Here is a 56173-nt window from a genome sequence, read left to right as displayed (position 1 = left end):
CGCAGTGCAGTGGGGATTGCCTGTCGACTTGGTCTGTCAAATTCATGGCTGCTCGATGCCTGCGGTGCAGTCGTCGAGCAGCGGACGGTGGCCCACCGGGGTAACGACTCGTCGACGCTGGTGAATCACGGCCAGGCACTGACTACGGCGAGAAGCATCGCTACGGCAGCTGTCAGTCCTGCGAGTGCCACCTTGATCGGCGGTTCACCGGCCCGGACATGGACGTACACCGCGCCGACGCCAAGGATCGCAAGGGTTGCCGCTACCGCTGCGCCGACCGGCCGGTGGACCACTCCGATCAGCAGGCCGATCCCGCCCAGGACTTCGACAGCGCCGAAGGCGCGGTAGTACGGCAGTGGAATGCCGAACTTGGCAGCGTCTTGCCTGGCGATCGGAATGCCGGCGATGCGCAGCGGGCCGATGGTGAACAGGAAGACGCACATCAGAGTGGTGACGATCACATGGATCCCGTTCATCGTGAACCTTTTCGCCGTGAGAGGGAGCATCGTGCCCCCGCGCGGAACGCGGCGGGCAGCAACGAGGCTGCACGAGCCACGTTGTGCGTTGCAAAGCTTTTTGCCGATTGGCAAGATCGAGGGGTGGCTTCCGATGATCCAGCTCTCAGCGCAGTCGGAGGCCGCCTGAGGTCGCTGCGCCGCGCACGATCCATCTCCTTGAGCGAACTCGCGGCAACAACAGGCGTATCCATCAGTGCGCTCTCGCGCCTGGAGGCCGGCCGCCGGAAGCCCGCGCTGGCCCAGTTGCTGCCATTGGCTCGCTTCTACGGCCTGACCCTGGACGCCCTCATCGACCCGTCCGCTCACGCCAGACGCATCGACCTGCCCACATTCGAGCGGCATGGTGCGACATACATCCAGCTGAGCAGCCGACCGGGCGGAATCCAGCTCTACAAAATGCTGTACCAGCCGCAGACTGTGCTGCCCGAACCGGAACTGTGCCGCCACCAAGGCTTTCTCGTGCTCAACGTACTCGCCGGCCGACTCCGGGTAGTGCTGGGCGATCGCGAACTGGTGCTTTCAGCCGGCGAAGCCGCCGAATTCGACACGAGCGTGCCGCACGGCATGGGCCCGGTCGACTTCCAGCCCATCGAGGCACTTCTGTTGTATGGCTCTCAAGGCGAGCGGATGACCGTGACCGCCAGAACGGTCCGGACTCCCCGCACCCACCAAGATCAAGTGCACTGATCTGCCGCAGGCAACGCGCCACCTAGCTTCGGCGGGCCGATGGCCTGGTGAGTGATGTTCGAGTTCGTGTTGGTGCCGTTGCTGTATCGAGCGACGGTGCAGGTGTTCGGCTGGCTGTCGTCGCTGACCCGCGACGATGAGGCGAAGACCGCCGAGTTGCTTGTCCTTCGGCACGAGGTGGCGGTCCTGCGCCGCCAGGTCTGCACGCCGCGGATGTCGTGGCCGGACCGAGCTGTTCTGTCAGCGCTGACCCGGGTGCTGCCGCGGCGGTTGCGGGCGCATCGGATCGTCACACCGGCGCCGCTGCTGGCGTGGCACCGCCGGCTGGTCCAACGGCCCCGGGTCACCAGGAACGGCGGCCACCAGTGGCGTGGCAGCATCCGGTCTGCCGGGGTGTACCGCGGCCGGGCCACCTGCCGCTTCGCTGCAACACCGCGAGCTGGTGCCGCAGCACCGCGATCTCGGCCACGTCCGCATCCAGCGTCGGGCCGAGACCGAGCACGCCCAACAGCCGCCGCAAATCGATCGACACCACCGCCCGGACCACCACACGCCCAGCCTGCCAGCCGACATCGTCCCAAATCAGAGACGCCACCCTGAATTGGCACCCCCTCACGCTGCCCCCCGGCGAACGTGGCGTTCGCACCGCCGATGTCCCGCGCGGTCACCAGCGAACCGCTGATGGCGTCCAGGTCGGCGGTGTAGGCCGGCAGCCGGAACAGCGACTCCTTGACCAGCGTCGTCGCCTCGGGCGGTTCGTTGGCGTTGATGATCTCGCACGGGATGCGCAGGGTCCCGAAGAACGGCGGATCGGCCGCGCATCTCCACGAGGCGCAGCAGTGCGCAGGTGAAAGCCCGGCGGGCCTTCACCTGCGACGGACGGCGCGTCAGTAGCCGTAGCTACTTCGGGATTTCACGCGAGCGGCAATCTTTCGAGCGGCAATGTACCGACGCAACAATTATCGGTAGAGAAACTTTTCATTGCTGCGATCGTGGGTCTGATCCCAGGCGAGGAGCGAGATTACGTGAATGGTGTGCGCCTGATCTTGGGCGTCGCACGTGTAGCCCGGGTGAGACTCGGTGATGTCATTGGCATTGGAGTTGGTCTGCAGGATTTCGGTGCACAAGGTCTGGTAGTCGCCCCTGTTGTCAATGCACCAGTATCTCACGTAATCCTTGAATTCGTGACTCGCGCGGCACCGGACGTTCAGGGTGCCGCGGCCGGCCGACCGGTTGAACCACGTGGCGGTGCGGTCACTTTCATTACGGCGGTGCCGCTGGAGTGGGTCGTTGTCACATTGATGGCGGTGTCCGAACTGCTCCGGCGTCAGGTGGCGCCGGCGGCCGTGCGTCAGTTGCCAGATCGCCCCGCTCGGTTCGCGGAGCGGCCCGAGCGGGGTGCGCCGCGCCGGAGTCCTCGACGATTCTCTTTCAGCGGATCGGCCCGCAGTACTCCAGCAGGAGATCCGTTCTATGGCTCAGTGCAGGCTTGTCGGGCGTGGTGGCTGGCCATAGCGGTGCGTTGGTGTCGTCGGCGGTAAATGGACCAGGTGATGGCATCGGCGTTGCGTCGGGTCGGTTCGATGATCAGGGCGTGGAACAGTCGGCGGAGTTCGTCGACGGTGATCGCGATCAGACCGTCCGGGCTGGCGCTGCTGAGCGCAGTCGCGGCGGCGAGGAACGCGTGGGTTCACGCGCCAGTGCGCCGCGGAACGGCAGGACACTACCCACCGGCCCGACGCTCACGCTGGCGGCACGTAACGGAAGGCGTCCAACCGTAAACCTCTCAGTCGAACGCGAGCCTCGAATTATGGGTGAAGGAAGGATACTAAGTACGACAGTCCGGGATCGTCATATAGGTGGTCGATCCATATAGATGGTCGACGGTGCGAGGTCCGTATTCAGTTAGCGGTTCAGCCTGGTGAAGCGGCCAAGGAGGCACGCACAACATGGTCCATACGTGGGCCCCGGATGATTGCTGAGGTCGGGCGTGTCGGCGAGCCGGATTGAGCCTGTTCAGGCGTCAACCGAGGCCACCCGCAGGGTACGGTCCAGCACGGCGGTATGGGTGCGTTCGCCGCCCATGTTGCCCGCCCCGTGTCAGGGCCGCAGGCCGGCCTGGTAGGCCAGGACGACGAGCTGGGACCGGTCGCGGGCGCCCAGCTTGGTCATCGAGTGGTTGACGTGGGTCTTGACGGTGAGCGGGCTGAGCGTGAGGTGTTCGGCGATCTCGTTGTTGGACATGCCGGTGGCCACCAGGGTGACGATCTCGCGTTCCCGGTCGGTCAACCCGTCGAGCAGGCCGGTGTCCGCCGGACTTCCGGGCGCCGAGGTGAGGAAGCGTGCGATGAGGCCCCGGGTGGCGATGGGTGAGAGCAGGGATTCGCCGCGGGCCACGGTGCGAATCGCCTCGTTCAGCGCGTCCGGGCGGGCGCTCTTGCCGAGGAAACCGCTGGCGCCGGAGCGCAGCGCCTCGAAGACGTACTCATCGACCTCGAAGGTCGTCAGAATCAGTACCTTCACACCGGCCAACTCGTCGTCGGCGGTGATCCGACGGGTTGCCGCGAGCCCGTCGAGTTCGGGCATGCGGATGTCCATCAGGACGACGTCGACGCGTTCTTGGCGGGCGAGATGGACGGCCTGGCGCCCCGTGGCCGCCTCGGCGACGACGGTGAGGTCGGCGGCACTGTCGATGATCAGGCGCAGCCCGGCCCGGACGATGTCCTGGTCGTCGGCGATCAGTACGCGTATCGGGTTCATCGCACACCGGCCAGGGTGGGCAACTCCGCACTGACCCGGAAGCCGCCCTCGGGGCGTGGACCGGCGGACAGATGCCCACCGAGCGCGGCGGCACGCTCGCGCATCCCGATGATGCCGTGGCCGGCCGGCGCCGTAGGGAGGTCGGATGCCGGCCGTCCGTCGTCCTCGACGGCCAGCAGGAGAGTGCCGGGATGGAACGTAAGCCGGACGGATGCCGAGGTCGCCGCCGCGTGCTTGGTCGTGTTGGTCAGCGACTCCTGGATGAGCCGGTAGGCGGTGAGGTCGACGGCCTCCGGCAGCGGCCGGACGTCGCCGATGACATCGCAGGTCACGTGGAGTCCTGTGGCGGTGAAAGCGTCGATCAGCTGGTCGAGCTGGCCGAGCCGACCGGCCGGTTCGAGCGGCTCGAGGTCGCCCGGTTGCCGGAGCAGGCCAACGGTCAGCCGCAGTTCCTCCAGGGCTGCCTCACCGGCGTTCTGGATGTACTCCACGGACTGGCGTGCCTTGGCCGGATCCCGGTCCAGGAGAAAGGTCAGTGCGCCGGCTTGGACGTTGATCAGCGCCACGTGATGGCCGACGGCGTCGTGCAGGTCCCGCGCGATACGCAGCCGTTCGGCCTGGACCCGACTGCGGGCCTCGTCCTCCCGGCCCTGTTCGGCGCGCCGGGCCCGCTCCTCCAGCATGGCGCGTTGCGCCCGGTTCGACCGGAGCGCCTGCCCCGTAGCGGCAGCGGCCAGGACCCACGGCAGAACCTCGAGATTGCCCAGCTCCAGCCGGTCGTGGACGGCGGCCATCACGATGCCGGCCAGGGCGATGGCGCCGCCGGCTGCGGCGGTCACCCAGGCGACCCTGGTCGGCTCGTTGTGGACCGCGAAGAACAGCACCGCCAGGATGATCGCCGCCCGGATCGGGGAATCCGCCGGCCGGATCGGCATCAGGGCGATCACACCCGCCGTCGCGGTCGCCGGCACCATCCAGGACGGCCAGCGCAGGAGCGGAACGACCACGAAGCTGCCGGCGACCACCACGGCAGTAACGGCGGTGGGCAGGAATTTCGACCCGACCGGCAACGGAAACAGTGCTGCGGCACACACGAACACAGCCACGGCCACCCAGAAGGCGGCGCGATGCTCGGCGACGACCCGCGTCAGCCGGCCCCACACCCGCTCCGCGACCGTGGCCCGATGTGCGGCCGCGACCGGTTGCGCGTCCTGGCGTTCAGCTCCCACCCGCAGACGGTAAGCAGCCCCTGCTCACCGCCGCAAACGAACTACCACAGACGCAGTAGGCGGCGCGACCGTCGACCGGTTCGACACCTGTGATCGTGGTAGATCCCGGCCCGGCCTACCGCAATCGCGGCGGGTCAGGTCACGGCGTCCGGCGGAAGACGATCATCGTTGCGCCGGCAAACGATATGGGGGTCCCCGAGAGCTTCCAACCAGGAGATATCCGATGGCCTCGTTTCTCTATGTGCTCGGCCGCTTCACGTTCCGCCGGCGCTGGTTGGTAACCGGCGTCTGGCTCATGGTCCTAGCGGCCGCGCTGATCGGCGCTCTGACCCTGTCCGGATCGACCAAAGAATCGCTCAACATCCCCGGCACTCCGGCGCAGAAGGCGAACGACCTCCTGATGGAGCGTTTCCCGCAGATGTCGGCCGACAGCGCTACCGCCCGGGTCGTATTCGCCGCCCCGGCCGGCGAGAACCTCACCGATCCGCAATACCGCTCGGTTATCGACGCCACGGTGACCGACCTGAGGCAGGCGCCACAGGTCAAGTCGGTCGACGACCCGTTCATCAACCCGGCCGGCACGATCGGCTTCGCGCAGGCGGAGTACGCCGTGAACTCCGACAGTCTCAATGACGCGTCCCGGGCTGCCCTCACCGCGATCGTCGACCGTGCACGGGCGGGCGGACTGACCGTCGAGGTCGGCGGAGACGCCTCGCAGCCGGCGGAGGGTCAGAATGTGGGCGAGTTCATCGGCCTCGCTGTCGCGGCCATCGTCCTGCTGGTCACCTTCGGATCGCTGATCGCCGCCGGCCTGCCGCTGTTGACCGCGCTGCTGGGCATCGGCATCAGCATCGGCGCGATTACCGCGATGTCCGGGCTCGTCGACATGTCGTCCAACACCACAGTGCTGTCCATGATGATCGGGCTCGCGGTGGCGATCGACTATGCGCTGTTCATCGTCTCCCGCTACCGCACCGAACTCGCCGCCGGCCGCGAACCGGCAGAGGCGACCGGCCGTGCGCTCGGCACAGCCGGTTCGGCGGTGGTCTTCGCCGGCCTCACCGTGATCATCTCCCTGGCCGCGCTCTCCGTGGTCGGCATCCCGTTCCTCGCCCAGATGGGCTTGGCCGCTGCAGCCACCGTGGCGGTCGCCGTGCTTGTCGCGTTGACCCTGCTGCCCGCCCTGCTCGGCATCGTCGGCCACCGGCTCGCCGCCGGCCGGACCCGCAGCCGCCGGCGATCCGGCCGGCCGCGGCAAGGCGACGCCATGGGAGTGCGGTGGGCGCAGACCGTCGCCCGCCGACCGGTGATCACGCTCCTCGTCGCTGTCACCGCGCTCGGCGTGGTCGCGCTGCCGGCGCTGAGCCTACGCCTCGGCATGACCGACGACAGCACCGCCGCGGCGGGCAGCACTCAGCGCAAGGCGTACGACCTGCTGTCCACCGGCTTCGGCAAGGGCTTCAACGGGCCACTGATCGTCGTCGTCGACTCGCCCGCCGGCACCGTCGAGGTCACCGCTGAGCAGGTCGCCAACAAGTTGCGCGGAATCACCGGCGTCGCCGCCGTCACCGAACCGACACCGAACCCGGCCCGCGACGCCGCGATCCTGACCGTCATCCCGACCAGCGGGCCCAGCGACACCGCGACGAAGAACCTCGTCCGCACGATCCGCGCGACGGACGGAAGCGTGCCCGGCGCAAGCATCGCGGTCACCGGACTGACCGCCGTCAATATCGATGTCTCGGCGAAGCTCGGCAGGGCGCTGGTTCCCTATCTGGCCGTGGTGATCGGGCTCGCCTTCATCCTTCTGTTGTTGGCGTTCCGGTCAGTGCTGGTGCCGATCAAGGCCACCCTGGGCTTCCTGCTCAGCACGGCCGCCACCTTCGGCGCCGTCGTCGCGGTCTTCCAGTGGGGCTGGCTCGCCGACGCCCTCGGCATCCACCAGACCGGGCCGATCATCAGTTTCCTGCCGGTGATCCTGATCGGCATCGTCTTCGGTCTCGCCATGGACTATCAGGTCTTCCTCGTCACCCGGATGCGCGAGGACTACGTCCACGGCACTGCGGCCCGCGAGGCGGTCGTCACCGGTATGGGCCACGGCGCCCGGGTCGTCAGCGCCGCCGCCATCATCATGATCAGCGTCTTCTCCGGTTTCATCCTCGATCACGACCCGGTCATCAAATCCATCGGATTCGCCCTCGGCGTCGCCGTGCTCTTCGACGCCCTTATCGTCCGGATGACCATCGTGCCCGCCGTGATGACCCTGCTGCGCGGGGCCGCATGGTGGCTACCCCGGTGGCTCGACCGGCTGCTGCCCCACGTCGATGTCGAAGGCGAGAAACTGCGGCAGCGACTCGACGGCACGCCGGACACACCGCTGGCACCGACGCCTGAACACGCGCTGGTCTGATCGACCAGGTCGCATCCCGCCGCCGCCGACCGAACGGTCGGCGGCGGCTGCGGCCCTTCCACCACCGGCCCGCAGGAGCGAGTAGGAGCGCTTCGTGGACGTCGTCGCGGATCCCCCAGGCGGATACGCAGACGGCGGAACCGGTGCAGCAGCGCGAAGGCCCGTTCCGCGACGCAACTCGGTTTGCCCAACCCGAAGCCGTGTTCGGTGCTGGGCGGGCGATGACCGGCGTGATGCCACGCCCGACTCTCGCGCGCTCCCGAACGCCCAACGGCGGAAGCGGGCTCGGCCTGGCCATCGTCGCCCAACTCGTTCAATCCAGCGGCGCCACGATCAGCCTCAACGACGCCCACGGCGGTTGACTCGACGCGGCCGTCACCCTTGCGCGAGCCGGCCGCCAGCAGATGATCTCAGTCGGCGGCCCCACCTCGCACCACGCCGAACCCCGACCGCCCTCGTGCAGGCCGGCGTCGACGGCCTCGACCGCGCTGCGCTGATAGCCACGTGGCGACGGCAAGCTGAGCCCTTCCGCCGCACCCGCTCCGGTGGATGCGGCCGTCGCGGTGACCTCAGGGGTCGAGAACGGCAACAGCGCGTCGAACTGCGCCCGCAGTTCGGCCGGGACGGTGAATGGCTGCTCAATGACGGCAGGCAGCCCGCCCGGCGAGTAGGTCCGCACGTAGCTGCGGGCCTGCTGGGGCCGCGCTGGTGATGGTCACCCACGACGCATACTTCGCGGACCACGTGGACGTCGACCGGCGCCGGGTGATCGACGCCGGCCGGGTTCTCGTTGTGGACATGCCGCAGGCGAATGTGCCGCTGAGCGGGTGTAGCGCATCGGCTCCGGCGGGGACCGGAGCCGGTCCGGACGGTCAGCAGCTGTGGTAGAGCGTCATTCTGCGCAGGAACTGGAAGAAGTAGTTGTTGTACTGGCCGACGGTGAACCAGCGGTACGTCTGCCGGCTGTCGGGCAGGTTCTTGATGAACCGGGTGCGGTCCGCCGGGTTCTGGATGTCGGCCGTCTGTAGCCGGGTGAGCACGGAGCCGTTGCCGTCCTTGAGGTCCGCCCACATCAGCCAGGCGTCGTCGTCGTCGCTGCTCGTGACGACGCCGTCGAAGTCGGCGTATCCGTTGTCCCACACCGTCCAGCTCGCTCCCTGGAACATGGTGCAGTCGCCGGCGGTCATCGTGTTCCAGGTGAACCGCCAGCCTGCGGCCCGGTTCAACGACGCCGGAACGCGCTGCGCCGTCGCCGTGGCGGAGTGGACGGCGTCCGGTACGGGTGCCCCGGCGGCGGCCGGAGCCGGTGGGACGAGCGCGGCGAGGAGCGCCGTTCCGGTGGAGACGGCCACCAGCATGATTCTGGTTCGGAACATGGACGTGTGTCCTTTCGTCGGTCATGGGACGCCGTGGGCGCCCGGAGCGCAATTGACGATTCGGCGCGCGTGTGGTGTCCGGCAAGCGCGCCGGACGCATTGGTGACGGAGGCCGGGAAACCGCACGTCAGGCGAATACGCTCATCGATACGTTGCCGTCCGGTGATGCCGGACGCCGCCGCTCATGAGCTCACGGAGGCCCGGTGGACGAGATCTCCGACGACCGGGCGAGGTTCGCCCATCGCCTCCGGTCGCTGCGGGAGGCGGCAGGGCTGTCGGTGCGGAGGCTGGAGGTCGAGAGCGCCCGCACCCCGCGGCGCCACGGACAGCCGCCGGTCCGGCTCAAGCGGAGCACGATCGCCGACATGGTCAGCCGCAGCCGTCCGGTCCGGCCGGAGCCGGCCAACTTCGAGGTTTTCGTCGACACCTGCCTACGCGTCGCCGCTGAGCAGCGGCTCGACCTGCCGGACGACCTGACCGACCGCGCCGCGTGGGACGACGCCTACCGGCAGCTTCGCGACCACGTCGACCGGCATCCCCGCCCGGAGTCGGCCCGCCGGTCGCGCCAGCCGGCCCGGCTCGGGTCGGCACCGCCGGCACCGGACGAGGTACCGGCCGGCGATGACGCGACGCCGGCGCCCCAGTTCACGAGACGGCGGATCACGGTGCTGGCATCGGTGCTGCTGGCGGGCGCCGCCGTTCCGTTGACGCTGCGCCGGTTCCTGGCGTCGGCGGACGACCGCGACCCCGGAGCTGCACCCGGTGGGCCGGGCGGATACCGGGCGGCGGGCACACTGCTCAGCCCGGCGATCGGCCTGGACAACCCCGTCTGGTCAGTGTCGCTCGGCACGCTGGACGGCGCACCGCTGGCCGTCGTCGGACGCGCGGACGGCACGGTGCAGCTGTGGAACCCGGCCACCGGAGCCGCCCGGGGCATTCCGCTCACCGGCCACCAGAAGCCCGTCTTCTCCATCGCTCTCCGGCCACCGATCGCGGTGTCGGCAAGCGTCGACGGCACACTGCGGCTCTGGGATCTCCTGACCGACCCGCCGGCAAGCGTGCGGATGGGCGAGCCGCTCGCCGGAAGCATCAACAGCGTGGCGCTCGGCACCGTCGAAGGCGCCACGGTCGCCGTCACCGGCGGAGACGACCGCACACTGCGGGTCTGGGAGGTCGCACCGTCGCGGGCCACCGGCGCGGTCGTCGGCACGCGGCTCGACACCGAGATCACCAGCGTCGCCGCCAGCACGCTACACGGCACAATGATGGCCGTCTCCGGCAGCACCGACGGCACGGTCTGGCTCTGGGACATCGCCGCCCGGCGCGGCGTCCAACCGCTCGGCGCGCACCGGGCCGCGGTGTGGGCGATGACGACCGGCGTGGTCGACGGCAGGACGATCGCCGTCTCCGGTAGCGAGGACGGTGAGATCCGCAGCTGGGACCTGACCGCGCCGGTGCCCGGCGGACGCCGACTCGGCCAGCTGAGAGTCGCGGTCAAGACCCTCGCCATCGGCCGGATCGGTCACCGGACCGTCGTGCTGTCCGGCAGCGACGACGGGCTGATCCGGGTCTGGGACCCGGCCACCGGCGCGTTGTACGGCGACGGGCTCACCGGACCAGCGAAGGCCGCCGAGAGCATCGCCCTCGGCGAGGTCGGTGGCAGGCCGTTCGTGGTGGCGGGCCACTGGGACGGGACGATCTGGACCTGGAGCCCTTGAGCCCGATGGTCGCGGGACCTGCCGTGCCCCGGTCTGCCGGGACGAAGCACGGCGGAACGAGAGAGGCCGTCGCGGATCACCGTAGGGGTCCGTTGCCGGTGACGACATCCCGGATTCTGACGGAAAGGTCGACGACGTGGGCACGAACTTCGAGTTCGACGGACTCGCCGCGAGTTCGCCAATCTCGCCTACCTGCTCCACTCGAAGGCCACGAGGTGGCACTCGACCGGACGCTGAGGCTGTTTGTTGAGGCTTCCGCGACGCCTGCGGCACCGGCTGAGGACCGGCTGGCCGTTGCCCGGGAACGAGCCGAATCGTGGCCGAAGCAGGCCGGCCGGACGCCGCCTGCGCCGGATACGCCGCCGCGGTGGGTCCGATTCCGGAGGTCGCTTCGTCCGGTCCGGACCGGCGGTCCCGGGAACGCGTGTGGGCAGGATCGCGGCGGTCGCCACCGACGCCGCCGCCTGGCACCTGACTGTGCGGGACCCGACCGCCGCGATCGAACTGCTGGAAGTGGGCCGGTCGGTGCTGTCGACTGGCCTGCTCGACGAACGGCCGGACCTGTCCCGGCTGGAACTCGCCGACTCCGGGCTTGCCCGACGCCTGATCGAGGTCGGCGCCTGGCGCACCCGGCGGTGACCACGTCGCTCATGAGGAAACGGCGGCGGGCCCGTTCGAGGGAGCGAGTGCCTCGATCGCGGCGACCCGCCGGCTCTCCGGAATCTCGGCCAGCACAGCCTCGCGGTTCGGGGATTGTGGATCTTTCGGTGTTTCCGGCCTGACGCGCCGGGCGGTGGCCCGGCGGGGAAGGTGCCGTGATGACAGCGACACTGGGTGATGTGACCCCTCGGAAGAAGAGGTCGGAGCCGTCTGCGGAGGAGCAGGCCGCGGCCGAGCTGGTGCGGCTGGCCATGGAACAGGGCCTGTCGTTGACCGGCCCGGACGGGCTGTTGAAGCAGTTGACGAAGACGGTCCTGGAGACTGCGCTTCACGAGGAGCTGACCGAGCACCTCGGTTTTGAGAAGAACGATCCGGCCGGGGCCGGGTCGGGCAACATCCGTAACGGCACTCGGGCGAAGACGGTCCTGACCGATAATGCCGGCCCGGTGCAGATCGACGTGCCTCGGGATCGGGCCGGGACGTTCGAGCCGCAGATCGTCAAGAAGCGTCAGCGCCGCCTGTCGGGCGTTGATGAGATCGTGTTGTCGTTGTATGCGAAGGGTTTGACGACCGGGGAGATCTCGGCGCACTTCGCCGAGATCTACGGCGCCTCGGTCAGCCGGGAGACGGTCTCGCGGATCACCGACAAGGTGATCGAGGAGATGACCGACTGGTCCCACCGGCCGCTCGATGCGATCTACGCGGCCGTGTTCATCGACGCCATCGTCGTGAAGGTCAGGGACGGGCAGGTGGCGAACCGGCCGTTCTACGCCGCGATCGGCGTCACGTTGGATGGGGACAAGGACATCCTGGGGTTGTGGGCCGGCTCCGGTGGTGAGGGTGCGAAGTTCTGGATGAGCGTCTTGACCGACCTGCGTAACCGTGGTGTCAAGGACGTGTTCTTCGTCGTCTGCGACGGCCTCAAGGGCCTGCCGGAGGTCGTCGGCAACGCCTGGCCCCAGGCAATCGTCCAGACGTGCGTCATCCATCTGATTCGCAACACGTTCCGGCTGACCGCCCGCCAATATTGGGACGCCCTCAAACGGGACATCAAACCGATCTACACCGCGGTCAACGCGACCGCGGCGCGGGCGGCGTTCGATGACCTGGCCGAGCGGTGGGGCGGACGGTATCCGGCGGTGATTCGCTTGTGGGACAACGCCTGGGAGGAGTTCATCCCGTTCCTCGACTACGACGTCGAGATCAGACGGGTGATCTGCTCGACGAACGCGATCGAGTCGTTGAACGCCCGCTACCGGCGGGCGGTCAAGGCCCGCGGCCACTTCCCGAACGAGCAGGCCGCGCTAAAGTGCCTCTATCTCGTGACCCGGTCCCTGGACCCGACCGGAACCGGCAGGACCCGATGGACGATGCGCTGGAAACCCGCGTTGAACGCCTTCGCCATCACCTTCAGCGACCGCTTCCCGGCCGCTGAAACCTACTGAAGACCGCGCCGGAAACACCGTTAACGAGACAGTCCCCTTACAGGTGACAGATCACAGCTGGAGCGGCTCGCGGCTGTTGGACCTGCGGATGAACCCAACAAACAGCGCCTGCCTGCGGCCGACGGCATTCGACCCAGCCCACAAGGCCAACCGACCGGGACAACAAGAGCCAATCCCAGCAGGACTCGATCGAGCCACGATCTTGGCGTCCGCTCATGCCGCTGCGAGTGCGCGCTGCCCCAATCGCCGCTTGTCACGGTCGGTGACCGGTGCTCTCGCCGTCCGCATCCTTGAACTGCCGATGACCGCTCACACAAGTCGTGTGAGCGGGTGCTCGATACGCTGCTGGGCGCGAGTCCAAGGATTCTGAGCTGGATCATCAGCTGGGGGTGTGTGATGCCGGTTGCGCTTGGGCCGTACCCGCTATGTCCGGCATGCCGGATGACGAACGGCGGGCTGATCGCCGTGAGGCACCGCCAGATTCATCTAAAAGCACACGGCAAAGAGGCGTGTGTAGATCGAGGAATCGCCGGGCTGCTCGGCAGCCTGTGGGCCGTGTGCGACACACGGAGTTGTTGCGAGGATGAAGGCGGACGCGCATATGTGGTGCCGACGGCGGAAACCTGCGACGCGGCAACACAACTGCTGAGCAGCCTGCGGCTCCACCCGACGGTTGTGGACGGCATCATCTACTTTCGCTTGCCCGATGCTTTTCGTCTGGACGATGTGGAGCAGGTACGACAAAGGCTCCAAGGGCCAGCCGGCATACAAGTTACCTGGCGGCTAAACAGCGCCGGCGTAATTGAGAAGGTCGCCCCGGCCAGCGACCCGGCTACACCGGATACCGAAAACTGAGAAGAGCGCTCTTCTGCCGCCGAGCGCGCGGTCACGAAGGTCAGTGGGTGCTCAACCGGCTGCCGCATGCGTTCTGCGCGGATCCGGCAACCGGGTAGTCGGCGTGTTGACGGACGAGTGATACCGGCACGGCGGCCCTGTGTTCAGCCGGAGGCTCTCACCTTGAAGTCGGGCCAGGGCTGCAGGTCGGGCTCGTCGCCGTCTTCTAGCTTGTCCCACCAGCCAGTGCGGCTGACGTATCCGTCGAACCACATTTCCAGGCTCGGCGCATCGATGTACCACGCCAGATCAGGATCGCCGGGGTTCGGCTCAAAAAGCAGAACCGTGCCCTGCTCACTTCGGCAGTCGACACACGCGTACATGCCACAGCCCCACGACAGCACGGGCAATACGCCCTCCGGCCACGCCCAATGCGTACCGGCGCCCGCGCTGCGGTTGGCGAGGTACACGTCCACGGACTGCTCTGCGGTTGGGCCGCCAATCAGGCTGAACAGCTGATAGTCGGGCCCGAACCCGCCGTTAGCAAAGGTCCGGTAAACGGCCCTCAGCAACGGATGGAGCGGGAATCCCAGCCTGCGCTCGGCCAGGTCGAGCTCCGCGGCGCCCAAGGGACCGGGTCGGCTAGCCAACGGCAGCATCGGCTCGTCCTCGGCGGCCCTTGCCGCAATACGCACCAGCAAAGGGCCGTAGTCGGTCATGCTCACATCATCGCCGCACCGCCAACCGCCCGCCCAAGCGGCCACGCCATCCGCTCATGCCCGAACCGCTCGTCACTGACAGCGATGGAAGCGCGCCTTTCGGCCGGCAATACCGGCCTGCCAAGAGTTAGATTTTTCGTTCTGTCGTGGGGCCATTGCTCCGGCTGGATCGGCGGGGTTTTTAGGGTGTGGGCATGCGTGCCGCGTCGGGGTCGTTGTTTGGGTTGGCCTACGGGGATTTCATGGGCAGGCCGACCGAGTTCCAGGACTACGGCTCAATCGTTGCCACCTACGGCCCGGCTGGCCCGCAGGAGCTGACCGGCGACCCGGCCCTGGTCACCGACGACACGCAGATGGCGTTGGCGGTTGGTGAGGCGCTGCTGGACGCGCGGACGTTCATCCCGCAAAGCATGGAACCGGTGCTACGCCGCCGGTTCGTCGAATGGCTCAAGAGCCCCGACAACACCCGTTCTCCCGGAATGACCTGCCTGCATGCCTGTGTGGACCTCGCCGACGGGCTGCCGTGGCTGGCTGCGACCCAGATCCGTTCCAAGGGATGCGGGGCGAACATGCGGGTCACGCCGGTCGGCCTGATACCGGGACTGAGCGACGACCAGCGAGCGGGAACCGCGCAGTTGCAGGCCGCGCTGACCCACGGTCATCCAACGGCGTTGGCTGCGAGCGAGCTGACCGCCTACGCCGTGTTCTTCCTACGCAGCGGTGTGGCGTCGGTCGACGTGCTCGCGGCGCTGCGTGAACGCTGCGCCGAACAGCGGACCAACTACCGCGAAGACTGGCTCGGCGAACTCTGGCGCCAGCCCGGAGTCTCCAGGCCGCAGACTTTTATCGCTCATGGCTGGGACGAATGCGCTGACGCCCTGGACCGGGTTGCCCAGGCACTGGCAACCGGGCGGCACGAGGGTGACCCGTGCCGGGCGACCGGCGCCGGCTGGGTCGCCGAGGAAGCGCTGGCCACCGCGCTCTACAGCTATCTGATCTCCCCCGACGAGCCGGTCGCCGTCCTCGGCCGTGCTGCGGCCACATCCGGCGACTCCGACTCCATCGCGTGCCTGGCAGGCGCCTTCGCAGGAGCCTCGCTCGGCCTGGACGCCTGGCCGACCGGTTGGCAGCACCAGATCGAGTACGCCGAACGGCTGTCCCGCATCGGCCGAGCCTGGGACTGACAACGTCGCCGCGACATCCGCATCTGCCGCTGTCGGTGCGCACCGGCCCGGCCGCCACCTCTTCCAGCTACGTAGTGACCGGCGCCCTCGCCGTCCGGCATCGCTGAACTGCCGATGAGCGTGCATCCGCTCACGGCGTGTTCCCCACTACCGGTGGTTGGCTCCTTGCGGGCCAGCGAAGCCGAAGCCCTCGCTGTACATCGAGAATGCGGACCTGATGTGGTCCACGCCGATGGCGAGCTCATGTGTGCTGTAGCGGTGGATCCCGTGCTTGTTCTGAGGATTCTCCCGAACGAAGCATTCGATGGCCGCCTGCGCTGCGTCGCTGTATGCCAGGTCGCGCTCGTCGTAGATGCGTCGGGCGACCGCGATCGGATCGGCGACGAGCTCGTCGTAGCGAACATCGACGATGGCGCTGGAGTGGTGCTTACGGGCTTGGAGGTTGCGTTGCATCTCTCCTGCGAGCAGACGCAGACTCGTCTGCTCCCTGCGGGCCGCATCGACTCCGCCAATCACCTTGCCCTGTGTGTGGCTGATCAGGCTGATGAAGCTTGCGAACGCAGTCACCGGATCGCGATGGATCTGAACCAGCCGCGCTTCCGGCACGGCGGCAAGCAGTTCCGCGACCCCACCGATGTGCTCCGGCGCCTTGAGGACCAAGCGCTGTCCCGGGTGCGCCGCTTGGAGAACATTGAGCCACGCGCGGTAGCTCCGATATTTCGCGGTACGGTCCTGGCGCAGATACCAATCGACGTACCCGTACACCGGAAGCGCCTGCCAGAACAGCCAGGTCTGAAACGTGCCGCCCAACGTGAACAGATCTTCCTCTGGGGTGTTCACCGAGATGGGATGGATCCGGTCCAGACCCCTGACCATCAGTTTGCGAACGGCCAGACCGAGTCCGACCTGAAAACGACGACGGTCCCTCCGGACGGCCGCGGGAATCGGACGCATCGCCTCCCATAGCGGCAGCGAATAGTGCGCGGGGTCCGCCGCCAACATGCGGTGAAGGAACGTGGTGCCGGTGCGCGGCAGCCCGGTGACGATGAGCGGCGCGACGAGCGGGCGATCGAAGATGTCAGGACTCTTTCGCAGCTTTTCCACCAATGTCAGACGGTTGACCAGAATGCTGACGGCGAGCTGACGAACGCTGAGGCGACTGACGAAGGTGGGACGAACGTCCTCCTCGACCGAGCGGACCAAGACCTTCAAACCCTCGAGGGATCCAGTGTCGCCGAGATCGGACAGCCCTGTTCGGCGACGGGCGTCATCGACCAGTTCCACGTAATCGAGGGGCATGAACCAAACCTAATGATCACCGATATCAACACACAGCCCAGCAGCGATTGCTGCCGGTCTCACCAGCTGAAAGGGTCAACGGCGGCGTCCGGATCCGCCGCTTCCAGTGCGCGCCGCCCGGTCGCCGCTTGGACACGGTTGGTGACCGGCGCTCTCGCCTTCCGACAACCTGAACTGCCGATGTGTGCGCACGGATCTTGCTGGTGACCCTGATCGCCGCCGCCGGCCGGCGTGCCCTCGTGCGGATGGCATGATCGGCGGGAACGCTTCGCGTGTGGCGACGGTTCTTCGTCGGGGCATTCGGGAGGGACGGGGATGACGCTCGCTGAGGTGTTTCGTCATGTCGAGACGTTGGACGGGGACCCGTGGCCGTCGGTGCGTGAGCTGGCCATGAGTGGAGACGCCTCGCTGATTCCGCCCGTTCAGGCCGCGCTGGAACGGTATCTCGACGAGGACAACTGGTACGGCCGGGACTTCATGGTCTACATCCTGGCCGGCCTTCGCGGGATTGCCGCTTTCCCGCTGCTGCTGCGCGCCTTCGCCCGTCCCATGCGGCGTAACGACCTCGACAATTTCTGCGCATGGCTGGCCGACATCATGCAGACGGATCCGGCGGCGTGCCGGCCCACCATCATGTCGTTCATCGCTACCGGCCATCGCGATCTGCGCAGTGCCGGGCTGTGGGCCCTCGGCTATGTCATCCAGCCCAGCGACGTGGAACTGCTACGGCAGGCACTGTCCGACCCGGATCCACAGATCCGTCAAAATACGCTTGGCGCCCTATCGGGCCTCAAAGGCAACCGACGAGCCTACGAACTGGTGCTGTCCGCCCTGCACGACCCGGACGCCTGGACCCGACAATCCGCCGTCCTGCATCTGCGCTGGTTCGCCGACGCAGGTGCCGTCGAGCACCTGGCACCGCTGATCCAGGATCCTGACGTGGGCGTCCGGTCAGCACTGGGCTCGACGATCGGCAACCTGGCTGTCGGCACCGATCGCTCGGCGGTGGCGGCCGATGCCCTGCTGTCGTTGCTCGCCGACACCGAGTCGCAGGTACGTGCCGCAGCAGCCCAGGGTCTCGGCGTGCTGGGAGTGCCGCGACCCGCTGCGACCTAACAGCCCGCTGCACACGACATACAGGTCGTCGGCGGTTGCACGGCAACCCGCCTACTCGATGTTGTCCGGCAAGGGGCAAACCTGAGAGCACGTCCACTGCACGGATCTGCTGCGCTCGGGTCGGTGTGTCTCCGATCTCTCGGCAGGCATGCTGAGGCGCGCCGGCTGATCACAGCGGAAGTAGGTCCCTGGCCAGATCCCGCTTGATGCGCCACTCGTCCGGTGACCCGGTCGAATAGGGGAACCCGCCGGTTTCGAAGACCCGGTTCAGGTAGGCGACGAACGGCGTGATGGTCTCACCCACGAATAACCCGTCAACGCAGCCGTCAGGAAGAGCGATGCCGTAGGGCGGTCCGCCGCTGGTATTTTCCTTGTGCAAACGGTCAGGCGCGAGCGGCAACACGAACACATCTGCCTCACCGTGTTCCTCGTTGTAGTCGTTCAGCTCGGTCCACTCGTCCTGGAAGTAGTCGCGAATCGACAGCTCGTCCGGGTCGCGGGAGCCTTCCAGTTCGATCACCAGTGGATCGGCTGATACCGAGGCGGGCCACTGCGGGTGCGTCCCCACCAGCCACACGTCGCCGACCAGGCGTACCCACGACAGCACCGTCATCGGAATCTCGGTGTACTGATTTGCGAGCCAGTCCGCGTGCTCGGCCGCTGTGGCGGTCGGTGGGACGTGCGCCGGCACTACGGCCTGCTCATCGTCGTTGGCGTGAAAGGCGTACCCGTCGGCCGTGAGTCGTTCGAGCAAGACCTCAATGTTCTGCCGAGCGCGGTGGGCCATCTCATCGCAGACGAGTTGCGCTTCTACGGCCAGATCGGGCTTGTCCCGGACCGTGCGGCCCTGCTGGCGCAGTTCGTGCCAGACCTGCTGGCGCTGTCCGGCCCGGTAGCGGTCGAGCCATCGCGGTGACGTCACGACAAGAAACCAAAATGGCGATCGGCGCCTTGCCGTCCGGCATCATTGAACTGCCGAATATCGAGCGCTCTCGAAGACATTCGGTCAAGTTCGGCGGGTGCGGCTACGGCCGGACGGGCCAGACCGACATCAAGGTCTAACATCTGTCTGCGCCAAGCCGAGGTCGGCCGTTGGCAGCAGATGCGCGGCGAGCTGCGAGTTCGACGACAGGAGTTCTTCGTGCCGATGACGCTGACCACCGAAGATCTGGGCGCCGTGCCGGACGTGAACGCGGCAACGCTGGATGAGCTGCTCGTGTCGGACGCGTTCGGTAAGTTCGCCATTCTCAGTGCGTCCGATGAGGAGTTCATCCAGGCCGGCAACGAGTGGGAACCGGGCGAGGCGTGCGCGACCTTCATGCAGGCCCGTGGTTCTGATCCATGGGTGCTGGAGTATCGCGAGCGCGGTCAGCAGTTCCGTGCCGATGGACAGGTCACGCTGGAACAGGTGCGGCAGGCGTTCCAGTCGTACCTGGCCCGCGGGTCGGAGTGGTACACCGCGCTCGCCTGGAGCGAGGTGCCACTGTAGGCACATCTGACTTTGTCTCGGGTGCCGGGCGATGCAGGTTGGGTGCTCCGTTCGAGGATCGGTCACCGAGACGTATGCGGCCTCCGGACGCCGCGCGACTGGACCGGATTTTGTTCCCACCATCCGCACATGCCGCTGTCGGTGCGCCTTGGTCGGTTGCCGCCTGTCACAGTCGGTGACCTGCACGGTGTGCGGCGCCGGCGAGTATGTGGGTCGGGGGATTGTTCAGGAGCGCTCAGCTGAGGATCTCGAGGCGTTCGTGGAGGTGGACCACGCCGAACCGGGGATCGTCCATGTCGGGCCAGGATGGCGTCGAACTGGGCGATGACGTCGCATCATGTGCCCCCGGTCTCGGCGACGCCGGCCGATACGGGCAGTGGGTCTTCGCGGCGCCGGCGGTGTTCCGCTTTCAGAGCACCGAGACGGTGGAGTACGACTACGAGCCCGCGGCCGACGCTCGTGCTCAGGTCGAGCACGCGGCCGCGGCGTGTCCGGGCGGGGGTGTTGATCGATCCGTCCCGGATGCGGGTGCTCGCAGCCCGCCGCCCGGGTGCGCCTCGGCGTAGGTGCGGGTGAACCTGCGCCGAGGCGGTGACGGCAGCCGGGGTTTCAGCTCTTCGGGCCGTACAGCCTGGCGATATCGGGTGAGTCGAGCCAGCCGCTGTAGGTGGGGCTCTGCGGCCAGCCCTCCGGGGAGTCCTGCCACTGCTCCTGCCGCCCGTACGGCAGGATGTCGACCAGGGCGAAGGTGTAGGTGAGTTGTTCAACGCCGCGGCCGGAGGTGTGCCAGGTGCGGTAGACCGTGTCGCCGTCGCGCAGGAACACGTTGAGTGCGAATCCGCCACCAGGCGGGGCGTCGACATCGGCCCCGAACGGGCTGTCGGCGGTCGAGTACCAGGTCATCGTGTTGCCGACGCGTCGGGCGTAGGCCAGGGCCGCCTCGATCGGACCCTGGGTCACGATCACGAACCGGGCGTCGTAGTTGTCGAGGAAGCCGAGCCGGGTGAACGACGAGGTGAAGCCGGTGCAGCCGCCGCACTGCCACTCGGCGTCCGGGTCCGGGTTCCACATGTGGTTGTAGACGATCAGCTGTGAGCGGCCGTCGAAGATGTCGACCAGCCGGGCCGGTCCTTCGGCCCCGACCAGGACGTAGTCGGGCATCCGCACCATCGGCAACCTCCGTCGCTGTGCGGCGATCGCATCGAGTTCCTTGGTGGTCGCCTTCTCGCGGGCACGTAGGTCGTCCAGTTCCCTACGCCAGGTCGCGTGGTCGACGACAGGAGGAAAAGCCATGATCATGAACTCCTCACGATGGGTCTTTCAGGTAGGACAGTTCCCGGCTCCCCAACTCATCGGTCGTCCGATCCGGCCGGCATCACTGCCGACCGGAGACCGCTTTCGTCGTCACGGCAGGCGTCGCCATGGATCCGGTGACGCAGCCTCCGAACGCCCGCGCGGACCAGCAGTGGTCGGCCTCGGACTCGGCGGGCAGGGCCGACGGACATAGGTTGGGCGACGCAGCACGGAGGAGTACGACGCAATTGAGAACCGTTCAGCACGGCCGCCCATCGGCCCGTAGAGGTCATTTCAGAATGAGCCTCGGAGTCTGCGTAGGCAGACGATTGAGCAGGCCAGGGTGAGTAGTGCGTGATGGAGGTCGGCGCGGCGTTCGTAGCGCATCCGTAGTCGTTTGAAGGCGTGCAGCCAGGCGAAGGTCCGCTCGACGACCCACCGGTGGCGGCCCAGTCCCGAGCCGTGGTCGACGCCGCGGCGGGCGATCATCGGCCGGATGCCGCGGGCCCATACCCGTCGACGGTAGACGTCGTGGTCGTAGCCGCGGTCGGCGTAGACCAGCCGCGGTCGCCGTAGAGGCCGTCCGACGTGGCCCCGGATCGGTGGGATCGCGTCCAGCAGCGGCCGAAGTTGGGTGACGTCGTTGCGGTTGCCGCCGGTGACGAGCACCGCCAGCGGCACCCCGACGGCGTCGGTGATCAGGTGGTGCTTGGAACCGGCCCGGCCGCGGTCGGCCGGGCCCGGCCGACCGCGTCCCCCCTTTGAGTGCCCGCACGTGCGATGAGTGGGCCACGGCGGCGGCCAAGTCCAGCCGTCCGGCGGCGCGCAGTTCGCTCAGCAGCGCCTCGTGCAGTCGCTGCCACGCCCGGCCCGGGTCCACTCATCCAGCCGTCGCCAACAGGTGGCCCGGGACACGCCGAACGCCGCCGTCGGTAGCTGGTTGAATCCGATCCCGCTGGCGAGCATGAACAGGATCCCTTCGACCACCGCACGGTCGTCAGCACGACGACGGCCGGGGAACCGAAACCGACGCGTATGTACCGGCAGCAGCGGAGCCAACCGCGCCCACAACTCATCGGACAACGCCTGATCGGTCACCGTCGAAGTCCCGACCGCTCACCAACGGCATCGACGGACACCGCGTCCGCCCATTCTGAACTGATCACTCATGCGGCTACGCACCCATGCCGATGCGCGATCACTCAACTGGAGGCGGTCGGGTCTCTGGGCGCCTGCGCGTCGTCCTCCTGGAGCTGCCGGTGCGTCACACGGGTATGTCCCTGGTCGCAGGGCTGCTCGGGTGCGTCCGAGATGTACGTCGCATCGGCACCGCTGAAAACGTGCAAACCGATGTCCCCGAACTCGATCCACAAGCCTGCCATGCTCCAGCCGGCAGCCAGATCCATCGGCAACTCGCCGGTAAGGTCCACGTCGCCGGGGAAGTACGGGCTCTCGGTCACCGCCCATCCGGTCAGGATGCGACCGGCCACCGCAGCCAGTGGGTGGGGGTGCGACGATCGCCACTCGTGCCGCCGGCCGACAAGTGTGCACGCGGCCCTCAGGTCGATGGTGTTCCAACTGATCGACAAGTCGTCGTCGGCGGCCCAAGCGAGCTCCAACTGCGCACCGTCGTGGAACACCAGCACCAGCGGGATGTCCGGTTGCCACCTGTCTCGTGCCAGTTCCCAGCCGGCCTGCAGCCGTTGACCCACCAGCGCGAGCAGGTTAGACCGCTGGCGACGCAATTGCTCCGGCGCGGACACATAGTTGGACTGCCATCCGGACATCAACCCGTCCCAGGGAGTCGTCCCAGACGTGTTCCCCACAGCGCGGATCATACGGATTTCGCAGCTACCGTACCGGCCCGTCACGCTGACAATTACCGATGTCCGGTGCACGCTCATGCCGCTCTTCGGGTGTTGATACCGCGCTCCGAACGCCGAATTGGACGTGGAAAGCCGGCCGACAACTTCCTGCTTTGCTTCGGATTGTCGCTTGCCTCACTGGACGCCGAGGATCGGAGGATCAAGATCCCGTGCGGTGGGCAGCCTGAATGTGGGTGATCGTCTGAACCGTCGCTTCGGCAAAGTCAGGGAGGAATCCGATCTCATGCCCGACCCAGCGCTTGGCCACAGCGTTTGTCGGATAGATCATGATGTCGCCCAGGCTGGCGTACAACGCGATCTCGGTACTGGCTTCGTCACTGACCACAGCCCACTCCAGACCGGTCCGGCCGGCGAGATGCGCACCCAGACCGAGACCGATTAGATTGACATCCGGGTTTGGGTCGCGCCGCAGCCGATCGGGCGTCCCGAGCCAGCGCGCGAGAAGAGTGTCATAGTGAGCGCCGAGTTGTTCGGCATCGCGCACGTCGACGCCCACGGCGAGCAGATGGTCCAGATGCTCGGTAATCCAACCACGTTCGACGTCGTTCACCGGCTGAATGTGGGTGTTCGGAGTCGACGCCGCCGGTGCGTCGCGGTCGAACCTGCTACCACCCGGCCGCCGCCGTCGGAACAGCCCCATCCGCGCAGGCTACGACACGCCGGGTGCAAGCACAGAGGTATCCGATTCTGCCGCCGAGCGGTCGTCGCTTGTCATAGCCGACAGCCGGCGCCTTCGCCGTCCCGCATCCTGACTTTGCCGATCACGGCATATTCGAGGAGGCGTATGTCGACGGTCTACGCATCCGTGGTGGCCTACGCTCGTCGGCGTGGATCGTGAGGAGTTCTGGGCGATCGTAGAAGAGGCCCGAGAGGTGGTCGGTGACACTGTTTCCGCCGAGTCAGCCGAGGCGGTCGCACAGCGGGTAACCGCCCGGCTTGTTGAACTCGGTCCGTCCGCAGCTGTGGAGTTCGAGCGGGTCTTCGATGCCGTCAACGGCGAGGCATACCGCACCGACCTGTGGGCGGCGGCGTACCTGATGCTCGGCGGCTGCTCCGACGATGGCTTCGACTACTTTCGCGGCTGGCTGCTCGCGCAGGGGCGCGCCGTCTGGGAAGGCGCGGTGGCCGCCCCGGACTCCCTCGCCGATCTGGGCCTGGATCCCGATGACGACGAGATTCAGTGCGAGGATTTTCTTTCCGTCGCCAGCGACGCCTACTCTGCGGCCACCGGAGACGAAGAGGCGTTCTGGACAGCGGTACACGACAACGGCACCCGGCCGGAAAGCGGTACCAACGATCCCGCCGGCGAGGACTTCGATTTCGACGACGAGGACCAGATGCGCGTCCGACTACCCCGCCTCGCCGCCATCTACCTGGACGACTGACCACCTGCCCCGCGCGGTCACATGGACGCAACCATCTGCCGCTGTCCGCCGTGCCGCGACGTGTGGGCCTATCGCCTGGCGGTCCGGTAGCGCCTCGGGAGCGCTGTGGTCCGCGTGTTGTCGGCAGCGCCGTTCAGCTCCGCGACGAGATCGTCAGGCTGGACCTCGTACTGCTTGTTCACCCCACCATCGTCGCGCCTTGCTGTCGCACACTCGCCAGCCGCCGGGCACACCGCGGGCGACATATCGGTCCCGGCTCAACGGCGGACTCCCGCGCAGTGGGTCCCCAACTCCGCGGCACGGCGGTAAGCAGCATCGCGATACGGTCCTTCAGCGCAACGAGCACCGCAACGCAGATCAGCGGTGTGCCGCTGATCGTGCCCGGGCAAGTCCCGGCGCTCTTCCAGTCGCGAATCGGGCACACCGTCGGTACGCCGTGAGCCCGCCGCCGCTGTTGCTTCGGCCGTTTAGGAGGGCTTGCGTGTCCATGGGGCGTCCGGCCCGGTCCGGTAGGCGCTCTCGCCGGGTTGGAGATCGAGGACGTCGAGCAGCGTGGGATCGTATTCGACGGCATGGTGTAGGTGGCTGAGCTTGCCCGTGGCGGGGTTGGCATCGCTCGCGCCGATGAGCTGCCAGAGTCCGTCGTCGGCGTCGTGACTCACGTACAGAATCGGCTCTGTCCGTTCGAATACCTCGCCGGTCTGGATACTGGTGCTGCCGAGCAGCCAGTGCTTCATCCACCGCGCGCGCCGATCGCGTTCCATGACGCGGTCCACCACCCACCAGATGAACGGCAGGTCCTCATGCGCGCGTGCCTCGATCGCGGTGAGATCGGGCCCGCCCTCGGGTACCCGCTCGAACGGCTCGTCGACGAGCGAACAGGCATAGCTGCCCTCGTTATCGAAGACGATCGCATGGAAGCTCGCGCCGCCCGGGTTCCCGGCCCCGATACCCACGGTGAGCCGGGCGACGTGACTCTCGGTCCCAGTCGTCCAGCCGAACGCATATGAGGCGAGCTCACCGCGCGGGCCGACGAACTCACCGAAAGCGCGCCGCTCCACACCGGCTCCGACCCGCGTCTCGGTCAGCCGACCCTCGGTCACCTTCAGACTCACGCGGCGAGACTACCGGGATCGTGACACGCCGCTGCATCCTTCGGGCGAAAGGTCATGGTTCTCGGCCAGCAGGGCCGGCACTCCTGCCACGCGGGCCGTTGATCGGCTTGTCAGGCGTTGCCAAGTCTGGTCCCGTGCCTCCGCCTATCCGAATCTGTTGCTGATCGCGTGCCGGGTTCATCCTGCGCTGTGACTATCGGTCGGACGTGTCGGCCTCCGCTTTGAGGCTGTGCCGTGTCGTCGGCACGGCCCGCGCCTTGACATGTCCTCATCAATCGGACCAGATCGGAACGAGGTTGTCGTTCACCCGGTAGAAGAGATAGGACCGCAGGCCTTCCGACGTTCTCAGCGCGCGATGCAGCGCCGACGGATCGCCGCTGCCGGCGTGGAAGGGCTGAGAGTCGAGTAGATCGCGCAGGGTCGGCATGGGCCACGTGGCGCCGAGCAGCCGCCGAAGTCGGACGCCGGTCGCCACGGCCGCGGGTGGCACCCCGTCGATGTAGATCTCGGCGGATGTTGGCAGGTCCCAGTGCGCGACGGCCGCGCTGTGCCGACAACCGTGTAGATGCGTGGTGGCGGTTCCGAACGGTTCGGCTCCGGCAAAGTGTGCCCACCAGGCCGTGTCGATCGTCAGCCGGCCGGAGTGCCATGCGGTCTCGAAGCGGTCCAGGTCGACAGGCGGGATCACGCCGTCGGCAGCTAGGGCAACTACTTCGTCCGGCAACTGCACTCCGTGTTCGGCCACGTAGTGCGCCAGGCCATCCGGCCAGACGAAATGGTCGCCGTCGGTCTGTTCGGCGCTACCGTTGGCGGTACCGCAGAGCCGGCACACCGAGATACCGGCCGTGACGACGAATACCGCGCCAGCCCGAAGCCACGCAGCGACAGCCTGTTGCACCGCCCTATCCGGGGCAGTGGACACGAACCCGCAAACGTCGGGCCATGCGGCCGGTGCGTCCCGACCGTCCCAGTAGCCGATCAGCCGCAAAGCCTTGCGTCCCGCAGCGTCCCACCCCGACATCAAGGAAACCTAACGCAGCAAAGCCCCGGCGGACGTCCGGACATGCCGCTGGGCGCGTGCGACGCGGCGTCACCGTCGATGATCACGTGGTTGTAAATGGTGCAGCGCCTCAGGACCAGACCGGACATCCAGGCTGACTCGCGCCGCCTTATAGAACAGGGTCCTGGCCTGCCACACCTCGTTCAGGGCCGGCCGCCATGCCGGCGCTCCTCCGGTAGACCTGCCCTGCACCAGATCGGCTAATTCCCACGCTGCCCGGTGCCATGCCCGCGCAGCATCAATCGTCTCCTGGTCGCCGAGCAATAGCACATTCTCAAACTTCGCAGCGCGTTCGTCTTCGGCTTGCTCCACTCGGGGTAGACCATCGGTATGAGAAAGCGGGTGCGCTATCGAGTCCAGGCCCATCCCGCCGGCGACCCTACGCAATAGCGTGACGTAGCTCTTCACCGCGAAGGCGTACTCAGCGTACGCGTCAAGACGCCGCTCGTCCCACCTGGCATGCAGGGTCCTGCGCCACTTCGTACGCTCCGTCGTTTGCGCGACCAGGAAGGTAGCAACTGATCCGATCACTACACCCAACAACGCCGGCAACTGCTGAAGAACGGTCTGCATGCCGGCATCGTCGGCTCGGCGAGAAGAGCACGCAAGGCTGGCAAGTCAGGGACGTCCGCTTCTGCCGCGAGCGCTCGCCCACGGGTCGAGAACCTCCGGACGCAACGTTGCCGGCCGGACAACTGCCTCCGACGGACGGTTCTGCCGACGCCGTATGGCTTCGCTCGGTAGGCCGGGCACGTAGGGTTGGTCGTCGTGACCGACTTGAAGGCGTTTCGCCGCGCCTGCTATGAGGCCGCGCGACAAACCGGCGGCGAGCTGACCGAGTTCCGGATCAGCGACCATCCAACGCCGAACTTCCACCAGGCGATCATCACCTATTCACATCGAAACGTCGCGGTGGTCTGCGCCCGCGACGCGCCACTTCTGGCGCTCGCCGTTCCGCGCGTCATCGAGTTCACGCCCGCACGTGAAGCGGGTCCGCTGACTTTCGTCGACGTTCCCGACCTGGTCGCGGTTTTGAGAACGGCACCGGGGTTCCGCCTGCTGACCGTCACGGAATTGGTCGGGCCGATCGACGCGGCGAAGTGGCCACGGATCAGCCAGTACGACATGCGCTACAGGCAGCCTCAAACGTTGGGCGAGGGTCTGTTCAACTACTGGGACTAGTCCAAGATCACGCATGCTCTTCTCCCGCGTGGAGCGCGCCAGGCGAGCTGTCGGCCCGACTTATGCCGCGCCGGTTTGACCCTGCATCGGCTGACCGTGCGTTCGGAGGCGTCGACCGGGTCTCTGATCCAGAGCGTGTGGACCTCCGGCATCATTTCCAGCTGGATGTCGAGGAGCTGATCATGCGCCATCCGCGTGTCTTTCACATGATGTCGGTGACGGCCTGGCCGTCGGTGCAACGCCACGGTCTGCTGTCCACGCTGCGGCTCATCGATCTGTTCGGCCTCGACACTGCCGAGCGCGACCGACTGCTGAGCTCACCCCGCAAGCAATCCACCGTCCTCTCAGCGCCCGGCCTGCCACCTGCAGTCATCCGCGACCAGAAGCCGATGAAGTTCATCGCCGACAAGATCGGCCCCGACTCGTCGCTGGGCGAGTACCTGAACGCCATCAACTCCCGGGTCTTCTTTTGGGCCAGCCCGCAGCGACTGAACCGGCTACGCCACGCGAAGGATTACCGCACCGAAGAACAGGTCGTCCTGCACGTCGACACCCGCGCCCTCGTCGAGCGACACGGCCCACGCATCGAACTCTGCCGACTCAGCTCCGGAGCGGTGACGCAGCAGAACCATCCCTGTCGCGGGCACCGGTCATGGCTGCCGATCGCCGACTACCCCTACGACGAGTACCGCCGCCGGCACGGCCGCGACAATGCCCTCGTAGAGGTCACCGTGATCGACGTCGTCCCCGACATCCTCGACCTGACCGACACGATCGAAGGCGCGATCGGCTGACCTTGTTACCCGCTTCTGCGTTACCCGCTTCTGCCGCCGACTGCGCGTGACGGCGGGCGGTGAGTCATCACGTGGCGTCACGCACGCTGAGGCGGTCCGACGCGTTTGTGTGATCTTGTTGTCACGCGTGACAGTTATCCAGCATGTGGATCACGGCCCGCCGTGGGAGGCCGATGATGTCGGCCGCTGCCTGTCCTTCCCGGCGTCTCCGCTCGGCGTGTCGGGCCAGGTCGGTCCACACTTTGATCAAACAGTCCCACGAGGGCGTTCCCTGACACACGGCGCCTCGGTCGATCAAGTGCTGGTCTTGGATCAGGAAGTGGCGAGGCTGTGTACGCCGTCGCCGGTCAGTAGGGGGGTTGCGGCCTCGGTGCGGCCGGTCAGCAGGAGCAGGATCGCCGAGATCGTGCCGGCGATCTCAGGACCGGTGCCGACCGTCCAGTTCGCGTCGGTTGCCGTAAGCGTGAACGTGCCCAGACGGCGCTTGGTCCCGAACGAGAACGGCCAGCGGAGTTCCCAGATCCGTGTAGCGGCGGCGGCGCCGGCGTCGGGCGGGGTGGGGAAGTCGATGCCCAGCGGGATCGCGATGTCCTGGGCGTGCACCAAGATGTCCCACATCACGTTGGCGGGATTGACGAGCCGGGGGACCGAACGGGACTCGGCGGAGGTTCGAAGGTCCTGCACGATCTCGGTGGGCGTTCGCGTCGCGCGGCGCTGGCTGGCCACGGTGTTGAATCGGGCATAGTTGCCGCGGGCCTTCGCGAAGTCGACCAGCAGACTGCCCGCTGACGGCGATATGGGGATCAGGGTCACGTGAGCGGCGACGTCACGCACCCGCCAGCCGGCACACAACGAGGGCTGCTCCCAATCCGCCTCGGACAGCCCGGCTAGCAGCTCCGCAAGGGCCAGCCGCTGCTCGACTACAACCCGCCAGCTCTCGTCGGTGTCCATGATGCTCCCCTGGAGTCGACCGCCATTCGAGAATAGACAGAGGATCTGTCTATTTCAAGCCGGTGCGGTCCTTCAGGAAGGGGTCGGCGATCTCGCGCAACATCGTGAGTGTTTCCCGCAGGTGGGCCATCCGCTCGGGTCCGATGTGCGCCAGCCACTGTGCCTCGACCTCGGCAAGGGCAGGAAGAATCTCCTGTCTCGCCGCGTGGCCTCGGGCGGCGAGCTTGACCAGTCGGGCGCGACCGTCGGTCGGGTCCGGGACTCGTTCGACATAGCCCGCGCGTTCGAGTTGCTCGACCAGGAAGCCGGCAGTCTGCTTGGTGACCTGCGCGGCTTCGGCGAGCCGGGTGACCCTCGACCCGCCGGGGTCGATCCGGGCGGCAATGCGTGCCTGCGCGATCGTCATGTCGGTGTAGCCGGCGCGCGCCAGCCCGTCCATGGTGGCCGCCTCCAGTGCCCGGTACGGGATGAACAGCAGGACGCCCAGGGGCAACTCCTCAGCGTCCGGCGCCCCCGCGGCTGACGTTGACGCATCCACGTGCACCGACCCTTATCCCGGCGTCGAGCCTCCGATAGTAGTCAGATGATCTTACTACCGGTGGTTTTTGCCCATCGCCACCGGGTCGGCCGCCGCTTCGCCCGACCGGCCAGCCACACCGCAACCCCAACCACAACCCCAGTGACGCCAGCCAACGACCCCACATCCCGACGCAGGCCACGAGCCACAACACCCGCCCGATTGATCACAGCCTCGAAGTCGCAGGCACAGTCCTCAGCGGCCATCCCGTTTCCGGAGCCAAGGCAATCGAACCTGTGAACCCCACACCGCCACTTCGTCAGCCTGCCGATGCCGACATCTGCCGCGATACGCGTGCACGCAGCGTCTTGTCGCGTGGTTCCGTCACCTGCGCGGGCTCCCGTGGCCTATCGGTACGGTCTGCGCATCGCCCCACAGCCCGGCGAAGGCGAATTCGATCAACAAACGATCGCGGGCGCTGCCGGCCACGAGATCTTGCGATGTCTGGAGGTGATAGACGAGTTGGGCGAACAGCGCGGGTGGTGAGTCGAGCAGACGTTCCGACCGCTCCAGGATCACAACGGTGCCGCCTGTGGCGGTCTCAATGACATCGCCCAGGCAGTCGTACCAGGCGTCCCAGTTGGTGCCGAAGCCCTCCGCGAAACCCAACGCCTGTCCGAGCAAGCGCAGGACCCCGCGCCGGTCCGGCTCCGGCGGTACCTCTAGCCGCACCACCCGCGCCTGTATGCCGCGAGCGAATGACACGACGTAGTCGACAGACTCGGAACCGATCACGTATGGCGGCCCCGGCAAACGCCGGTTGGCGGACAACGAGCGAAGCACAGCACCATCATCCACTGCACGCTCATGCCGCTATGCGCCGGCAACTGAACGCCACGAGTGGCGGCCGTGATCGACGCGGTGCTGCATACCTGCCGCCCCCGGCTGGCTGCGCTTCCCGCGTACACTGCCGTCGGTGTCTGTCCTGTAGTTCGTGATAGCCGACCGCGAGTGGGGCCATGGACCTCTTTCCCATCAGCGATGGAATGCGTTCCGTGCCGGCTGCACCGGGCGCCCGCCGGTACGACGTATCCCTTGACGGTCTGCACGAGCGGCTGCGTTCGGTTCTCGGCGGCCTGTCGGTCGAGTTGCAGGCGGGGCTGTTCGTTCCGCTTCCTGCGGGTGCCGACGACGATCCCGATCTCGCGCCGGCTCTCGCGGTGTGTGGTCCACGACTGTTGCCTCTGCAGGACTTGGCGATTCTGCCGCCCGAGTTGAGGTTCAACAGCACGCGTCTCGGCGGGAACCACCGGATCTTCGCCGCCCGACGATGGATCAACGGGGTCAACGGCTACGCCATCGCGCCCAGTGAGTTCCGGCCGGCGATGTCGGTCTGGTCGCACAGCGAGGGCGGACTGTTTTCGAACGGGGAGTACGGTCCGCTTGCCGAGTGGCTGGCCGAACAGATCGAGCCGCTGGAGGACCTGTTGGCGGGCATGGCCGCCGACGATGACGAATTCGAGCCCGACGAGATAGCGAAGTTGACCGATCAGGCCGCCGTGCTCTGGGAACGCCTCCGCGAGGACCTTCCGCCGGCGCAGCCGCGACCGGCCTGGGCGCATCCCGGAGCGGACTGGACCGGGACGTCTGTGGCCGGCGTGCCGACCGGACGGTGGACGATGACCCGCGACGGGGTGGTGGTCCGTGAGGAGCACTACCGCAACGGGCTACGGCACGGCCCGGTCACGAGGTGGCATCCGGCGGAGCGGATCAAGAAGGAGTTCGCGTCGCTCAGCCGCGAGCAGCTCATGGCGATCGACGAAGACTGGCTCGAATCCGTCCAGGGTGCGGTCGAACGTGTCGGCACCTTCGTCGATGGGGCCGCCCATGGCGAGTTCCGGTTCTTCGACAACAAGGGCCGGCCGCTGCAGGAGGGACGCTACGAGCACGGCTGGCCCGAGGGACGGTGGACCGTTCATCCCGAAGCAGCCGTCGGACTGGCCGACACCGCGAGCGTCGAATACAGCGCGGGAATTCCGGTGTCATGGACCATCCCGCCGTTGGCGTTCGACTCGGTCCCGGTCAACCGCGTGGACGCACCGGTCACCACGCTCGCCGCGCTGTCACGCGACGCGAACGGCTTCATCGTGGTCAACTGCACGCAGACGTCCGAACACGACCTCGCCGAGGAAGACGCCCGAGAACTCGCCGGGCTTCCCGGCATCCTCGTCGTCGGGGTCCATCCCGCGGTACCGGGACGCGGCAGCTTCGGCGGCCGCCCGATCGACATCGTCGCCGACCCCGCCGCCGGACTCACCCGCGCCTACGGCGCCCAACACGAAAGGCTGTCGCTGCTGACCTACCTGGACAAGCACGGCCGCCTGCTAGGCGGCTCCGAACGGCTTACCCGACTCCGTCCAGCCAAATGGTTCGACCTCGACAGCGAGCGATAACCGGCCACGGACGACACCGACACGCTGTCATGCCGCAGACGTCGCGCCCGTACCGTAACGGGGTGAGCGTGCAGAGGTTCTGGGAACTGGTCGAAGCAGCGCGGGTTTCGGCGGTGGACCCCGCGGATGCGGATTCGGTGGGGCGGCGGGCGCGGGAACTGCTCGATGAGATGCCTGTGGACGAGGTCGCCGCGCTGGCGCGTGCGGAGTGGGAGTTGCGGGCGCGGTCCTACCGGGTGGATCTGTGGGGTGCTGCCTATCTGATCAACGGTGGCTGCTCCGACGACGGGTTCGAGTATTTCCGGGGCTGGCTGATGGCGCAGGGGCGCGACGTGTTCGAGCGGGCGGTGGCCGATCCGGACACCCTCGCCGACGTGCCGGCCGTGCGGGAAGGACTGGATCTCGAGGCCGAGGACATGTTCGGGGTCGCGAACAGCGCCTACTGGGATCGTACCGGCCATGCGCCGACGGACACGGCGGTCTACCCGCGTCTGGGCGCGTTGTGGAACTTCGACGACGAGGACGAGAGACGTCGCCGGTTGCCGCGCCTCGACGCCGTCGTCGAGTAGATCGTCTCGTCGGTTACCCGAGTGGCACGATCTGGGTAATCGACAGGCCAGGGCCTGGAAACGCGTTCATCTGCCGCCGAGCGCGCGGGGCGCTGGCGGAGAGGACGGAGTGGCCGGGTCCGAGGACGGCAAAGCCTAGGGTGGACCTCCGGAAGAACCCGGAGGACACCACGGTTCCGAAGGGTCAAGCTTGGGTTCCTCATCCGCGAGTACGAGGACGGGAGCACCTATGAGCGAGCCGGGCTTCAGTCACTTCGCCAACACCCGACCGCGCCACCGCCGCTGGACGATCATCGGTGTCGCTGAGTCGGCCGACGATCCAGGCGTGCGATCGGTCGAGGTCTTCCAGGGCCCGGATTTCAGCGAGCCGTGCCTGACGCTGCTGCCGGAGGATGTGCCGCAGTTCGTGGCCGGCCTCATAGCGACGGTCATGCCGGGCGATTTGACCGCGGAGGATGACTGAGCTTCGCGTGGCGGCCGGCACCCCTGACTTGCCGCCAGGTACACGGGTCGGAAGCTCCGCGCTACCCATCGGCGGAGTCCCAAACGCGCTCCGGTCGTCCTCGGTATCGTCCAGGCTGGCCTGCCCGAGACCGCCGCAACGGCCTTCCTCATGCCCAGGGCCGTAGCGCAGGATTACGCCGCTGTCGTACACCTCGACCTGCCGAACCGGCCAACCGCGCTCATCGACCTCGAAGAACCAGACCGAATGCCCCAGTGGTCGAACTCGTCGCCACGCGACTCGTTCCATCTGCGCCGATAGAAGCGACCGCCCACCCCAAACCGTAGATCGTGCGCGGGCGCGTCGCTGTTGCATGGGAACCCGATGTCGACGATCGCTGCCAGGTCTCCTCCGTACGGTCGTGACCGACGGACCCCGTCCTCCACACCAACTCCGACCCACGGATTCTCCTCCTCTGGTGCAACGACCGGAGAGCTCGCTTCCGTCTGGATTAGCATCGTCGAGCCCTGACGGGTCCGGACCGAGTTTGGAGTGCCTCCGTGCCATTGCGACGCATCGCCGTGTTCGGGTTGACCATCCTGGTGCTGGCGCTCGGCGGCAGCCGGGCCGGCAGCTGGGCGACAGCCGGGCCGTCCGCTTCTCCTTCGGCCGCGACGGTGCCGGTGGTCGCCGAGCACCGGGAGCCGACGACCGAACCGGGGGCGCCGAGCCCCACGCTCTCGCCCTCCGCGTCGCCGCCGGTCATCAAGACAGGCGACGGCCCGGCCGGAACGGTCCGCAAGACAGGGTCGGACGCGGTCGCGCTGACCTTCGACGACGGTCCGTGGGACGACACCCCCGCCGTGCTGGATCTGCTGGCCCAGCACCACGTCAAGGCGACCTTCTGCATGGTCGGCCGGCAGGTCGCGGCGCGCGCCGCGATGGTCCAGCGGATGGTCGCTGAGGGGCACACCCTGTGTAATCACTCGTGGAGCCATGACGAGATGCTGCGCACCCGTACGCCCGATCAGATCCGATCTGACATGCAACGCACCAACGATGCAATCCGGGCGGTCGCACCCGGCGCGGTGATCGGCTATTTCCGCGCTCCCGGCGGCAACTGGTCGCCCGAGATCGTGAGCATCGCGGCCGGCCTGGGCATGACGTCGATCTCGTGGACCGTCGACCCGCGGGACTGGAACGGTCCGGGGGTCCAGTCGATCGTCAACACCGTGCTCACGCATACCCGTCCCGGCGGGATCGTGCTCCTGCACGACGGCGCTGGGCCGCAGACAGTCGCCGCGCTGCGAACGATCCTGCCCGACCTGGCGGGCCGGTTCACGCTGATCGCCCTCTAAGCTCCGACCGGCGTGAACGAGACCGGCGAGCGCGCCACCGCCTTGATCAGGTCCCGAACGCGATCCTGACCGACAACCCGGATCACGGCCGCCGAGGGCGGATGCTTCGCAGGTAGTCGGTGGGGGTCCGGTTGTAGCGTTTGCGGAAGGTACGGATGAAGTGACTGGTATCGGCGAACTGCCAGCGGGTCGCGACCTCCGAGACGGTGCGCCCGGCGGCCAACGCCCGGCGGGCTTCCTCAAGGCGCCGACGCCGGATGTAGGCGCCGGCCGGTTCCGCGGTGACGGCGAACGCGCGGCTCAAGGTGCGTATGGAAACGTGCAGTTCGCGAGCGAGCAGCCCGGCTGTCAGCTCCGGGTCGGTGAGACGCCGGTCGGCGAGTTCGCGCGCCGCCCGGACCAGCGCGGGCACCAGCGCCGGCTCGTCGCCATCGACGTAGCTGTACACGACGCCTCGGACCAACTCGACCAGCGCGTTGCGCGCCGCGTCGACACCGCTCGCGGTGAGGTGGTCGATCGTGTCCTGCAGCATGCTCGCGTGCGCCAGCAGCAGACGCATCTCCGGCCTTGTGACATCGCCGACGATCGGCTCGGCCACAGTGCGGCCGATCGTCTCGGCCGACAGCCCGATGGTCGCACCTGACGTGAACGGGACCATCTCGAACCCGGTCAGGCCGGTCGGACGTCGTACCATCATGTGCCCCGCGCCCAGGGTGACGTCCTCTCGGCCGTAGCGCAGCGTCCAGGCACCGCGGCGCACCACATGCAGTCGGAGCGTGTCGTCTCTGTCAAGCGACCGTGGGACCGCCAGCCTCGTCGTGGTGCGGAAGTCGGTGACGATGACATCCCCGGCCAGAACGTCACGGGTCCGCACGCGGGCACCCGGGCCAGTGTCCGAAGCGTATTCCGACGGCGGGTCGCAGCGATCGACCCGATCCACGTGTGCCCTCCTGCGAATGTGCGGCCGTGATGACGAAGGAGTTTCAGGGCCGGCCGGCGGCTTGCCGGCCACGGTACCGGAGCGGCTTCGCCCGCATCCACGCCGGCCGAACAAAGCCACATCCGTAGGGGCGGACACCACCCGCTCGGAACGATCCGGCGTCCGGCACCGATCGCGTCGCCGGCCCGCTCCGTTTCCTCAGTCGCTCGGACCGCCGCTGTGTCCGGTTCTGCGTTGCATGAATGTCCTGGCCTGGTCGACCAGTTGCTTCGGCGCGTCGGTGTCGAAGCTGGCGACGAGGTTGTCGGCAGACGCCCGGCCGGCCATGTGCGCGCGAGGGAACATCACCGTTTCGTAGGCCGCGAGCGCGACGTCGACATCGGAGTGTTCCGCCAATGCGGCACCGAGGTCGGCGGCGTCGAGCAATGCGAGGTTCGCCCCCTGCCCTGCGAACGGCGACATCAGATGCGCCGCATCACCAAGCAGGGTTACCCCAGGCGTCCGTTCCCACCGGTGCCCTACCGGAAGCGCATTGATCGGCCGCGGTACCAGCGGGCCTTCGCTTTCGGTGATCAGAGCGCGGAGACCGGGCGCGAAGTCGTGGAAGAGGTCCAGCAGTCGTTTTCGCGTTCCGGCAGTGTCGGTACGGTCCCCGAACGCATGGGCCCACTCCCGGTCGCCCTTGACCGCGAAATACAACCGGATCACACCGCCGCCGTTTCGCTGGGCAATGATCCCGCGGCCGTTGGACAGCGCGTACATCGATCCCGGCCCGACCAGGTGCGCCGCCTCAGGGTGGGTTGCGTCGACGTCGGACAGGAAGGCCTCGATGAACGTCACGCCGGAGTAGACCGGAACCGCGTCCGACAGCAGCGGGCGCACCCTGGACCGGGCACCGTCGGCGCCCACCAGGACATCGGCCACGACGGTCGTACCGTTGCTCAGCGTGAGTACCGTCCTCCCGTCGCTGGATTTCTGCGCCGAGAGCACCGTCACGTTCCAGCGGATCACTCCCTCCGGGAGCGAATCGACAAGCATCCGCCGAAGGTCTCCGCGGTCCACCTCGGGCCGTACGCCGATACCGCCCTCGTATGCCAGGTCGAAGTGCACGACTCCGAACCGGTCCAGGAGGCGCGTTGTTTCACCCGTGTCCCGCGCGATCGAGCGGAACTGTTCGAACAGGCCGGCCTCGACCAGCGCCCGCTGGCCGGACTCCGCGTTCAGGCCGAGCGTGCCTCCGGCAGCTCTTGCCGACAGCGATCCATCACGCTCGTAAACCGTCGTTGTGATCCCGTGTCGGTGCAGAATTCGTGCCAGTGCCAGACCGCCGAGTCCACCGCCCACGATCGTGACCCGTCCAGCAGTCGCCAACGTTCGCCTTCTTCGCGCCGATCAGTGTTTGAAGAAACGTATGAGCGCACCCCGGCCTACGGCTTGGACGTACGGGTCATGCGACAGTACTTTCGGGCCAGGGTCGTCTAGCATGCCGGCATGGCGAAGCGGCCGTGGAACTGGAATGACAAGGCGTTGGTCCGTTTTATCGCTGCCGCGAGGGTGGGCGACCTTCACACGATCCTGGACGTGCCGGCGGACGGGGATCTGCGAACGGCGCTACATGGCGAGGATGCGCGAAAGCACAAGCACGGCTGGGAGCGGCTGCTTGCACTGCACGTGGCGCAGGATTACTTCGGGCAGGAGCTGGACGGCATCATCTACGACTACGCGGAGTTTCGCTTCTTTCGGAATGACGACGATGGCTACATGCAGCAGCGGCTCGCGGTGGACCTCGGCGTACTGCACTGCGTGGACAATTTCGGGCTCCATGACGGGCAGCTGGCGTACGGCTACTGGCAGGCCGCTCTGGAGGGGCCGTATCCGGAGGGCGTGCAGGAGGAGTTCGCGAAGATCGAGCCTCTCCTGAAAGAGCGGACACGTGCCCTGCTCGTGCCGTTGATGACACCGTGACCAGCGTCCTCCTGCGCAATGTCGGGCTGCACCTTCCGCCTGGAAATCGCTATGCGCCGATCGGATGGTCGTGATCGCGCGCGAACCCTGATGGGGTCTGGCCGTAATGGCGGCGGAAGGCGCGGGCGAAGTGGCTGCTGTCGGCGAACTGCCAATGCGCGGCAATCTCCGCGATCGTGGTGTGAGACGGCGAGGTGAGCGCTCGGCGAGCCTGTTCGAGGCGCCGCCGGCGGATGTACGCCCCGACCGTTTCGCCGGTTGACGCGAATGCCCGGTGCAGCGTGCGCAGCGAGACGCCGAGGCGGCCCGCCAGCAGCGCCGGTGCCAGTTCACGCTCGGTGAGCAGCTGGTCGGCCAGTGCGCGGGCCACTCGGGTCAGCGGGCCGGCCAGACCGGCCTCCGTTGCGTCGACGCGTGCGTGCAGGACACCGCGAACCAGTTCGATCAAGGCGTTGCGGCTCGCGTGCGCACCGCTGTCGCCGAGGTCGTCGACGTTCGACTGGATGGCCGCCGTGTGTGCCAGGAGCACACGGACCGTCGCGGCGGTGACCGGGCCGGTGATCTGCCTGAAGTCGGCGAACACGCCCGCCACCTCGGCCGGCAGCCCGATCACCTGGGCGGTCGTCCCGGCCGCGATGGCGTAATCGCTCAGCCCGGTCGAGCGGGTCATCAGGAACTCACCGCCGGCCACGGACATCGTGTCGCGTTCGCCCCGGAGGCGGTAGCGGCCTCGATGCACGATGTAGAGGCGCAGCTCGCCGTTGTCGGGCAGCGAGGTGTCGACGCGCACCGGTGTGGCGGCCTCGAAGTCCGTGATGGTCGAGTCGCCGACCCGGGAGGCGAGACCACGAACGACAACGCCGGCCGTGGCCTCGTGACCGAAGGTGGGCAGGGCCGGTCCGATCCGCGCGCCCCAGGCGTCACTGAACGCCTGAACGCCGAGCTGCTCGGTGTCCAACCGGACCGAGCCGAGTACCGATTCCATCCGGCGACCCAACCACACGTGGCACGGAGGATCCATCGTTACGGCACTTGCGTTCGCGACCGGGCCGTGCCGATCCGCATAACGTCGAGCCGTGGACCCGAAAGCCTATCTGCACCTCTATCTGCAGCAGGTGCGCGACGTCATGGTGTGGAAACTCGACGGCCTTTCCGAGTACGACGCAAGACGGCCCGTCACCCCGACCGGCACCAATCTGCTCGGCCTGGTGAAGCATTTGACCGGAAACGAGTTCGGCTATTTCGGTGAGGTGTTCGGCCGGCCCGCTCAGGCGGGGCCGTGGCTCCTCGACCGCACCCAGTCGGAGGACTTCCTCGTCCGCGCGGACGAGACCCGAACGGACGTGATCGCGGAATACCGACGGGCGTGGGCGCACGCCGACGCCACCATCGAGGCCCTCGATCTGGACGCTGCCGGCCGGGCGCCACACTTTCCCGAGGGCATGCGGGACGTGACCTTGCTGTGGATGCTGGTCCATATGATCAGCGAAACGGGTCGGCACGCCGGTCACGCCGACATCGTCCGCGAACTCGTCGACGGCAGCGCCGGATATCACCCCACCGTCAGCAATCTGCCCGGATCCTGGTCGGAGTTTCACGATCGGGTCGAGGCCACCGCTCGTGAAGCCGCGCTCATCCACGACGGATGCCAGCCTGGACCTGCGCAGAATCGGGCCGGGATCGTGCTCGACTGACAGGTCACCGTCGCCCTGTGCTCAAGTGCCGGGCCGTCGTACAGGCGACAACCATGGCGTCGGCGACCCGTCTAGGTTGGTGACCATGGTCGGCACCGCGGGGCGGGACATGGAGCACCCGTCGATCCCGCACGACGTCGGCACGCTCGTCGTTCGGCGGGTCAGCCGGGATCCGTCCGGGGACGGGCATTCGGTGGTGGACGCGGACGTGGTTTCGGCCAGCAACCGGGGCGCCGTCGTGCGCTGCCTGTTCCGGGCGAGGCTTTCCGCCGAACTGGCCGCCGTGATGCCGGGCAACGACATCCACTATCGGCGCGTCCCCGGCGGTCACGACGTGCGGGTCGACCCGCTGTCCTGGAGGTTCGCGGACGCGCTGATGGACCCGGGCGTCATGAACGAACTGCGCTTCGAGCACCTGGACCACCACCCGGCGCTCACGGACACCGCTGACTTCACGCCGTACAGCAGGCGCGCGGCGGGTCGCGCCCCGGTGCCGATCGAGCGTCCCGCACCCGGCGAAGGTGTCATCGTCGAACTGCGCAACCGGTTCCGGTTCATCAACGCCACACCGGTGATCACCACCGGCACCACGTCGAGCGACAGCTCGGAGCAGTGGCTGTTCTCCTCGCCGGCCGCTCGCTACGTGCTCGGCCCGGACGTGACCGCGGTCCGTTTCTCGCCCGCGACGGGCCACGGCCACCGTGTCTGGGGCACCCGCATGACCGTGCGGCGGTTGCGCGACGCGACACCGTTCACCGGCTCGGCGTCGGGCCGGACCGCCGGCGTGCTCGCCTATGGCAGGCCGGTCGGACTCCTGCAGGTCGAGGCGGAGGGGCCGGTGGTTGTGTTCCACTACCCGGATGGCACCGGTCGCCGGTTGCTGCTGAGCTCCGGCGGACTGTTCCGGGGTCCGCTCTCCGTCCCACCCGGCCCGGGTTTGCTGACCGTTGGCGCGATCCTCGGCACCTGGTCGATCCGACAGGTCGGCTGACGCCTGCCGCACGGCACACCGACCGGGCCTCGTCCTACCGCCGTCGGTGTCGAACCGGCCGGTGCCAGGAACAGTGTCGCTGCCGGATCGGTCAGCGATCGACGCCCTTCGGGGTGGTCGCGATCCAGGCGGCTCGCTGTGGGGTGACGAGTGGGCTCAGGACCGGATCGGTGAGCAGCGTCAGGGGCGCGATGCGCAAAGGGTCGTCGCTGTGCCACCGCGGCACCGCTGCGACTACGACCGACCAGGCTGCCTCGGTGTCACCACGGCGTGCGAGTTCGCGGGCCCGTTCGAGTGCGGCGGCGAACTCCGGTGGCTCCGGCGGTACCGGTGCGTCGGCGGCATCGCCGAGCGCCTTCGTCACGATTTTCTGGGCCCAGGCGCCGGATTCACGCCGAAGGAGCAGTGGTACGAGTTCGACGCGCACCCGTCCGGCACCGACCGCTTCGACCACGTGCGGATGGGCCAGGACGTCGTTGCGGATCAGGTGATGCGCGTCGGGCCGCAGGAATGCCGCCAAGACGACGGCGAGGTACTGCCCCGCTCCCGACCCCTTGCGGGCTGCCGCCTCGAAGCGCTCGACCGCCCCCTCGGCGTCGCCCCGCAGCGCCAGCCGCCGCCCGTCCGCCACCAGCTCGGCCGCCCCGGCGGGATTGAGCGCACGCCCGTCGCGCGCATTGAGTTCCTCGAACGACTCCCGCTCGGCGGCAACGAGATCGGCGAACGAGTCGAAGCGGTCGCCGAGGCCCGGGTACCACGACGCCCACACATACGCCGCCCACTCCCCGTTACTGCTGACGTCCCCAGGATCGAGAAGCCAGAAGCACGCGTCCGCGTCGGCGGACACCAACAGCGCCCGCGCCAGCAACTCGTCGTCCTCGTCACCCAGATCGCACATGTCGGGCTCTATGTCCCGCAACCATCCGACGTCGACCGTCGTCCGCATCGTCCACACGAACGGTCCCATCTCCAGCCACCCGTCAGAGGCTTGCAGGAAGCCTCGGTACCCGGGCGGAAGCGTCATCCCGATTCGCTCCTCGACAGCGGCGAGCGCCTCCTCACCAGCGCCGGCGAAGCCGAGCCACCCGGAGGCCCGCCGTTCGTCCCCGAGTTGGTCGAGCCGATCCGCATCGGCGATGCGGAGGAAATCCGCGCCGTACCCGGCGAGGAAGACGCGCCACTGCTCTGCCGTGCGGGGCCGGTCGATCGAAGCCACGGCCCCACCCTAAGGCCGCTCGCAATGGTGCGCGCTCATGCTGCGATCCGCCCCTACGACCGCCAACGTTCTCCCTTGATCAGCGTTTCGGTGGCCAGGTGATCACCCAATATGGCGTTCGTCGTACACACTGCGAAAAATGGCGACGAGACTTTCCCTCGATCTTCACCAAACGACTTTCGCCGACCTTTGGAGCTTCGTCGAAACGCTACGCCGCAACTGCACGCCGCTGGACTGCCGCTTGGAACTCGTGCAGTCCGCAGCCGATTCGATGGTTCGACTCGAAGCGCCGCTGCCGGAGACCTACCCGGCGGACGCCGGACAACCGTTCCCACCGATGGCAGGTCGACCGGTAGGGCCGATGCCACCGATCGGGTGGTCGGCGTCACCGGGGGAGCGGTGGTTTCCCCGTAACGGTCCGTCCCGCCCCGGCGGACTGCTCATTCAGGGAACCACCTCGACCGGCTCGTGGTCACGAGATCTGACGCCGGGGACCGGTGAAAACTGGAGCGCGGCGCTCCGAGAGGTCCTGACCGAATCTGCCCTGGCCGACTCGACCCGCAGCGCGCTCACCGAACTGTTGGAGGCCCTGAGCCCACCGGTCCCGCCGGATGGACCGTTCGGGAGTCCGCCGCCCGCAAGATAGCCGACGGCCTGATGGACCGGCCCAGGCCGAACGTCGGCATCCCGGTCGGCGCACCCCGCTTCGGCGTGTGCGAGAAGCGCCTGCAGCGCGGGCTGGTAGCCGAGCGCGGCGACACCGAGCGCGAGGTAGCCCTCCTCGCGCACGGCCGGGTCCTCGTGCCGGATCGTTCACCCGCGATGATCGCTGACCGGGCCGACACCGCCAACCGACTTTGCCGGCCACAGAGGCATCCGCCCCTGCCGCGAGCGACGATGGTCGGGACGAAGCGTCAGCGGCCGGTGGAGCCGTCGATCTGTTCGCGGAGGATGTCGGCGTGCCCGGCGTGCCGCCCGGTTTCTTCGATCATGTGGACCAGGACCCATCGTCGGGTCGGTGGCAGGGCGCGGCCTGGGGGACGGGGCGCCGGCTGGGTCAGGTCGGTCCAGGTTTCGATGACCTGGTTCGCTCGTGCAGTGGTCGCCCGATAGTCGTCGAGCAGGCTCTCGACGGTTTCGTCGCGGGTGGGCCTGAAGGTGCGGTTCATGTTGTTGATCGGTTCTTCGAGGAAGTAGAACCTCTCGACGGCGGTCAGGTGTTTGATCAGCCCGAGGAGGTTGGTGCCGGAGGGCACTCCCGCGGTGCGGACCGCCGGCTCCGGCACGTCGACGACCTTGTTCGCGATCGCGGTGCGGAGGTAGTCGAGAAATCCCCGCAGGGTGGCCTTCTCATCGGGGGCGGTCCACGCGGGACCGGTGTCCTTCCGTTTCCTCTTCCGGGTGGGAGGCGGCATCAGCTTCTCCGATCGTGGCGTTGGACGAGCAGCGCGTGGCGGTCCGGCCTCGAGAGCTTCGGTCATCGATCCGCCCTGCTCCCGAAGAAGTTCACCAGTTCGGCGGTGACGAATTGCGGGTTCTCCTCGGGTAGCCAGTGGCCGGACCCGGGTACCTCGACGGCACGGGTGAGGTTGGACATGACTGGCTGGACCGTCCGGCGGGTGAAGTCGAGCGAGCCTTCGGCCGTCAGAAGCAGTGCCGGCACGGCGATCGGCTTCGCGGCGACGTTGTCCCGCTCGTCCTGGTCCAGGGTGCGGTAGAGCGCGAACCCGCCGGCCAGTACCTGCGGGCGCTGGTACGTGCGGGCGTACTCGTCCATCTGTTGCTCGGTGAACGGAGCCTTCGCGCCCGGGCCGCCGAAGGCGGTCCCGCCGTGGGCGACGTACCCGTAGAAGAGCGCGAGATAGTCCCGCACATCGTCGTCGACCAGCATTTCGGGGAACCGGTCCTGGCTGTGGAACGCCATGTGCCAGCTCACCTGGCGGTAGCTGTTCGCGCTGAGCGCCGGGCCGGGCAGGGGATAGTCCAGGTGGGCGTACTTGACGACCTCGTTCGGGAACTGTGCGGCGTACTGGAACCCGACGCCGGCGCCGAGATCGTGCCCGACCAGGTTGATCTTTCGCAGACCGAGCCTGTCGGCGAGTAGCCCGTGCACGTAACGGGCCAGGGTGGCCTTGTCGTAACCGGCCGGCGCACCCACGCTGTCGCCGAGTCCTGGCAGATCCAGCGCGTACACCGTGTAGCTCTCGGCAAGCGCCGGCATGATCCCACGCCACGCGTACCACGACTGAGCCCAGCCGTGCAGCAGGACGAGCGGCTCGCCGGTCCCGCCGGCGACGTAGTGCATCCGTACGCCGTTGACGTCCGCCATCTCGTGCCGGAACTGACGGTTGAACTCGGCGTCGCCTCGGGTGGCCGAGTCGTAGCCGGCCGAGGCGACCGCGGTCGCCGGCCCCGGCGCCTGCCCGCCGGCGGCCGAGCACGCTGCCGTCAGGACGAGCGCGGCGGCGACGGCTGCCAGGCAGCGCGACCAACGCGCTGCGGCTGTCGAAGTTGCTGCTGATGTGAGCATCGGTGATTACCTCCGCCGACAGCATCACCAGCAGCATTGCCTACTTGCTAGAAATATTGCGGATCCGCATCATGGGGCCATGAGCGTGACTCCCAAAGACGTCCTCGCCGGGGTCGGCCCCCGCCTGCATGCGCTGCGTCGGGCGCGGAACATCTCCCTCGCCGCGCTGGCGGCCGAGACCGGCCTGACCGCGAGCACGCTGTCGCGTCTCGAGAACGGCAAGCTGCGCCCGACGCTGGAGCAGTTGCTTCCGCTGGCACAGGCGCACGGGGTTCCGCTCGATGATCTGGTCGCGGCGCCGCACACCGGCGATCCGCGCATCCACCTGCGCCCCGTGCGGCGATCCGGCTTCACGGTCGTGCCGCTGACCAGGCGGCCCGGCGGCATCCAGGCCTACAAAGTCATCTACCCGCCGGCCGGAACATCAGCCACGACGACACTGCAGACGCACGACGGCTACGAATGGTTCTACGTGCTCAACGGACATGCCCGGCTCGTTCTCGGTGACCAGGAATACCGGCTCGGCCCCGGCGAGGCCGCGGAGTTCGACACGCGCACGCCGCACCAGATCGGCAGTGCCGGCGCCCAGCCCGCGGAACTGCTCACCCTCTTCAGTGCGCAGGGCGAGCGCGCCCACCTTTCGCCCTCCCCGACACCGCACGCCTGAACGAACCGCCTTGAACAAGCCGGGCATGACCATCGCGCGCGCCGGTGCCGTGCGGAGCGCCCGAGCAGGTGCCCGCTCCCTCAGGCGCGCAGGACGGCGCAGCCGTGGGCGGCCAGCCGGTCCGCGTCGTCCTGGGCCAGGCGGCTGTCGGTGAGCAGCACGTCGATCTGCGACAGTTCGCAGACCGAGGCGAGGGCCACGTGGCCGATCTTCGAGGCGTCGGCGAGGACGATGACGCGCTTGGCCCGTTCGACCAGAACGCGGTTGGCGCGCGAACCGTCCGGGTCGTAGTTGGTGCACCCGGCGCGCGCGTCCACCCCGTCGACCCCGACGAACGCCACGTCGAGGTGGTAGCCGGCGAGGAACGCCTCGGCGCTCGGCCCCACCACCTCCTGGCTGCTCGGCCGGACCTCTCCGCCGGCGGAGAAGACCCGCAGGCCGGGGTTGACGATCAGTTCGGCGGCGACGTTGAGGGCGTTGGTGACGACGGTGAGGCCCTGCCGGTCCAGCAGCCCGCGGGCGAACTCGGTGACCGTCGTGCCGCCGGTCATGCCGATGACCCGGGCGCCGTCGATGAACTCCAGTGCGCGCTTGGCGATGCGCCGCTTCTCGGTGAGGTCCTGCGTGGTCTTCAGGCCCAGCGGCAGGTCGTGGAACGAGTCGTGCGGCCGCACCGAGCCGTGGCTGCGGGTGACCAGGCGCTTGCGCTGCAGGGCGTCGACGTCGCGGCGGATGGTGGCGAGCGAGACGTCGAACTCCTCGGCGAGCGCGCGCACGTCGACCACGCCACCGTCCACGATGCGGGCCACCATGGCGTTCAGCCGCTGCGCACGTTGCATGCGCGGATGATACGAACATGCGGCTTCATTGAGCAAACGCGCACTCTCGCGCCACCTCGGTGATTCTTTTGAAGGGGAAGCGCTTTCCGTGACGAATCCGCAATCAGCGGCGCCAAGCAGGGTGCGTACGGGTTATTGACAACGCATGATCGTGCGGTGAAGGTGGCTGCAACGATCAGCAGTGATGCACGTTCACTGAGCGAACGCGCAATATTGCCCGGCTGAAGCGAGGTTCGGCGATGGTCAGGTCCCGAGCAGTACGGTCGATGCTGGTCGCGGGGTGCGTGCTCGCACTCGCGGCGTGCAATGGTGGTTCCGGCTCCGGGGAGCCGCTGTCGGCCCCGACGAGCAACGTGACGATCTCGGTGGTGCTGGCGTCCAACCCGCCCTCGAAGGCCGCGCTCGACGCGTTCACGAAGGAAACCGGGATCACCGTCAAGTGGACCAACGTGGACTGGGACAGTCTGCAGACGAAGATCACCGCGGCGGTGGCGGCGAAGACCTACTTCGCGGACGCGACGAACGTCGACTGGTCGCGGGTCGGCCAGTTGGGCAAGCTCAACGCGTTCTATCCGATGGAACAGCTCATGGACACGGCGGCGATGGCCGCGGACGTGCCGCAACTGACGTCCTTCACCGCCGGAGGGCACGTCGTCGGGATCCCGTACGACGCCTCCTTCTCCGTCACCACCATCAACAAGAACATCTACGACAAGGCCGGGGTCGCGGTCCCGACCACGATGGACGAGTACACCCAGGGCCTCAAGGCGATCAAGGCCAACGGCGCCGTGCAGTACCCGCTCAACATCCCCTTCGCCGCGGCCGAGGGCCTGTCGACGTACTGGTACCAGACGACCGGCGCGTTCGGCGGAACGGTGCTCGACGACAAGTACAAGCCGACCTTCACCGACCCGGGCTCGCCCGGCTACAAGGCCGCCCAGTGGATGGTCGACGCGGTCAAGCAGGGCCTCGTCCCACCGGGGAACATCAACGTCAGCGACACCCAGGGCCAGCAGACGCTGATGGCCAAGGGCGAGGTGGCCAGCACGTTCAGCGACTACTCCGGCATGATCGGCAGCCTGTACGACGACCCGGCCTCCTCCTCGGTCGTGCAGCAGGTGCGCTACCTGCGCACACCCGGCGCCGCCGGCCCGGGGCCCAACAACTCCAACCCCGACGGCGTCGGCGTGCCCCGCACCGCCAAGTACCCGAAGGCCGCCGCGATCTTCATCAAGTGGTTCACCAGCGCGGAGAACCAGGCCGACTGGGCCGGCATCAACGGCGTCGACAAGGCCATCAAGGGCTACCCGCTGCCCTCGCACGTCTCCGCGGTCGAGCAGCTGGCCAGCAAGGGACAGCTGATCGGCGGCAAGGAACTCGCGGAGATGCTCAAGACCTCGTCGCGGCCGATCTTCCCGGGCGGCGCGCCGTCCTGGTACCCGGAGTTCTCCCGGACGGTCTACACGAGCCTGCACTCCGCGGCCGCCGGCGAGATGACGGTGGACGCGGCCATCAAGGCGATCGCCGACACGGCCAACCGGCTCTCGGCCGGCGGCTGATGGCCCAGACCCACGACACCCGACCGTCGTCGGACCGTCGCCCGGCGCCCGGGAAACCGGCACCGTCGGCGGCGGTCCGGCGTCGCGGACCGGACCTGCTGCCTTACGCCCTGGTCGCCCCGCTCGCGGTGTTCATCGTCGGGCTGGCGATCGTGCCGGCGATCTACGCGCTCACGCAGGCGTTCTTCCGGGTGCAGGTGCTCGACCCGCCGACCCGCTTCAACGGCGTCGACAACTTCACCGCCCTCGCCGACAACGCGGCGCTCGTCAAGAGCATGGTCAACACCGCCGCCTACGTGGGCATCGGCGTCACGCTCTCCACGGTGATCGGCATCGCGATGGCCATGGCGGTGCAGCGCAAGTTCGCCGGGCGGTCGCTGGTCATCGCGGCCATGATCCTGCCGTGGGCGTTGCCCGGCGTGGTCGAGGGCATCGTGTGGCTGGGGATCTGGGACGCCAACGTGGGCCTGTTCAACAGCGCGCTCACCACGGTCGGGCTGGTCGATCAGTACCAGGTGTTCCTCGGCGCCAACCGGTGGTTGACGATCCTCCTGATCGAGATAGTCCAGGTCTGGCAGATCGCCCCACTGTCCGCGCTGCTCGTTCTCGCGTCACTGCAAAACATTCCGGGGGAACTGTATGAGGCGGCCGCACTCGACGGGTGCACGGCCTGGAGCCGGTTCCGCAGGATCACGCTGCCGCTGGTGCGCCCCGGCGTGGCGGTGGCGATGGTGCAGGCCCTCATCCTGACCCTGAACATCTTCGACCAGCCGTACGTCCTCAACGGCGCCGCCGAGACCGGGGCGTCGCTGACCATGCAGACCTACTTCATCAGCTTCCAGAACCTCGACTTCGGGCAGGGCTACGCGCTGTCGCTGGTCATCACGGTGGCGACCCTCGTCGCCTCGTTCGCGGTCGTGAAACTGGTCTACCGACGGGTGGAGTACTGATGCGCCGGCTCGGAGTCGCGTTCGTCCTGGTGTGGTCCCTGCTCCCGCTGTACTGGGCGCTGAACATCAGCTTCCAGACCAACGCGCAGATCACCTCCCGTCCCGCGCACTACGTGCCCAGCGACCCGACGCTGAACAACTACCGGGCGCTGCTCGTCGGCGACGGCGACCTGCCCGCCCAGATCCGCCAGTCCGCCGCGAACATCGTCATCGAGTGCGGGCTCGCCACCGTCGTCACGGTCGTGCTGGCCACGCTGGCCGCCTACGCGTTCGCCCGGATGCGCTTCCGCGGCCGCACGCTGCTGCTGTACAGCGTGCTCGCCACGATGGCGCTGCCCGCCTACGCCACGCTGATCCCGCTGTACCGGCTGATGAGCGAGGCCGGCCTGGTCAACACCTACACCGCCATCGTGCTGGTCTACGTCTCCGGGTTCCTGCCGGTGGCCACCTGGATCATGCACAACTACATGGAGGCGCTGCCGGTCGCGATCGAGGAAGCCGCGCAGGTCGACGGCGCCAGCCGGATGCAGGTCCTCACGCGGGTCGTGCTGCCGCTGGCCGGGCCGGGCATCGTCTCCACGACGATCATCACGTTCCTGTTCGCGTGGGGGCAGTTCCTGTTCCCGCTGGTGCTCTCCAGCGACATCTCGACCCAGCCGCTGACCGTGGTCATCACCGCGTTGCAGGGGCGGCGGGAGGTGCCCTACGGGCTGCTCAGCGCGGCCGGCGTGCTGGCGGTGACGGTTCCGGCGGTGATCGCGATGACGCTCAACCGGTACATCGTCAACGGGCTGCTCGCCGGGAGCGTGAAGTAGCCGCGCGCCACGGTGCTCAGTACTGGAACGTCGACACGACCTGTTCGAGTTCGACGGCCATCGCGGCGAGTTCGCGGGCGGACTGGCGGGCCGAGTCGGCGCCGTGCTTGCTCGAGCCGGTGATCGAGGTGAGGCCGGCGACGTTGCCCGCGATGCGGTGCGAATGCTCGGCGATCTCGCCGATCCCGCGCCGGATCTCGTTGGTCATCTGGGACTGCTGCTGAACGGCCGACGCCACCGACGACTGCACCCCCGAGATGTCCTGCACCACCTTGGACACCTCGCGCATCGCCTCGATCGCCTCGGTGGTCGCCTGCTGGATGGCCGAGATCTGCCCGGTGATGTGCTCGGTGGCGCGCGCGGTGCCCTGCGCCAGTTCCTTGACCTCGCCGGCCACGATCGCGAACCCGCGCCCCGCGACGCCCGCGCTGGCGGCCTCGATGGTCGCGTTCAGCGCCAGCAGGTTGGTCTGCGACGCGATGCCGGTGATCGTTTGCACGATCTTGCCGATCTCGATGCTGGCGTCGTGCACCCGCCCGACGGTCTGCGACGCCGCGTCGACGATCGTGACGCCGCGCCCGACCACGGTCACCGAGTCCTCGCCGCTGCGCGCGATCTCGTTGCTCGCGAGGTTCACCTGCTCGGCCGCGGACTTCATCGTGGCGACGTTGGCGGAGACCTCGTCGGTGGCGACCGAGACCTCGCCGACCCGTTCGAACGCGCTGTCCACGTTCTCCCCGAGGTGGACGGAGAGCGCGCTGAGGTCGCCGGCCGAGCCGGTGAGCGCCTTGGCCCGACCGGCCACCTGGGTCATGCTCTCGCGCACCGCCTCGACCGCCTGTCTCAGCGCGCGCGACATCTCGGCCATCTCGTCCCGGCCGCCCGGATCCGGGATCGCGGTCAGGTCGCGTTCGGCGAGCCGGCGCATCGCGTGCGCGACGAGGTCGGCCGGCACGGTGATGCTGCGGGTCACGATGAGCGCCAGCAGGATCGCCAGCACCAGCGCGAGCGCGCAGCCGAGCACCATCATCAGCTCCGTGCGGGCCGCGGACTCCTCGGCCGCCGCCAGGGCGAGGTCGCTGCGCTGGGACACCGCGACCACCAGTTTGTCGGCGTACGTCGTGGTCTGGTTGAACGCCGCGTAGAACTGGTCGTCGAAGACCTGGAAGGCCTCGCTGACGCTGTTCGCCTTGAGCAGGGACACCCCGGCGGCCTCGGTGTCGAACATCGCGGTGAGCCCGGCGACGACCTGATCCAGCATGGCCCGCTCGACCGGCCGCATCGCGAACCGGCGCGCCGCGGCACTCTGACCGTTCACCAGCGCCTGCAGATCGGCCACGCGGCGCCGGTTCGCCTCGTCGGCCACCACGTCGCTCGGCTTCGCGGTGTAGGGCACGTTCACCAGGTACCCCAGCACGTGCGAGAACAGCTCGGTGGCGTCGAACTTCAGCTCCAGGCTGGTGCGGCTCAACTGCTGCAGGTCGGCCGCCTGGCCGCTGAGGCGGGCCTGCCACCGCGAGCCGCTGATGCCCACGCCGGCGACCGCCGCCAGCAGCACACACACCACACCGAACGCGTAGATCATCCGCGAGCGCAGCCGGAGCCGGCGGATCAGCCCTACCATGGCGTGCTCCTCTGCTCGACCGTCACTCGCCGACGGTGATGACTCTGGAGGACAGCCGGTCCGCGACGGCCGCGATGGCCCGCACGGCGGTGTCGACGGACTCCTCACCCGCGGCTGCCGCGTGCAGGTGGGTGTAGACGGCTGCGGAGAAGTGCGGGTACCAGGACGGCGCGCCGGTGCCGAAGATCGGCCGCGACGAGGTCTTGAGCATGGTGGCCAGTTCGGCGCCGCCGATGAGCTGACCCTTCTCCGCGAGCTGCCGCACGGCGCTCAGGTGCGAGGGGAGCGAGTAGTTCGGCATGGCCTTGTCCACCCCGTTGATGCCGGCGAAGTCCGCCTGGTTCCCGGCCGAGGTGAACCACTCGATGAACCGCGCCGCGGCCTTCGGGTACTTCGCGTGCACCGGCACCCCGATCCCGTCCGGGATGGAGTTGTTCACCGGGGTCCCCGGCGTGGCGACGTAGGCGATCTTGTGCACCACCGACGACGCCGACGGGACGTCGTACAGGGTGCCGATGTTGCCCGAGTAGTCGGCGAACGTGCTCGCGGCCAGCCCTTTCGCCATCACCGTCTGCTGGGCCTGGCCGTCGGCGAGGTCGAGGTTCCCCGGGGGAACCAGGCCGCCCCGGTACGCGTCGACCATCCACTTCGCCGCCCGGTACCCGGGGGAGGCCGGATCGGCGAAGTGCTGCTTGTGCTTCTCGTCCAGCACCGTGCCGCCGAACGCCGCCGTCACCTGGTACCAGTACGTCGAGAGCCCCTCGGCCGGCGCGAACGGGATGCTGAGCGGATACGCCGCGACGCCCTTGCTCTTGATGGTCCACAGGGCGGCGGTGTACTCCTCCATCGTGGCCGGCGTCGCGCTCACCCCCGCCGCCGCGAACATCTCCTTGTTGACCGTCAGCACGTCGAACATCGCGTCGTACGGGATCCCGATCACGTGCCCGTGCGAGGTGAACGACGTCAGCTGCGGCATGTCCTCGGCGAGCGCCTTGGTGTCGATCAGCGTTTCCATCGGGTAGAACGCGCTGAGCCGGGACAGCTGCCCCACCCGGGACCAGTCGACGTCGGTGGCGTCGGCGAAATAGCGCCGCGCCTTGGTGGCCGCGAGAATCTTGGTCTGGAGGCTGTCCCAGTCGGTGACGACCCAGTTGACCGCGATCCCCGTCGCCTTGGTGAACGCCGCCAGCGTGGCCTTCGGCGGCGGCTCGTTGAACATGTCCACCGTGATCGTGACGCCCGTCGTGCGTTCCGACTCGTCGGTGCCCTCCAGCGAGGCGTTGACGCCGCAGGCGGAGAGCAGGACGGCGACGCCGAGCCAGCCGGCTCGGAGGGCTGCGCGCACGTCGCGAAGGTTCACGGGCTCATTTCAGCCGCTCGGATGGTTTCGCGGCGGAAAACGCCGAATCCGACAAGTGTCGGCCGCCGGGGTGGTAAGAGCCGCGGCGGCTTCCTGTCGTGCGGGCCTGGATGCGTGTCCGCCTGTGGCGTTTTCCTTTCGTGCGGGCCTGGACGTGTCCGCCCCGCGGCGGCTTCCTTTCGTGCGGGCCTGGATGCGTGTCCGCCCCGCGGCGCCGACGCGGGCCGCGGGGCGGGACGTGCCCGTTACGCCGCCGCGCAGGAGCGGTCGCCGGCGGGAAGCTCACCGGTGGCGAAGAAGGTGTTCATGGCCCCGATGGCGCAGGCGTTCGGGTTCATGTGGATGGCCACGCCGTGCCCACCGGCGTCGACGTCGACGAGGACGGCGTCGTTGCCCAGCGCCCGCCGCATGCCCTGCGCGGTGCGCAGCGGCGTCGCCGGGTCGCGGCGGTTCTGCAGGATCAGGACGTTGCGCAGGCCCAGGCTCCGCACGTCGACGTCCCGTTCGACCGGCTTCACCGGCCAGAACGCGCACGGCGCGACGTTCGACGGCGCCCCGGCGGTCAGCGGGAAGGCGGCCCGGTCGGCCGCGGTGTTGCGCTCGTACACCCGCACGTCGCGGGTCCACGCCGTGTCGCCGCAGCTGATCGCCCAGCCGACCGAGAACAGGTTGTCCTGCGGCACACCCGGCATCGTGCCGCCCGCGACCAGTCCGTTGGCAAGCGCCTCCACGACGGCGCCGTCCTCCGGGGTCTGCCGGCCCGCGGCGAAGTTGCCGGCCGCCCGCCACAGCAGGCCCATCGTCGGCAGCGGTGCCTCGGGCGTCGCTGTCAGGTTCTGGTCCTGGTAGGACAGCAGGAAGGTGAACAGCCGGAGCAGATTGCCGTTCAGCGGCGCCTTCGTGCCCGGCAGGCTCACCGGCGCGCGATCGAGCTGAGCCGCCGTCGCCAGGAACGCCTCCCGCACCTGGGCCTCGGTCGAGCCGAAGCGCACCTCGTCCCGGAACCGGACGCCGAACGCGGCGAGATCCGGCCAGCGGTCCTCGAAGGCGCCGGCGAACGTGCGAAAGTCCTCGTAGCCGCGCAGCTTCGGATCCACCGAACTGTCCAGCACCATCCGGTCGATCGTGCGCGGGAACAGGGTGCGGTACACCGCGCCGAGGTACGTTCCCCACGAGATGCCGTAGTACGACACGACCCGCTCCCCGAGCGAACGGCGGATCTGGTCCATGTCACGCACCACGTTCGCGCTCGTCAGGTAGGGCAGCAGCGGGCCGGACCTCTCGCCGCACTGCTTCGCCATCCGGCGGGAGTACTCGACGTTGCGCCGGATCGAGCCGTCCGCTCCCGGGAACGAGAAGATCCCCAGTTCGAGATCGCGGGTCATTTCGTCGGCGGTCCGCCCGCACTCCATCGGCGTGCTGTGCCCGATGCCCCGCGGGTCGAACGCCACCAGGTCGTACCGGTCGAGGACCTCCGTCGGGAAGTGCTTCGCGAACTCCGACGGCGCGTCGAGACTGGGGCCGGGGCCGCCGCCGTTCATCAACATGACGCCCTTGCGCTGCTCCGGCTTGGCGGCCTTGATCCGCGAGACGGCCACCTCGATGGTGCGCTTGCGCGGAGCCCGGTAGTCCAGCGGAACCTGAAGCGTGCCGCACTCCTGACGCGGGTCGCGTTCGGCGCCGGGTGGCAGTTCCGGACACTCACCCCAGCGGATCGCGGCGGCGTGGGGGATCGTGGTCGCCTCGGCCCGCGGCAGCGTGGTGGCGGATACCCCCGCGCCGACAGCGATCACGGCGGCCACGATGGTCAGCCGTTTTACTGTGCCGTTCATGACGTAGCGCCCTTCGTGAATGGGTTCTCATGATCGAAATGAGCCTATGAACGAGGAACCGGGGCGGCTATCCAGCCTGCTGTACCGTTTGTCGGTAGCCAGCGGGACAGTCCCGTTCGCTCGCGCTCGGAGGTGATCGCGGTGCACCCGGTCTAGCGACGGCCCCGTCCCGGGGCTGCGCGGAACCGAAAGGTGCCCGTATGAGCAGGACCGACAAGACCCGGCCGCACTGGGTCAGAATGGCCGATACGCCGGGAGTGACGAGCGTTCCCGTGCATGATCACCGATTCGGGCCGTGCACACTGCCGGCGACCGTGGTGCCCTCCACCGGGCGCTGCCGCTGGATCGGAGCCGGGTACCACGTACTCGGGTGCGACGGGGGTAGTTGCAGCCGCGAGCGACAGGAGCACCGCCGCCGGGAGAACAGGCGGGAGCGGTACCGGGTGCGCCGTCAGCTGCGCGGGTATCGCGGGTAGGCCTGCGACGTTTCGCTGGGGTGGAAACCCGCGCGCGGGGTGTCTGGGGCGTGCGCTACGCTGTACCGGCTGTCGGCGTTCAGGCGTCGGCAACGGGACGTGGCGCAGTTTGGTAGCGCACTTGACTGGGGGTCAAGGGGTCGTCGGTTCAAATCCGGCCGTCCCGACACACGAAACAGCAGGTCAGGGCCGGTTCTTCCGCACAGGGAGACCGGCCTTATTTGCGTCCGGACCCCGGCGGGGAGAATCCTGGGAGACGATCTTCGCGAAGTCATTCGCCGGCCTCCCGCGCCCGGTCATGTAGCAGGCGATCCAGCGTCGCCACGGGTGAGCCCGGGGCCAGCGCCCGGCGGGCATCCAGCGCCTCTACCCACCGCCCGGTCAGCCCGTCCAGGAGCTGTGCCCGCATCGGCGCGGTCACGTGGGTGTAGCGGGCTTGCACCGAGCCGTCCTCGTGTCCCATCCGCTCATCCATGAGCTTGGACGGGATCGCGAGTTCCTCCATGACGGTCTTGTGGGTGTGCCGCAGCCCGTGCGGGGTCAGGCGCGGCGCGAGGGGCAGCCAGCAGGCGTCGGCGCGGCCGGAGGCGTTGCGTCCCCGCACCGGGATGCCCGGCCACGGTTCGCCGAGCACCGGCACCGGACGGGCCGGGTGTGGCGCCTTCGGCGGATACTGACCGGTGACAGCCGGCTGGAACAGCCACGTCGCGAACCCGTTGCGCCGCCAGTGCGCGGCCGGCTCGCCACCGCCGCCGCCCGGGACGTAGCCGAGTTCAGCCGCCGCCAGCTCAACCCGGGCACGGGTGGCTTCCGGTACCGAGTCCGGACTGTTGAGCACCGCCGACACCGTGCCGGTCGACAACCCGGCACGCCGCGCCACGTCGACGAGCTTCGGCCCCGGACGACGGGCGGCGCCATTGGCCGCCCCCAGGCCCCGGAACACGTACGTGAAGCCGTGGCAGCCACAGCGCTTCGGCCGGTTCCGGGCGACGTGATCGCTCAGCAGCATCGACAGCCAGTCCGGGAGGTCGAGGGTCCGGCGGGACTCGTCCTTCGGCGGGCACCGGTCGAACACGCCGTTGTCGAGTTCGTAGAGCTGCCACTCGACTCGGAGGTGTTGCGGGCGAAGGTAGGGGAGCTCCAGGCCGACGAGTTCGCCCCAGCGCAACCCGGTATAGCCCATCGTTACCACGGCTACGAACTCGTCGTCACGGCCGGACAGCAGCGCCGCGCGTTCCGCGATGAGCAGGATCCCGAGCGTGGTGGTGATGGCCCGCTCCGGTGCACGGGTCCGTGAGCGGCTGGTGCGCCGGCCCCGGTTGCGGCGCTGGGCCGCCGGGTTGGCGTCGCGCAGTCCCTCTTCGACGGCGTCGGCCAGGATCAGACGCAGCACCTTTCGGCGGCCGGAGATGCTTGTCTCGGCGTAGCCGGCGGCCCGTTGACGTTTCTCCCAACCGGCGATGTCAGACGGCCGGATCTCGCCTATCGGCGTTTCCTCGAAGGCCGGCAGCAGGTGCCCTTCGATGTGTCGCCGGTAGGTCTGCATGGTCGACGGCCGTAGATCCTGCACCGCGAACCAACGGTTGGCGAAACTGCCGAACAGTTCCTGGCCCGCCGCCGGGTCCCGATGGGTGCCGGCCCGGACCTTCACCTCCTCGTCGTCGGCCGCCTGTTTCGCCTCCCGGCGTGTCCGGAACCGGATCGTCTCACCGTGGGCGTTCGTCACCGTGCCGTACTTGCCCGACGGGAGCTTGTAGCGGCCCCGCCAGTAGTCGCCGCGCTTCTCGGCGTATCCCATCGTGTTCTCCTTACGCGGCCGGCGGATGACCGGCCGACTGCTGCATCCTGCGGGGCACTCGCGATCGCAACCGCCCGCCGTCGACCGTCTCCGCCGCCGCAGTCCTCCGGCGGATCTGTCCGGCCGATTCCGGACCGGACGTGGGCGCCGGGCGCACCTCAAAGAGTTGAGCGATCTCAGCGACCTGCTCCGCAGTGAACTTGTAGGCGCCACCGATCCAGCAGAACGGCACCCGGCGTTGTCGAGCCTGTTCCTTCACCCACCATTCCGAGCAGCGCAGCATCACGGCGACCTCTGCGGGGAGGTAGAACGTCGGTGGCTGCTGTACCGGACCGGTCATCGGTCGCGCTGTCCTCTCCGTTCAGGCGTCAAGTTGGGCTTGACGGTGTTCTTGCTATGCCGCGAGGGCGGTAGCGATGTCCTGGGTGGAGATGGGGTGTTCTCTGGCGGCTGCTGCGGCGGCCTCGG

Annotated in this window: 56 protein-coding genes, 1 tRNA gene and 1 pseudogene; 25 read left to right on the top strand and 33 right to left on the bottom strand. The window is 68.1% G+C overall.

Features of this window, described 5'->3' with window-relative positions:
• Positions 1-125: 125 nt before the first annotated feature.
• The gene (locus Val02_RS39170; protein WP_203904391.1) at positions 126-476 is read right to left on the bottom strand and encodes a DoxX family protein; all 351 of its coding nucleotides are present in this window, start codon (positions 474-476) and stop codon (positions 126-128) included.
• Between the two features lie 123 nt (positions 477-599).
• Between Val02_RS39170 and Val02_RS39165 the strand changes: the two genes are divergently transcribed.
• On the top strand, positions 600-1205 hold the full coding sequence (locus Val02_RS39165) for a helix-turn-helix domain-containing protein (protein WP_203904390.1): 606 nt from the start codon (positions 600-602) through the stop codon (positions 1203-1205).
• 343 nt (positions 1206-1548) lie between these two features.
• On the opposite strand, the gene Val02_RS39160 is transcribed toward Val02_RS39165, so the two are convergent.
• From Val02_RS39160 to Val02_RS39150, 3 genes are all read right to left on the bottom strand, one after another.
• Positions 1549-1755, bottom strand: coding sequence for a hypothetical protein (locus Val02_RS39160; RefSeq protein WP_203904389.1), 207 nt, complete (start codon positions 1753-1755; stop codon positions 1549-1551).
• 1550 nt (positions 1756-3305) lie between these two features.
• Positions 3306-3965, bottom strand: a complete 660-nt coding sequence (locus Val02_RS39155; protein WP_203904388.1) for a response regulator transcription factor — start codon at positions 3963-3965, stop codon at positions 3306-3308.
• The gene (locus Val02_RS39150) at positions 3962-5194 is read right to left on the bottom strand and encodes a sensor histidine kinase (RefSeq protein WP_203904387.1); all 1233 of its coding nucleotides are present in this window, start codon (positions 5192-5194) and stop codon (positions 3962-3964) included. The genes Val02_RS39155 and Val02_RS39150 overlap by 4 nt, the downstream gene beginning before the upstream one ends.
• 223 nt (positions 5195-5417) lie before the next feature.
• On the opposite strand from Val02_RS39150, the gene Val02_RS39145 reads away from it, so the two are divergent.
• Entirely contained in the window at positions 5418-7604 is a 2187-nt protein-coding gene (locus Val02_RS39145) for an MMPL family transporter (RefSeq protein WP_203904386.1), read from the top strand.
• 313 nt (positions 7605-7917) lie between these two features.
• Here Val02_RS39145 and Val02_RS39140 read toward each other — a convergent pair whose 3' ends face one another.
• Together Val02_RS39140 and Val02_RS39135 are read right to left on the bottom strand one after the other, a co-directional pair.
• Positions 7918-8283 (bottom strand): hypothetical protein, encoded by a 366-nt coding sequence (locus Val02_RS39140; protein ID WP_203904385.1) that lies wholly within the window; start codon positions 8281-8283, stop codon positions 7918-7920.
• 193 nt (positions 8284-8476) lie between these two features.
• A complete protein-coding gene (locus Val02_RS39135; protein ID WP_203904384.1) occupies positions 8477-8980 on the bottom strand; it encodes a DUF6294 family protein in 504 nt (167 codons plus the stop codon).
• A gap of 203 nt (positions 8981-9183) precedes the next feature.
• Here Val02_RS39135 and Val02_RS39130 point away from each other — a divergent pair, with 203 nt between their 5' ends.
• From Val02_RS39130 to Val02_RS39115, 4 genes are all read left to right on the top strand, one after another.
• Positions 9184-10698, top strand: a complete 1515-nt coding sequence (locus Val02_RS39130) for a WD40 repeat domain-containing protein (protein ID WP_203904383.1) — start codon at positions 9184-9186, stop codon at positions 10696-10698.
• Positions 10699-11124: 426 nt separating this feature from the next.
• Complete coding sequence (locus Val02_RS39125) at positions 11125-11337, top strand: hypothetical protein (RefSeq protein ID WP_203904382.1); 213 nt, start codon at positions 11125-11127, stop codon at positions 11335-11337.
• 179 nt (positions 11338-11516) lie between these two features.
• Entirely contained in the window at positions 11517-12803 is a 1287-nt protein-coding gene (locus Val02_RS39120) for an IS256 family transposase (protein ID WP_203904381.1), read from the top strand.
• Between the two features lie 330 nt (positions 12804-13133).
• A complete protein-coding gene (locus Val02_RS39115) occupies positions 13134-13658 on the top strand; it encodes a hypothetical protein (RefSeq protein WP_203904380.1) in 525 nt (174 codons plus the stop codon).
• A gap of 143 nt (positions 13659-13801) precedes the next feature.
• Here the strand turns inward: Val02_RS39115 and Val02_RS39110 are convergent, their stop codons facing one another.
• Positions 13802-14356: an SMI1/KNR4 family protein gene (locus Val02_RS39110; RefSeq protein ID WP_203904379.1), complete on the bottom strand. Its 555-nt coding sequence runs from the start codon at positions 14354-14356 to the stop codon at positions 13802-13804.
• Positions 14357-14550: 194 nt separating this feature from the next.
• Here Val02_RS39110 and Val02_RS39105 point away from each other — a divergent pair, with 194 nt between their 5' ends.
• A complete protein-coding gene (locus Val02_RS39105) occupies positions 14551-15540 on the top strand; it encodes an ADP-ribosylglycohydrolase family protein (RefSeq protein ID WP_203904378.1) in 990 nt (329 codons plus the stop codon).
• A gap of 147 nt (positions 15541-15687) precedes the next feature.
• Here the strand turns inward: Val02_RS39105 and Val02_RS39100 are convergent, their stop codons facing one another.
• Positions 15688-16839 (bottom strand): sulfotransferase family protein, encoded by a 1152-nt coding sequence (locus Val02_RS39100; protein ID WP_203904377.1) that lies wholly within the window; start codon positions 16837-16839, stop codon positions 15688-15690.
• 315 nt (positions 16840-17154) lie between these two features.
• On the opposite strand from Val02_RS39100, the gene Val02_RS39095 reads away from it, so the two are divergent.
• A complete protein-coding gene (locus tag Val02_RS39095) occupies positions 17155-17955 on the top strand; it encodes a HEAT repeat domain-containing protein (protein WP_203904376.1) in 801 nt (266 codons plus the stop codon).
• Between the two features lie 169 nt (positions 17956-18124).
• On the opposite strand, the gene Val02_RS39090 is transcribed toward Val02_RS39095, so the two are convergent.
• Entirely contained in the window at positions 18125-18877 is a 753-nt protein-coding gene (locus tag Val02_RS39090; protein WP_203904375.1) for a hypothetical protein, read from the bottom strand.
• Positions 18878-18891: 14 nt separating this feature from the next.
• Here Val02_RS39090 and Val02_RS48435 point away from each other — a divergent pair, with 14 nt between their 5' ends.
• On the top strand, positions 18892-19017 hold the full coding sequence (locus Val02_RS48435; RefSeq protein ID WP_275415656.1) for a hypothetical protein: 126 nt from the start codon (positions 18892-18894) through the stop codon (positions 19015-19017).
• A 79-nt stretch (positions 19018-19096) separates the two neighbouring features.
• Complete coding sequence (locus Val02_RS39085; RefSeq protein WP_203904374.1) at positions 19097-19444, top strand: hypothetical protein; 348 nt, start codon at positions 19097-19099, stop codon at positions 19442-19444.
• A 609-nt stretch (positions 19445-20053) separates the two neighbouring features.
• On the opposite strand, the gene Val02_RS39080 is transcribed toward Val02_RS39085, so the two are convergent.
• The 5 genes and pseudogenes from Val02_RS39080 to Val02_RS39065 all read right to left on the bottom strand — a co-directional run bounded on the left by Val02_RS39080 (position 20054) and on the right by Val02_RS39065 (position 23173).
• Entirely contained in the window at positions 20054-20737 is a 684-nt protein-coding gene (locus Val02_RS39080; protein ID WP_203904373.1) for a DUF899 domain-containing protein, read from the bottom strand.
• Between the two features lie 294 nt (positions 20738-21031).
• Positions 21032-21511 (bottom strand): annotated as a pseudogene (locus Val02_RS48430) (IS5 family transposase); the annotation flags it as partial.
• A gap of 60 nt (positions 21512-21571) precedes the next feature.
• Complete coding sequence (locus Val02_RS48425; protein ID WP_275415655.1) at positions 21572-21835, bottom strand: transposase; 264 nt, start codon at positions 21833-21835, stop codon at positions 21572-21574.
• Between the two features lie 104 nt (positions 21836-21939).
• Positions 21940-22524, bottom strand: coding sequence for a hypothetical protein (locus tag Val02_RS39070; RefSeq protein WP_203904372.1), 585 nt, complete (start codon positions 22522-22524; stop codon positions 21940-21942).
• 238 nt (positions 22525-22762) lie between these two features.
• Positions 22763-23173, bottom strand: coding sequence for a DUF3806 domain-containing protein (locus Val02_RS39065; protein ID WP_203904371.1), 411 nt, complete (start codon positions 23171-23173; stop codon positions 22763-22765).
• A 277-nt stretch (positions 23174-23450) separates the two neighbouring features.
• On the opposite strand from Val02_RS39065, the gene Val02_RS39060 reads away from it, so the two are divergent.
• Positions 23451-24008, top strand: coding sequence for a DUF4240 domain-containing protein (locus Val02_RS39060; protein WP_203904370.1), 558 nt, complete (start codon positions 23451-23453; stop codon positions 24006-24008).
• A 467-nt stretch (positions 24009-24475) separates the two neighbouring features.
• Here Val02_RS39060 and Val02_RS39055 read toward each other — a convergent pair whose 3' ends face one another.
• The 3 genes from Val02_RS39055 to Val02_RS39045 form a co-directional block, all read right to left on the bottom strand.
• A complete protein-coding gene (locus Val02_RS39055; protein ID WP_203904369.1) occupies positions 24476-25123 on the bottom strand; it encodes a hypothetical protein in 648 nt (215 codons plus the stop codon).
• Positions 25124-25394: 271 nt separating this feature from the next.
• Complete coding sequence (locus Val02_RS39050) at positions 25395-26144, bottom strand: hypothetical protein (RefSeq protein ID WP_203904368.1); 750 nt, start codon at positions 26142-26144, stop codon at positions 25395-25397.
• A 69-nt stretch (positions 26145-26213) separates the two neighbouring features.
• Complete coding sequence (locus Val02_RS39045) at positions 26214-26756, bottom strand: hypothetical protein (RefSeq protein WP_203904367.1); 543 nt, start codon at positions 26754-26756, stop codon at positions 26214-26216.
• Between the two features lie 195 nt (positions 26757-26951).
• Between Val02_RS39045 and Val02_RS39040 the strand changes: the two genes are divergently transcribed.
• Entirely contained in the window at positions 26952-27365 is a 414-nt protein-coding gene (locus Val02_RS39040) for a hypothetical protein (protein ID WP_203904366.1), read from the top strand.
• Between the two features lie 137 nt (positions 27366-27502).
• Positions 27503-28159 (top strand): DUF7002 family protein, encoded by a 657-nt coding sequence (locus Val02_RS39035; RefSeq protein ID WP_203904365.1) that lies wholly within the window; start codon positions 27503-27505, stop codon positions 28157-28159.
• A 312-nt stretch (positions 28160-28471) separates the two neighbouring features.
• Here Val02_RS39035 and Val02_RS39030 read toward each other — a convergent pair whose 3' ends face one another.
• From Val02_RS39030 to Val02_RS39020, 3 genes are all read right to left on the bottom strand, one after another.
• Entirely contained in the window at positions 28472-29110 is a 639-nt protein-coding gene (locus Val02_RS39030) for a maleylpyruvate isomerase family mycothiol-dependent enzyme (protein WP_203904364.1), read from the bottom strand.
• Positions 29111-29159: 49 nt separating this feature from the next.
• The gene (locus Val02_RS39025; RefSeq protein WP_239153673.1) at positions 29160-29603 is read right to left on the bottom strand and encodes a MarR family winged helix-turn-helix transcriptional regulator; all 444 of its coding nucleotides are present in this window, start codon (positions 29601-29603) and stop codon (positions 29160-29162) included.
• A gap of 408 nt (positions 29604-30011) precedes the next feature.
• Positions 30012-30470, bottom strand: a complete 459-nt coding sequence (locus Val02_RS39020) for a barstar family protein (protein WP_203904363.1) — start codon at positions 30468-30470, stop codon at positions 30012-30014.
• A 176-nt stretch (positions 30471-30646) separates the two neighbouring features.
• On the opposite strand from Val02_RS39020, the gene Val02_RS39015 reads away from it, so the two are divergent.
• The 4 genes from Val02_RS39015 (at position 30647) to Val02_RS39000 (ending at position 34449) form a co-directional block, all read left to right on the top strand.
• Positions 30647-32080 (top strand): toxin-antitoxin system YwqK family antitoxin, encoded by a 1434-nt coding sequence (locus Val02_RS39015; RefSeq protein ID WP_203904362.1) that lies wholly within the window; start codon positions 30647-30649, stop codon positions 32078-32080.
• A 62-nt stretch (positions 32081-32142) separates the two neighbouring features.
• Positions 32143-32649: a DUF4240 domain-containing protein gene (locus Val02_RS39010; protein ID WP_239153672.1), complete on the top strand. Its 507-nt coding sequence runs from the start codon at positions 32143-32145 to the stop codon at positions 32647-32649.
• 229 nt (positions 32650-32878) lie between these two features.
• Positions 32879-33112, top strand: a complete 234-nt coding sequence (locus Val02_RS39005; protein WP_203904360.1) for a hypothetical protein — start codon at positions 32879-32881, stop codon at positions 33110-33112.
• Positions 33113-33651: 539 nt separating this feature from the next.
• Positions 33652-34449: a polysaccharide deacetylase family protein gene (locus Val02_RS39000; RefSeq protein ID WP_203904359.1), complete on the top strand. Its 798-nt coding sequence runs from the start codon at positions 33652-33654 to the stop codon at positions 34447-34449.
• An 82-nt stretch (positions 34450-34531) separates the two neighbouring features.
• Here Val02_RS39000 and Val02_RS38995 read toward each other — a convergent pair whose 3' ends face one another.
• Complete coding sequence (locus Val02_RS38995; RefSeq protein WP_203904358.1) at positions 34532-35389, bottom strand: helix-turn-helix domain-containing protein; 858 nt, start codon at positions 35387-35389, stop codon at positions 34532-34534.
• 198 nt (positions 35390-35587) lie between these two features.
• Positions 35588-36760 carry an FAD-dependent oxidoreductase gene (locus Val02_RS38990; RefSeq protein ID WP_203904357.1) on the bottom strand — a complete coding sequence of 391 codons (1173 nt, stop codon included), beginning with the start codon at positions 36758-36760 and terminating at the stop codon, positions 35588-35590.
• Between the two features lie 120 nt (positions 36761-36880).
• On the opposite strand from Val02_RS38990, the gene Val02_RS38985 reads away from it, so the two are divergent.
• The gene (locus Val02_RS38985; protein WP_203904356.1) at positions 36881-37354 is read left to right on the top strand and encodes a hypothetical protein; all 474 of its coding nucleotides are present in this window, start codon (positions 36881-36883) and stop codon (positions 37352-37354) included.
• Between the two features lie 49 nt (positions 37355-37403).
• Here the strand turns inward: Val02_RS38985 and Val02_RS38980 are convergent, their stop codons facing one another.
• Positions 37404-38339: a helix-turn-helix domain-containing protein gene (locus tag Val02_RS38980; RefSeq protein ID WP_203904355.1), complete on the bottom strand. Its 936-nt coding sequence runs from the start codon at positions 38337-38339 to the stop codon at positions 37404-37406.
• 91 nt (positions 38340-38430) lie between these two features.
• Here Val02_RS38980 and Val02_RS38975 point away from each other — a divergent pair, with 91 nt between their 5' ends.
• Positions 38431-39048 (top strand): DinB family protein, encoded by a 618-nt coding sequence (locus Val02_RS38975; protein WP_239153671.1) that lies wholly within the window; start codon positions 38431-38433, stop codon positions 39046-39048.
• An 85-nt stretch (positions 39049-39133) separates the two neighbouring features.
• Complete coding sequence (locus Val02_RS38970) at positions 39134-40039, top strand: hypothetical protein (RefSeq protein ID WP_203904354.1); 906 nt, start codon at positions 39134-39136, stop codon at positions 40037-40039.
• Positions 40040-40130: 91 nt separating this feature from the next.
• On the opposite strand, the gene Val02_RS38965 is transcribed toward Val02_RS38970, so the two are convergent.
• The 4 genes from Val02_RS38965 to Val02_RS38950 all read right to left on the bottom strand — a co-directional run bounded on the left by Val02_RS38965 (position 40131) and on the right by Val02_RS38950 (position 43785).
• Positions 40131-41255 carry an SMI1/KNR4 family protein gene (locus Val02_RS38965; RefSeq protein ID WP_203904353.1) on the bottom strand — a complete coding sequence of 375 codons (1125 nt, stop codon included), beginning with the start codon at positions 41253-41255 and terminating at the stop codon, positions 40131-40133.
• 444 nt (positions 41256-41699) lie between these two features.
• Positions 41700-42044 carry a hypothetical protein gene (locus Val02_RS38960; RefSeq protein ID WP_203904352.1) on the bottom strand — a complete coding sequence of 115 codons (345 nt, stop codon included), beginning with the start codon at positions 42042-42044 and terminating at the stop codon, positions 41700-41702.
• 125 nt (positions 42045-42169) lie between these two features.
• On the bottom strand, positions 42170-42736 hold the full coding sequence (locus Val02_RS38955; protein ID WP_239153670.1) for a DinB family protein: 567 nt from the start codon (positions 42734-42736) through the stop codon (positions 42170-42172).
• On the bottom strand, positions 42733-43785 hold the full coding sequence (locus tag Val02_RS38950) for an alpha/beta fold hydrolase (RefSeq protein ID WP_203904351.1): 1053 nt from the start codon (positions 43783-43785) through the stop codon (positions 42733-42735). The genes Val02_RS38955 and Val02_RS38950 overlap by 4 nt, the downstream gene beginning before the upstream one ends.
• A gap of 79 nt (positions 43786-43864) precedes the next feature.
• On the opposite strand from Val02_RS38950, the gene Val02_RS38945 reads away from it, so the two are divergent.
• Positions 43865-44452, top strand: a complete 588-nt coding sequence (locus Val02_RS38945; protein ID WP_203904350.1) for a helix-turn-helix domain-containing protein — start codon at positions 43865-43867, stop codon at positions 44450-44452.
• An 80-nt stretch (positions 44453-44532) separates the two neighbouring features.
• On the opposite strand, the gene Val02_RS38940 is transcribed toward Val02_RS38945, so the two are convergent.
• On the bottom strand, positions 44533-45291 hold the full coding sequence (locus Val02_RS38940; protein ID WP_203904349.1) for a DeoR/GlpR family DNA-binding transcription regulator: 759 nt from the start codon (positions 45289-45291) through the stop codon (positions 44533-44535).
• Between the two features lie 266 nt (positions 45292-45557).
• On the opposite strand from Val02_RS38940, the gene Val02_RS38935 reads away from it, so the two are divergent.
• From Val02_RS38935 to Val02_RS38925, 3 genes are read left to right on the top strand one after another with little or no spacing between them, the layout of a single operon-like run.
• The gene (locus Val02_RS38935; RefSeq protein WP_203904348.1) at positions 45558-46850 is read left to right on the top strand and encodes an ABC transporter substrate-binding protein; all 1293 of its coding nucleotides are present in this window, start codon (positions 45558-45560) and stop codon (positions 46848-46850) included.
• Positions 46850-47800: a carbohydrate ABC transporter permease gene (locus Val02_RS38930; RefSeq protein WP_203904347.1), complete on the top strand. Its 951-nt coding sequence runs from the start codon at positions 46850-46852 to the stop codon at positions 47798-47800. The genes Val02_RS38935 and Val02_RS38930 overlap by 1 nt, the downstream gene beginning before the upstream one ends.
• Positions 47800-48615: a carbohydrate ABC transporter permease gene (locus Val02_RS38925; RefSeq protein WP_203904346.1), complete on the top strand. Its 816-nt coding sequence runs from the start codon at positions 47800-47802 to the stop codon at positions 48613-48615. Before Val02_RS38930 ends, Val02_RS38925 begins: the two co-directional genes overlap by 1 nt.
• A 16-nt stretch (positions 48616-48631) precedes the next feature.
• Here Val02_RS38925 and Val02_RS38920 read toward each other — a convergent pair whose 3' ends face one another.
• The 3 genes from Val02_RS38920 to Val02_RS38910 all read right to left on the bottom strand — a co-directional run bounded on the left by Val02_RS38920 (position 48632) and on the right by Val02_RS38910 (position 53431).
• On the bottom strand, positions 48632-50239 hold the full coding sequence (locus tag Val02_RS38920) for a methyl-accepting chemotaxis protein (RefSeq protein ID WP_203904345.1): 1608 nt from the start codon (positions 50237-50239) through the stop codon (positions 48632-48634).
• A 22-nt stretch (positions 50240-50261) separates the two neighbouring features.
• Positions 50262-51584, bottom strand: coding sequence for an ABC transporter substrate-binding protein (locus Val02_RS38915; RefSeq protein ID WP_203904344.1), 1323 nt, complete (start codon positions 51582-51584; stop codon positions 50262-50264).
• Positions 51585-51844: 260 nt separating this feature from the next.
• A complete protein-coding gene (locus tag Val02_RS38910) occupies positions 51845-53431 on the bottom strand; it encodes an alpha/beta hydrolase (protein ID WP_203904343.1) in 1587 nt (528 codons plus the stop codon).
• A gap of 569 nt (positions 53432-54000) precedes the next feature.
• Here Val02_RS38910 and Val02_RS38905 point away from each other — a divergent pair.
• Positions 54001-54074 (top strand) — tRNA-Pro (locus tag Val02_RS38905).
• 104 nt (positions 54075-54178) lie between these two features.
• Here Val02_RS38905 and Val02_RS38900 read toward each other — a convergent pair.
• Together Val02_RS38900 and Val02_RS38895 are read right to left on the bottom strand one after the other, a co-directional pair.
• Positions 54179-55705 (bottom strand): tyrosine-type recombinase/integrase, encoded by a 1527-nt coding sequence (locus Val02_RS38900; protein WP_203904342.1) that lies wholly within the window; start codon positions 55703-55705, stop codon positions 54179-54181.
• Between the two features lie 10 nt (positions 55706-55715).
• Positions 55716-56045, bottom strand: coding sequence for a helix-turn-helix domain-containing protein (locus tag Val02_RS38895; RefSeq protein WP_203904341.1), 330 nt, complete (start codon positions 56043-56045; stop codon positions 55716-55718).
• Positions 56046-56173 lie beyond the last annotated feature (128 nt).

This window comes from Virgisporangium aliadipatigenens (assembly GCF_016863615.1).
Lineage (GTDB): Bacteria > Actinomycetota > Actinomycetes > Mycobacteriales > Micromonosporaceae > Virgisporangium > Virgisporangium aliadipatigenens.
Note: the sequence above shows the minus strand (reverse complement) of the source record. Positions and strands in the feature narration are given on the sequence as shown.

What these genes read in the sequence shown, in the direction of transcription:
- Val02_RS39170 (WP_203904391.1), bottom strand. Translation starts at nt 476, where the DNA reads ATGAACGGGATCCATGTGATCGTCACCACTCTGATGTGCGTCTTCCTG.
- Val02_RS39155 (WP_203904388.1), bottom strand. Translation starts at nt 3,965, where the DNA reads ATGAACCCGATACGCGTACTGATCGCCGACGACCAGGACATCGTCCGG.
- Val02_RS39145 (WP_203904386.1), top strand. Translation starts at nt 5,418, where the DNA reads ATGGCCTCGTTTCTCTATGTGCTCGGCCGCTTCACGTTCCGCCGGCGC.
- Val02_RS39135 (WP_203904384.1), bottom strand. Translation starts at nt 8,980, where the DNA reads ATGTTCCGAACCAGAATCATGCTGGTGGCCGTCTCCACCGGAACGGCG.
- Val02_RS39120 (WP_203904381.1), top strand. Translation starts at nt 11,517, where the DNA reads ATGACAGCGACACTGGGTGATGTGACCCCTCGGAAGAAGAGGTCGGAG.
- Val02_RS39110 (WP_203904379.1), bottom strand. Translation starts at nt 14,356, where the DNA reads ATGACCGACTACGGCCCTTTGCTGGTGCGTATTGCGGCAAGGGCCGCC.
- Val02_RS39105 (WP_203904378.1), top strand. Translation starts at nt 14,551, where the DNA reads ATGCGTGCCGCGTCGGGGTCGTTGTTTGGGTTGGCCTACGGGGATTTC.
- Val02_RS39100 (WP_203904377.1), bottom strand. Translation starts at nt 16,839, where the DNA reads ATGCCCCTCGATTACGTGGAACTGGTCGATGACGCCCGTCGCCGAACA.
- Val02_RS39095 (WP_203904376.1), top strand. Translation starts at nt 17,155, where the DNA reads ATGACGCTCGCTGAGGTGTTTCGTCATGTCGAGACGTTGGACGGGGAC.
- Val02_RS48435 (WP_275415656.1), top strand. Translation starts at nt 18,892, where the DNA reads ATGGCGATCGGCGCCTTGCCGTCCGGCATCATTGAACTGCCGAATATC.
- Val02_RS39080 (WP_203904373.1), bottom strand. Translation starts at nt 20,737, where the DNA reads ATGGCTTTTCCTCCTGTCGTCGACCACGCGACCTGGCGTAGGGAACTG.
- Val02_RS39070 (WP_203904372.1), bottom strand. Translation starts at nt 22,524, where the DNA reads ATGTCCGGATGGCAGTCCAACTATGTGTCCGCGCCGGAGCAATTGCGT.
- Val02_RS39050 (WP_203904368.1), bottom strand. Translation starts at nt 26,144, where the DNA reads ATGTCGGGGTGGGACGCTGCGGGACGCAAGGCTTTGCGGCTGATCGGC.
- Val02_RS39045 (WP_203904367.1), bottom strand. Translation starts at nt 26,756, where the DNA reads ATGCAGACCGTTCTTCAGCAGTTGCCGGCGTTGTTGGGTGTAGTGATC.
- Val02_RS39030 (WP_203904364.1), bottom strand. Translation starts at nt 29,110, where the DNA reads ATGGACACCGACGAGAGCTGGCGGGTTGTAGTCGAGCAGCGGCTGGCC.
- Val02_RS39015 (WP_203904362.1), top strand. Translation starts at nt 30,647, where the DNA reads ATGGACCTCTTTCCCATCAGCGATGGAATGCGTTCCGTGCCGGCTGCA.
- Val02_RS39005 (WP_203904360.1), top strand. Translation starts at nt 32,879, where the DNA reads ATGAGCGAGCCGGGCTTCAGTCACTTCGCCAACACCCGACCGCGCCAC.
- Val02_RS38985 (WP_203904356.1), top strand. Translation starts at nt 36,881, where the DNA reads ATGGCGAAGCGGCCGTGGAACTGGAATGACAAGGCGTTGGTCCGTTTT.
- Val02_RS38980 (WP_203904355.1), bottom strand. Translation starts at nt 38,339, where the DNA reads ATGGAATCGGTACTCGGCTCGGTCCGGTTGGACACCGAGCAGCTCGGC.
- Val02_RS38970 (WP_203904354.1), top strand. Translation starts at nt 39,134, where the DNA reads ATGGTCGGCACCGCGGGGCGGGACATGGAGCACCCGTCGATCCCGCAC.
- Val02_RS38955 (WP_239153670.1), bottom strand. Translation starts at nt 42,736, where the DNA reads ATGACCGAAGCTCTCGAGGCCGGACCGCCACGCGCTGCTCGTCCAACG.
- Val02_RS38950 (WP_203904351.1), bottom strand. Translation starts at nt 43,785, where the DNA reads ATGCTCACATCAGCAGCAACTTCGACAGCCGCAGCGCGTTGGTCGCGC.
- Val02_RS38945 (WP_203904350.1), top strand. Translation starts at nt 43,865, where the DNA reads ATGAGCGTGACTCCCAAAGACGTCCTCGCCGGGGTCGGCCCCCGCCTG.
- Val02_RS38940 (WP_203904349.1), bottom strand. Translation starts at nt 45,291, where the DNA reads ATGCAACGTGCGCAGCGGCTGAACGCCATGGTGGCCCGCATCGTGGAC.
- Val02_RS38935 (WP_203904348.1), top strand. Translation starts at nt 45,558, where the DNA reads ATGCTGGTCGCGGGGTGCGTGCTCGCACTCGCGGCGTGCAATGGTGGT.
- Val02_RS38930 (WP_203904347.1), top strand. Translation starts at nt 46,850, where the DNA reads ATGGCCCAGACCCACGACACCCGACCGTCGTCGGACCGTCGCCCGGCG.
- Val02_RS38925 (WP_203904346.1), top strand. Translation starts at nt 47,800, where the DNA reads ATGCGCCGGCTCGGAGTCGCGTTCGTCCTGGTGTGGTCCCTGCTCCCG.
- Val02_RS38920 (WP_203904345.1), bottom strand. Translation starts at nt 50,239, where the DNA reads ATGGTAGGGCTGATCCGCCGGCTCCGGCTGCGCTCGCGGATGATCTAC.
- Val02_RS38910 (WP_203904343.1), bottom strand. Translation starts at nt 53,431, where the DNA reads ATGAACGGCACAGTAAAACGGCTGACCATCGTGGCCGCCGTGATCGCT.
- Val02_RS38900 (WP_203904342.1), bottom strand. Translation starts at nt 55,705, where the DNA reads ATGGGATACGCCGAGAAGCGCGGCGACTACTGGCGGGGCCGCTACAAG.
- Val02_RS38895 (WP_203904341.1), bottom strand. Translation starts at nt 56,045, where the DNA reads ATGACCGGTCCGGTACAGCAGCCACCGACGTTCTACCTCCCCGCAGAG.